The organism is Kitasatospora sp. NPDC023118, assembly GCF_055560875.1.
In genome coordinates this window covers 125,328-176,822 of sequence record NZ_JBVHHW010000004.1, presented here as the reverse complement: position 1 = coordinate 176,822, position 51,495 = coordinate 125,328, and the positions used below count along the sequence as shown (strand labels likewise).

At 71.2% G+C, this 51,495-nt stretch carries 48 protein-coding genes, 2 pseudogenes and 1 riboswitch (1 of these 51 cut by a window edge); of the genes and pseudogenes, 37 read left to right on the top strand and 13 right to left on the bottom strand.

Features of this window, described 5'->3' with window-relative positions:
- Positions 1-233 precede the first annotated feature (233 nt).
- The 4 genes from ACZ3UD_RS07110 (at position 234) to ACZ3UD_RS07095 (ending at position 5,024) form a co-directional block, all read left to right on the top strand.
- On the top strand, positions 234-1,466 hold the full coding sequence (locus tag ACZ3UD_RS07110; RefSeq protein ID WP_465583199.1) for a L,D-transpeptidase: 1,233 nt from the start codon (positions 234-236) through the stop codon (positions 1,464-1,466).
- A 175-nt stretch (positions 1,467-1,641) separates the two neighbouring features.
- Complete coding sequence (locus ACZ3UD_RS07105) at positions 1,642-2,895, top strand: L,D-transpeptidase (RefSeq protein ID WP_465583197.1); 1,254 nt, start codon at positions 1,642-1,644, stop codon at positions 2,893-2,895.
- A gap of 201 nt (positions 2,896-3,096) precedes the next feature.
- Positions 3,097-4,329 (top strand): L,D-transpeptidase, encoded by a 1,233-nt coding sequence (locus ACZ3UD_RS07100; protein WP_465583194.1) that lies wholly within the window; start codon positions 3,097-3,099, stop codon positions 4,327-4,329.
- 197 nt (positions 4,330-4,526) lie between these two features.
- Positions 4,527-5,024, top strand: coding sequence for an ATP-binding protein (locus tag ACZ3UD_RS07095; protein ID WP_465583191.1), 498 nt, complete (start codon positions 4,527-4,529; stop codon positions 5,022-5,024).
- A 279-nt stretch (positions 5,025-5,303) separates the two neighbouring features.
- On the opposite strand, the gene ACZ3UD_RS07090 is transcribed toward ACZ3UD_RS07095, so the two are convergent.
- From ACZ3UD_RS07090 to ACZ3UD_RS07080, 3 genes are all read right to left on the bottom strand, one after another.
- Complete coding sequence (locus ACZ3UD_RS07090; protein ID WP_465583188.1) at positions 5,304-6,266, bottom strand: hypothetical protein; 963 nt, start codon at positions 6,264-6,266, stop codon at positions 5,304-5,306.
- A 192-nt stretch (positions 6,267-6,458) separates the two neighbouring features.
- Positions 6,459-6,659, bottom strand: a complete 201-nt coding sequence (locus ACZ3UD_RS07085) for a DUF397 domain-containing protein (RefSeq protein WP_465583185.1) — start codon at positions 6,657-6,659, stop codon at positions 6,459-6,461.
- Positions 6,656-7,489, bottom strand: a complete 834-nt coding sequence (locus ACZ3UD_RS07080) for a helix-turn-helix domain-containing protein (protein ID WP_465583182.1) — start codon at positions 7,487-7,489, stop codon at positions 6,656-6,658. The genes ACZ3UD_RS07085 and ACZ3UD_RS07080 overlap by 4 nt, the downstream gene beginning before the upstream one ends.
- 131 nt (positions 7,490-7,620) lie before the next feature.
- Between ACZ3UD_RS07080 and ACZ3UD_RS07075 the strand changes: the two genes are divergently transcribed.
- Positions 7,621-8,058 carry an ATP-binding protein gene (locus ACZ3UD_RS07075; RefSeq protein WP_465583180.1) on the top strand — a complete coding sequence of 146 codons (438 nt, stop codon included), beginning with the start codon at positions 7,621-7,623 and terminating at the stop codon, positions 8,056-8,058.
- Between the two features lie 4 nt (positions 8,059-8,062).
- Here the strand turns inward: ACZ3UD_RS07075 and ACZ3UD_RS07070 are convergent, their stop codons facing one another.
- Complete coding sequence (locus tag ACZ3UD_RS07070; protein ID WP_465583177.1) at positions 8,063-8,899, bottom strand: hypothetical protein; 837 nt, start codon at positions 8,897-8,899, stop codon at positions 8,063-8,065.
- 515 nt (positions 8,900-9,414) lie between these two features.
- Here ACZ3UD_RS07070 and ACZ3UD_RS07065 point away from each other — a divergent pair.
- The 4 genes from ACZ3UD_RS07065 to ACZ3UD_RS07050 all read left to right on the top strand — a co-directional run bounded on the left by ACZ3UD_RS07065 (position 9,415) and on the right by ACZ3UD_RS07050 (position 13,095).
- Complete coding sequence (locus ACZ3UD_RS07065) at positions 9,415-10,341, top strand: DMT family transporter (RefSeq protein ID WP_465583174.1); 927 nt, start codon at positions 9,415-9,417, stop codon at positions 10,339-10,341.
- A gap of 152 nt (positions 10,342-10,493) precedes the next feature.
- Entirely contained in the window at positions 10,494-10,943 is a 450-nt protein-coding gene (locus tag ACZ3UD_RS07060; RefSeq protein WP_465583171.1) for a nuclear transport factor 2 family protein, read from the top strand.
- Between the two features lie 63 nt (positions 10,944-11,006).
- A complete protein-coding gene (locus ACZ3UD_RS07055; RefSeq protein WP_465583169.1) occupies positions 11,007-12,206 on the top strand; it encodes an epoxide hydrolase family protein in 1,200 nt (399 codons plus the stop codon).
- A 148-nt stretch (positions 12,207-12,354) separates the two neighbouring features.
- Positions 12,355-13,095, top strand: coding sequence for a cytochrome P450 (locus tag ACZ3UD_RS07050; protein ID WP_465583165.1), 741 nt, complete (start codon positions 12,355-12,357; stop codon positions 13,093-13,095).
- Positions 13,096-13,244: 149 nt separating this feature from the next.
- Here the strand turns inward: ACZ3UD_RS07050 and ACZ3UD_RS07045 are convergent, their stop codons facing one another.
- Complete coding sequence (locus ACZ3UD_RS07045) at positions 13,245-13,838, bottom strand: TetR/AcrR family transcriptional regulator (RefSeq protein WP_465583162.1); 594 nt, start codon at positions 13,836-13,838, stop codon at positions 13,245-13,247.
- Between the two features lie 125 nt (positions 13,839-13,963).
- Here ACZ3UD_RS07045 and ACZ3UD_RS07040 point away from each other — a divergent pair, with 125 nt between their 5' ends.
- Positions 13,964-15,073, top strand: a complete 1,110-nt coding sequence (locus ACZ3UD_RS07040; RefSeq protein WP_465583159.1) for an FAD-dependent oxidoreductase — start codon at positions 13,964-13,966, stop codon at positions 15,071-15,073.
- Positions 15,074-15,252: 179 nt separating this feature from the next.
- Here the strand turns inward: ACZ3UD_RS07040 and ACZ3UD_RS07035 are convergent, their stop codons facing one another.
- From ACZ3UD_RS07035 to gcvT, 4 genes are all read right to left on the bottom strand, one after another.
- The gene (locus ACZ3UD_RS07035) at positions 15,253-16,620 is read right to left on the bottom strand and encodes an L-serine ammonia-lyase (protein ID WP_465583157.1); all 1,368 of its coding nucleotides are present in this window, start codon (positions 16,618-16,620) and stop codon (positions 15,253-15,255) included.
- Positions 16,621-16,795: 175 nt separating this feature from the next.
- On the bottom strand, positions 16,796-18,076 hold the full coding sequence (gene glyA / locus ACZ3UD_RS07030) for a serine hydroxymethyltransferase (RefSeq protein WP_465583154.1): 1,281 nt from the start codon (positions 18,074-18,076) through the stop codon (positions 16,796-16,798).
- Positions 18,077-18,161: 85 nt separating this feature from the next.
- Positions 18,162-18,542 (bottom strand): glycine cleavage system protein GcvH, encoded by a 381-nt coding sequence (gene gcvH / locus ACZ3UD_RS07025; RefSeq protein WP_465583151.1) that lies wholly within the window; start codon positions 18,540-18,542, stop codon positions 18,162-18,164.
- A gap of 104 nt (positions 18,543-18,646) precedes the next feature.
- Positions 18,647-19,768 carry a glycine cleavage system aminomethyltransferase GcvT gene (gene gcvT / locus ACZ3UD_RS07020; RefSeq protein WP_465583148.1) on the bottom strand — a complete coding sequence of 374 codons (1,122 nt, stop codon included), beginning with the start codon at positions 19,766-19,768 and terminating at the stop codon, positions 18,647-18,649.
- Between the two features lie 228 nt (positions 19,769-19,996).
- Positions 19,997-20,101, bottom strand: a riboswitch (glycine riboswitch).
- Positions 20,102-20,286: 185 nt separating this feature from the next.
- On the opposite strand from gcvT, the gene ACZ3UD_RS07015 reads away from it, so the two are divergent.
- From ACZ3UD_RS07015 to ACZ3UD_RS06980, 8 genes are all read left to right on the top strand, one after another.
- Positions 20,287-21,096, top strand: coding sequence for an enhanced serine sensitivity protein SseB (locus ACZ3UD_RS07015; RefSeq protein WP_465583145.1), 810 nt, complete (start codon positions 20,287-20,289; stop codon positions 21,094-21,096).
- Positions 21,097-21,213: 117 nt separating this feature from the next.
- Positions 21,214-22,182: an enhanced serine sensitivity protein SseB C-terminal domain-containing protein gene (locus ACZ3UD_RS07010; protein WP_465583142.1), complete on the top strand. Its 969-nt coding sequence runs from the start codon at positions 21,214-21,216 to the stop codon at positions 22,180-22,182.
- Positions 22,183-22,649: 467 nt separating this feature from the next.
- Positions 22,650-23,639 carry an ABC transporter permease gene (locus tag ACZ3UD_RS07005; protein ID WP_465583139.1) on the top strand — a complete coding sequence of 330 codons (990 nt, stop codon included), beginning with the start codon at positions 22,650-22,652 and terminating at the stop codon, positions 23,637-23,639.
- A 52-nt stretch (positions 23,640-23,691) separates the two neighbouring features.
- Complete coding sequence (locus tag ACZ3UD_RS07000; protein ID WP_465583137.1) at positions 23,692-25,473, top strand: ABC transporter substrate-binding protein; 1,782 nt, start codon at positions 23,692-23,694, stop codon at positions 25,471-25,473.
- A gap of 98 nt (positions 25,474-25,571) precedes the next feature.
- Complete coding sequence (locus tag ACZ3UD_RS06995; RefSeq protein ID WP_465583134.1) at positions 25,572-26,582, top strand: ABC transporter permease; 1,011 nt, start codon at positions 25,572-25,574, stop codon at positions 26,580-26,582.
- Positions 26,579-27,670 carry an ABC transporter ATP-binding protein gene (locus ACZ3UD_RS06990; RefSeq protein WP_465583131.1) on the top strand — a complete coding sequence of 364 codons (1,092 nt, stop codon included), beginning with the start codon at positions 26,579-26,581 and terminating at the stop codon, positions 27,668-27,670. The genes ACZ3UD_RS06995 and ACZ3UD_RS06990 overlap by 4 nt, the downstream gene beginning before the upstream one ends.
- A gap of 34 nt (positions 27,671-27,704) precedes the next feature.
- On the top strand, positions 27,705-28,760 hold the full coding sequence (locus tag ACZ3UD_RS06985; protein ID WP_465583128.1) for an ABC transporter ATP-binding protein: 1,056 nt from the start codon (positions 27,705-27,707) through the stop codon (positions 28,758-28,760).
- A 48-nt stretch (positions 28,761-28,808) separates the two neighbouring features.
- The gene (locus ACZ3UD_RS06980) at positions 28,809-29,468 is read left to right on the top strand and encodes a trimeric intracellular cation channel family protein (RefSeq protein ID WP_387623768.1); all 660 of its coding nucleotides are present in this window, start codon (positions 28,809-28,811) and stop codon (positions 29,466-29,468) included.
- On the opposite strand, the gene ACZ3UD_RS06975 is transcribed toward ACZ3UD_RS06980, so the two are convergent.
- Positions 29,374-30,141 carry an IclR family transcriptional regulator gene (locus tag ACZ3UD_RS06975; protein ID WP_465583124.1) on the bottom strand — a complete coding sequence of 256 codons (768 nt, stop codon included), beginning with the start codon at positions 30,139-30,141 and terminating at the stop codon, positions 29,374-29,376. The two genes, ACZ3UD_RS06980 and ACZ3UD_RS06975, sit on opposite strands and share 95 nt — an antisense overlap.
- A 196-nt stretch (positions 30,142-30,337) precedes the next feature.
- Here ACZ3UD_RS06975 and ACZ3UD_RS06970 point away from each other — a divergent pair, with 196 nt between their 5' ends.
- The 7 genes and pseudogenes from ACZ3UD_RS06970 to ACZ3UD_RS06940 all read left to right on the top strand — a co-directional run bounded on the left by ACZ3UD_RS06970 (position 30,338) and on the right by ACZ3UD_RS06940 (position 36,328).
- Positions 30,338-31,519, top strand: coding sequence for a cysteine desulfurase family protein (locus tag ACZ3UD_RS06970; protein WP_465583121.1), 1,182 nt, complete (start codon positions 30,338-30,340; stop codon positions 31,517-31,519).
- A 51-nt stretch (positions 31,520-31,570) separates the two neighbouring features.
- Positions 31,571-32,707, top strand: coding sequence for a tRNA 2-thiouridine(34) synthase MnmA (gene mnmA, locus ACZ3UD_RS06965; protein WP_465583119.1), 1,137 nt, complete (start codon positions 31,571-31,573; stop codon positions 32,705-32,707).
- 121 nt (positions 32,708-32,828) lie between these two features.
- Positions 32,829-34,004, top strand: a complete 1,176-nt coding sequence (locus ACZ3UD_RS06960) for an alpha/beta hydrolase family protein (RefSeq protein WP_465583116.1) — start codon at positions 32,829-32,831, stop codon at positions 34,002-34,004.
- Between the two features lie 24 nt (positions 34,005-34,028).
- Positions 34,029-34,691: pseudogene (locus tag ACZ3UD_RS06955) on the top strand (hypothetical protein); the annotation flags it as partial.
- Positions 34,688-35,224, top strand: a complete 537-nt coding sequence (locus ACZ3UD_RS06950; protein ID WP_465583113.1) for a flavoprotein — start codon at positions 34,688-34,690, stop codon at positions 35,222-35,224. The pseudogene ACZ3UD_RS06955 and the gene ACZ3UD_RS06950, both read left to right, overlap by 4 nt.
- Positions 35,225-35,250: 26 nt before the next feature.
- Positions 35,251-35,697, top strand: coding sequence for an NUDIX hydrolase (locus ACZ3UD_RS06945; protein WP_465583642.1), 447 nt, complete (start codon positions 35,251-35,253; stop codon positions 35,695-35,697).
- Positions 35,698-35,770: 73 nt separating this feature from the next.
- A complete protein-coding gene (locus ACZ3UD_RS06940) occupies positions 35,771-36,328 on the top strand; it encodes a Uma2 family endonuclease (RefSeq protein ID WP_465583110.1) in 558 nt (185 codons plus the stop codon).
- 96 nt (positions 36,329-36,424) lie between these two features.
- On the opposite strand, the gene ACZ3UD_RS06935 is transcribed toward ACZ3UD_RS06940, so the two are convergent.
- From ACZ3UD_RS06935 to ACZ3UD_RS06925, 3 genes are all read right to left on the bottom strand, one after another.
- Complete coding sequence (locus ACZ3UD_RS06935) at positions 36,425-36,925, bottom strand: hypothetical protein (protein ID WP_465583108.1); 501 nt, start codon at positions 36,923-36,925, stop codon at positions 36,425-36,427.
- 8 nt (positions 36,926-36,933) lie between these two features.
- Positions 36,934-37,869 carry a class I SAM-dependent methyltransferase gene (locus ACZ3UD_RS06930; protein WP_465583106.1) on the bottom strand — a complete coding sequence of 312 codons (936 nt, stop codon included), beginning with the start codon at positions 37,867-37,869 and terminating at the stop codon, positions 36,934-36,936.
- A gap of 94 nt (positions 37,870-37,963) precedes the next feature.
- Positions 37,964-38,512 (bottom strand): hypothetical protein, encoded by a 549-nt coding sequence (locus ACZ3UD_RS06925; protein ID WP_465583103.1) that lies wholly within the window; start codon positions 38,510-38,512, stop codon positions 37,964-37,966.
- Positions 38,513-38,905: 393 nt separating this feature from the next.
- On the opposite strand from ACZ3UD_RS06925, the gene ACZ3UD_RS06920 reads away from it, so the two are divergent.
- From ACZ3UD_RS06920 to ACZ3UD_RS06865, 12 genes and pseudogenes are all read left to right on the top strand, one after another.
- Complete coding sequence (locus ACZ3UD_RS06920; protein ID WP_465583100.1) at positions 38,906-39,430, top strand: LOG family protein; 525 nt, start codon at positions 38,906-38,908, stop codon at positions 39,428-39,430.
- 13 nt (positions 39,431-39,443) lie between these two features.
- Complete coding sequence (locus tag ACZ3UD_RS06915; RefSeq protein ID WP_465583098.1) at positions 39,444-40,133, top strand: SDR family oxidoreductase; 690 nt, start codon at positions 39,444-39,446, stop codon at positions 40,131-40,133.
- 93 nt (positions 40,134-40,226) lie between these two features.
- The gene (locus ACZ3UD_RS06910; RefSeq protein ID WP_465583095.1) at positions 40,227-40,406 is read left to right on the top strand and encodes an N-acetylmuramoyl-L-alanine amidase; all 180 of its coding nucleotides are present in this window, start codon (positions 40,227-40,229) and stop codon (positions 40,404-40,406) included.
- Between the two features lie 65 nt (positions 40,407-40,471).
- On the top strand, positions 40,472-41,500 hold the full coding sequence (locus ACZ3UD_RS06905) for a methionine synthase (protein WP_465583092.1): 1,029 nt from the start codon (positions 40,472-40,474) through the stop codon (positions 41,498-41,500).
- Positions 41,501-41,519: 19 nt separating this feature from the next.
- Complete coding sequence (gene ligA, locus ACZ3UD_RS06900) at positions 41,520-43,808, top strand: NAD-dependent DNA ligase LigA (protein ID WP_465583089.1); 2,289 nt, start codon at positions 41,520-41,522, stop codon at positions 43,806-43,808.
- Positions 43,809-44,191: 383 nt separating this feature from the next.
- A pseudogene (locus ACZ3UD_RS06895) lies at positions 44,192-45,679 on the top strand (putative bifunctional diguanylate cyclase/phosphodiesterase); the annotation flags it as partial.
- 469 nt (positions 45,680-46,148) lie between these two features.
- A complete protein-coding gene (gatC, locus tag ACZ3UD_RS06890) occupies positions 46,149-46,445 on the top strand; it encodes an Asp-tRNA(Asn)/Glu-tRNA(Gln) amidotransferase subunit GatC (RefSeq protein WP_030057414.1) in 297 nt (98 codons plus the stop codon).
- 5 nt (positions 46,446-46,450) lie between these two features.
- Complete coding sequence (gene gatA / locus ACZ3UD_RS06885; RefSeq protein ID WP_465583084.1) at positions 46,451-47,944, top strand: Asp-tRNA(Asn)/Glu-tRNA(Gln) amidotransferase subunit GatA; 1,494 nt, start codon at positions 46,451-46,453, stop codon at positions 47,942-47,944.
- Positions 47,941-48,180: a hypothetical protein gene (locus ACZ3UD_RS06880; protein ID WP_465583082.1), complete on the top strand. Its 240-nt coding sequence runs from the start codon at positions 47,941-47,943 to the stop codon at positions 48,178-48,180. The genes gatA and ACZ3UD_RS06880 overlap by 4 nt, the downstream gene beginning before the upstream one ends.
- Before the next feature lie 73 nt (positions 48,181-48,253).
- Positions 48,254-49,759, top strand: coding sequence for an Asp-tRNA(Asn)/Glu-tRNA(Gln) amidotransferase subunit GatB (gene gatB / locus ACZ3UD_RS06875; protein ID WP_465583079.1), 1,506 nt, complete (start codon positions 48,254-48,256; stop codon positions 49,757-49,759).
- A gap of 256 nt (positions 49,760-50,015) precedes the next feature.
- Positions 50,016-50,174 (top strand): hypothetical protein, encoded by a 159-nt coding sequence (locus ACZ3UD_RS06870; RefSeq protein ID WP_465583077.1) that lies wholly within the window; start codon positions 50,016-50,018, stop codon positions 50,172-50,174.
- Positions 50,175-50,356: 182 nt separating this feature from the next.
- Positions 50,357-51,495: the beginning of a helix-turn-helix transcriptional regulator gene (locus ACZ3UD_RS06865; protein ID WP_465583074.1), read on the top strand. It continues 1,909 nt past the right edge of the window; the window shows 1,139 of its 3,048 coding nt (coding positions 1-1,139); the start codon lies at positions 50,357-50,359; its stop codon lies off the right edge, out of view.

The following is a 51,495-nucleotide window of genomic DNA, read 5'->3' as shown; positions in this document are numbered from 1 at the left end:
CCGCCGGCGCCCCGTGGGCCGGGCCCGTGCCCGGGGGGGGCGCGCCGTCCCGGGGGGGGCGGGCGCCCCGCGCGCGGGCGAGGGCGCGGGCGTTCGGGGGCGGGCGCGCGGGGCGGAGCCCGCGCGCCCATGAGTGGATCCCGGGAGTTCGGCGTGTCCCTGCTGGGACGGTCCTCGTTGTTCCCGGCGTCGGACGCTCCAGACGTCGGAGCCGAGTAGTGGGAGGCCCCGGGATGCGGCGCCGAGTTGGGGTGTGGGCGCGGCGGGTGGGAGTGGCGGGCTGGTGCCTGATGCTGCTCACGGGGTGTGGTGGCGGTGGCTCGGCGGGCGCGCCTGCCGAGGATGCGGCCGGCGCCTCGTACACCCCGCCCCCGCCGCCGTCCCGGGCGGTGCTCACCGCGCTGCCCGCGGACGGCGCTCAGGACGTGCCGCCGGAGGGCCCGGTGCGGGTGAACGCCGCCCAGGGGCGGCTGGTGTCGGTCCGGCTGGCCGACGGCAAGGGCGCCGAGCTGCCCGGCACGATCAGCCCGGACGGTGCCGCCTGGGCGCCGGACGGCCCGCTGCCGCTCGGCACCGCCTTCACCCTGGACGCCGTCGCGGAGGACGACCAGGGACAGCGGGCGGCCCAGCACTCGGCGTTCTCGACCGTCGCCCGGGCGCACACCTTCGTCGCCTTCTTCACCCCGGAGGACGGCTCCACGGTCGGCGTCGGGATGCCGGTCTCGCTGCGCTTCAGTCGTCCGATCGCCGACCGGGCCGCGGTGGAGAAGGCCGTCCAGGTCACCGCCGACCCGCCGGTGCCGGTGGCCGCGCACTGGTTCGGCAACCAGCGGCTGGACGTCCGCCCGCGGCAGTACTGGGCGGCCGGCACCAAGGTCACCGTGGCGTTGCGGCTCAAGGACGTGCAGGGCGCGCCGGGCGTGTTCGGCTCCCAGACCCGGGACCTGCACTTCACCGTCGGCCGGGCGCAGGTCTCCACCGTCGACCTGGACGCGCATACCCTGACCGTCCGGGCCGGGCAGGGCGGCAAGGTGGTCCGGGTGCTCAAGGTGTCCGGCGGCAGCCCCGACCACTCCACCTACCGGGGCGTGATGGTGGTGTCGGAGAAGTACAAGGTGACCCGGATGAACTCGCAGACCGTCGGGATGGGCGACGAGTACGACATCAAGGACGTCCCGCACGCGATGCGGCTGACCGCCTCCGGCACCTTCCTGCACGGCAACTACTGGGCCGACCCGGGGGTGTTCGGCACCGCCAACACCAGCCACGGCTGCATCGGCCTGGCCGACGCCAAGGGCGGCACGAGCAAGGACACCCCGGCGGGCTGGCTGTTCGAGCACACCGTCCCGGGGGACGTGGTGGAGGTGAAGGCCTCGGCCGGGGACGTCGTGCCGCCGTCGAACGGGCTGGGCGACTGGAACGTGCCGTGGGACCAGTGGGTGGCCGGGAGCGCCCTGCGGCCCTGACCGGCTTTCACGTACGGTTCACCTCCCGCTCCACCCACCTCCCCTGGGCTTTCACTCAGACGGCCCAGCTATCCTGCTCCGGCGCGCCGGGCCCCGGCGCGAAAGATCGGCGCCCGGTGCAACTCATGGAGGCACTCAACGCGTCAAGAGAGTGGATACCGGGAGGGGAGATTCCGTGAAGACGGGTAAGACGGTCGGCGCCGCGATACGCACCAGCAACCGCTACGGGCGCAGGGGTGCGATGGCGTTGGTCATGGGTGGGGTGCTGCTGCTCACCGCGGCGTGCAACGACGACAAGGGCGGCAGTTCAGGGGACGCCGCCGCGACGGCGTCCGCGGACGCGAACGGGACGGCCGCCCCGGGGGGCAACGGGGCCACGCCGAAGGCCTCGGCGGCCGTGCTCGCGGTCGAACCGAAGGACGGCGCCCAGGACGTCGCGCCGAACGCGCTGCAGGTGTCGGTCTCGAACGGCAAGCTCACCACGGTCGATGTGACCGACAAGAACGGCAAGCCGGTCGAGGGCGCGATCACCGCGGACGGCACCGGCTGGAAGCCCTCGGCGGCGCTCGCCGTCGGGATGGCGTACAAGGTGAACGCGCAGGCCAAGGACGACGCCGGGCTGGTGTCCGCGTCGACCACCTCGTTCACCACGCTGACGCCGGACAAGAAGGCCTCCACCAACGACAACATCAGCGACGGCTCCACCTACGGTGTCGGCATGATCGTCTCGGTGAACTTCTCCAAGGACGTCAAGAACAAGGACGCCGTCCTCAAGGGCATCTCCTTCGAGACCAGCAACGGCACGACGGTCAAGGGCCACTGGTTCAGCGACCGCCGGGTGGACTTCCGTCCCGAGCAGTACTGGGCGCCGGGCACCAAGGTGACCATCAAGTACCGGCTGAAGAGCGTCGAGGTCGCGCCGGGCATCTACGGGGACGTGGACAAGGACGAGCCGTTCACCATCGGCCGCTCCATGATCTCCACCGCGGACGCCAAGTCGCACCAGATGACCGTCGAGCGGGACGGCAAGACCACCACGCTGCCGGTGACCCTGGGCGCGGACGCGACGCCGTCCTGGGGCGGGACCATGGTGATCATGGAGAAGGAGAAGGTCACCCGGATGAACTCGCAGACCGTCGGTCTCGGCGGCGAGTACGACATCCAGGACGTGCCGCACGCGATGCGGCTGACCACCTCCGGCACCTTCGTGCACGGCAACTACTGGTCCAACCCGTTCGGCAAGACCAACGGGAGTCACGGCTGCGTCTCGATGCAGGACGAGAAGGGCGGCAGTGACAGCTCCGTCGCGGGCAAGTTCTTCAACGACTCGATGGTCGGCGACGTCGTGAAGATCGTGAACACCAAGGAGAAGACCGTCTCGCCCTCCAACGGGCTGGGCGGCTGGAACGTGTCCTGGGCCAACTGGTAGGCCCGGCGGGTTTGTCACCGAGCGGCTCGATCCTCACCCGTTGGGGTTCGGGCCGCTCGGTTTTTGGGGCAAGAAGCCCCTCGAATGGCGCAACCTTTGCGGTGGCCAGGCGCGTATACGGGTCGGGTCCGCCGATGCGTCGGGTCCGCCGGTCCGTCGGGTGCGTCGGGTCCACGGGGAGTTCTGAGGGAGGGAGTCGACGTGAGGTCGATACGCAGGGTGGTGGCCGCCGGTCTGGTCGGCGGGGCGATGGCGTTGACCGCGGCCTGTGGCGGCGGCGGTGGCGGTGGCGGGAGCGCCGCGAAGGCCGATCTGGGGGCCGGCGCGGCCGCCTCCAAGAACGCTTCGGCTCCTGCCGGTTCGGCGCCTGCCAGTTCGGCGCCGAAGGTGTCGGCGGCCACGGTGAGCATCGAGCCGAAGAGCGGCGCGGTGGACGTGGCGCCGGGCGCGCTCAAGATCGGGGCGACCGGCGGCAAGCTCACCACCGTCAAGGTGAGCGACAAGACCGGCAAGGAGGTCGCCGGCACCATCGCCGCGGACGGCTCCAGCTGGACCCCGTCCACCGGCCTCTCGGTGGGCACCGCCTATCAGGTCAGCGCGATGGCCGCGGACGCCGACGGCGTGGTCGCCACGGCGGACAGCAGCTTCACCACGCTGACCCCGGAGACGCTGGCCAAGGCCTCCGACAACGTGGACGACAACGCCACGTACGGCGTCGGCATGATCGTCTCGGTGGACTTCAGCAAGGACGTCAAGAACAAGGACGCGGTCGCGAAGGGCATCTCCTTCGAGGCCAGCGACGGCACCGCGGTCAAGGGCCACTGGTTCGACGACCGCCGGCTGGACTTCCGTCCGGAGAACTACTGGAAGCCGGGCACCAAGGTGACGGTGCACTACCGGCTGAAGAGCGTGGAGATCGCCCCCGGGGTGTACGGCAGCGACCGGGACGAGCCCTTCACGATCGGGCGATCCCAGGTTTCGACGGTTGACGCCGCCGCGCACAAGATGACGGTGGTCCGGGACGGGCAGTCGAGCGACATCGACATCACCTCCGGCTCGTCCGAACACCCCACCTGGAACGGGACGATGGTGGTCATGTCCAAGGAGGGCACGGTGCGGATGCAGTCCAGCACCCTGCCCGGCATGACCGGCTCGCCGTACGACCTGCAGGTGCCGCACTCGATGCGGCTGACCACCAGCGGGACGTACGTGCACGGCAACTACTGGAGCGACGCCTTCGGGGAGGACAACGTCAGCCACGGCTGCGTGGGCCTGCGGGACGTCAAGGGCGGCGGGGACGGCACCTCGATGGGCAAGTTCTACGACGGCTCGATGGTCGGGGACGTGGTGATCGTGAAGAACTCCACCAAGAAGGAGACGCTCGACCCGTCGAACGGGCTGAGTGGCTGGAACGTGCCGTGGAGCCAGTGGTAATCGCCAGGCAGGGTGCGTCGGGGTCAACCCGGGCTTGACTCCGGTCGGTCCGGATTGGCCCCTCCTTGCTCCCGGCATATGCCGATCCGAGGGAGATCGTTTGCTCATTGTCCGTACGCGGCTGCTTGCGTTCCGCAATGATGGTCCGCATGGCGGGTTGGGGCGAAGCAGATCAGTCATCGGTTCCCGGGGCCGGCGTGGTGGCCGAAGCGCCCTGGATCGACGTCCAGGGAGCGCTCTCGGCGCTGGAGCGGCTCAGTTCCCGGGAGCTGCGGGAGATGTACGCGGGCAGGTTGTGCGATCAGTCCGCGCCGAACGAGGTGCGGTTGCCGTCCCGGCCGGAGTCGGGCCCGGTGGCCCGCAAGCTGGTGTTGGACGTCCTGGAGTCCTGGGGCCTCCACCAGCTCCTGGAGGCCGGGGAGTTGCTCACCAGTGAGCTGGTGTCCAACGCGGTGCGGCACGCCGCCGGGCGCACCATCGGCCTCCACGTCAGCCGCAAGCCCGGGTGGCTGCGGATCGAGGTCCGCGACTCCTCACGGGCGCTGCCCTGCATGATCCTCGCCGAGGCCAAACCGGTGAACGAGCGCGGCCGCGGGCTGAAGATCGTCGACGACCTCGCCGACCGCTGGGGCGCGGACCTGCTGCCGCGCGGCAAGGGCGTCTGGTTCGAGCTGAGGGTCCGCGAGCGGCACTGAGGCGCGCTCTCGGGTCCGGATTCGTCTCCGGATACGCGCAGGGCCCCCGGGTTCGCCGTGTTCCGGCGGATGGGGGCCCCTGCAAGTCATCGCGCCGGCCAAGGGGGTGCGTGCCGCGCGATGGGCGTCGGCAGTGCCAGGTCGGGCCCGCCGAAGTTCGATGCCTTGACTATCGCACGGATCTCAACATGTGGGCAAACCGGGCGGCTTGGATTACAAGGTTTGTAACCTACTTCACCTTTGGAATTTGCATAGGTTAACGCCGCCACCTGTGAATATTCATGATCCCGGCACGTTCGACGCCTGCTCGGCCGTCCTCCGGGGATTCCGCAGCGAGAGCATCGGCATATCGACGCCGAGCCTCGCCGCAGTGCTGTGCAGCGACGACGTGTTGCGGCTTTGCAGCTTCTCGCGGATGTAGGCGGCGTGGCGGTGAACGGCGGTGGGGGAGAGGTGCCGGTGGGTTGGCGGGGCCTTGAGGGCGCCACGGCAGGTGCGGCAGAGGCCGCCGAGGAGGGCGTGCGGGCGGCAGGGGGCGCGGCAGCCGGTGCACTCGATGATGCGGGTGGGCTGCTGCTGGGAGAGCGGGCGCTCCGGGGGCATCTTGTCGAGCAGGCGGCGGCGGGTGAAGGCCGCCGGGCTGTGGACGCCGTCCGGCGGGAGGCCTGCGGTGAGTGCGGCCGTGAAGAGGGCGAGCGTGGTGCCCCGGGCCAGCCACTCGGCGGCGAGCGGTTCCAGGGCGGTGCAGTCGGCCGCGGAGAGGGCGAGGCGGGCGTCGGCGAGGCCCAGGCCGGCGAGGGCCGCGTAGGCGGCCGAGGTGGGGGAGGTGCGGTTGAGCGTTCGCTCCCTGGGGGGATCGGGCGCTCCGGACGTTGACGCCTCGCCGGTGGTGAGGAAGCGGGTCCACCAGGCGTCGGAGCGGGGTGTCCGCGAGAAGTAGGTGCGGAACACCCAGCGGCACTGCTTGTCGCCGACGCGCTCGCGGACGCGACGCAGGTGGCCTGCGGTGGAGAGGTTGTTGAGCACCGTGCGGCAGGCCATCTGCCCGTAGTGGGGCTGGAGGGCGGCGAGCGTTTTGACGTCCATGGCGGCGCCGTCGGGGAGGTGGTCGATGAGCGAGGCGACGTACGCCTCGCGCGCCGGGAGGTGCGAGAAGTCTCGGGCGGAGCGAGGAAGTTGCTCCGGGGCGGACTGCTTTCCGTACCCGGGCGCGGCCATGGCGGTAAAGTCGTGAACAGCCACAGGATCGATTCCTAGAGTCAGTCGATCGTGCCGGTCAGGCCCCCGTTCGGTGTTGGTAGCACCAGCGGGGGCTGATTCATTAGTGCGCACGCTACACGGATGAACCGGCTGTGGCGTAGTCGTGACGATAAGTCATATCGGCTGCGTGCAGGGGTGGTTGGAAGGTAGTTACCCACCCGTTCAACTAAAGGGTCACTCGACCGGTGCCGCTTGAGCTTCGGGGGCGAAGGAGACGAACGCGGTCCACGCTTCGGGGGAGAAGGTGAGGGTCGGGCCGGCCTTGTCCTTGGAGTCGCGGACGTGGATGGCGGAGGGGGAAGCGGCTACCTCAACGCAGTTGCCGCCCTCGGTGCCGCTGTAGCTGGACTTCACCCAGACTGGGTTGGTGCTCATAGCTCCTCCGCCAACTTGTTGATGAAACGAGCCGACTCCTCGGGGGCGAGGGCCTGCCGGAGGATCATCGCATGGCGCTGCCACAGCAGATTAACCTTCTCGGGGTCGGCATACAGGAAGCCCATGGACTGGCCTTCCTCGTATGCGAGACGCTCGTGATCGGCGGTCTCCAGCAGAACGAACGGGCCGTTGACTCCCGGGTGAACGCACGTGGCAGGCGCCACTTGAACGTCGATGTGCCTGGGCTTGCCTACTTCAACGAGATGTTCCAACTGCTCTTTGTGTTCTGCGGCAGTGCCAACCTGGCGCATGAGGGCGAACTCGTCAATGACGAAACTGAACGACTTCGTCTGCTTGCTGAGGATCTCCTGGCGGGCCAGCCGTGCCGCTACTCGCTCCTCGACGGTGTCATCGTCCAGCGGCGGCCAGTGTGCATGGAGTAGGGCGCGGGCTGTGGCCTCTGTCTGAAGGAGGCCGGGAACGAGTTGGTTCTCGTACGAGCTCAAGACGGTTGCCTCGGGCTCGTATCTCATGAAGTCCTGTGAGAAGGATGGGAACTTCTCGGGTTTCAGGAAGTCGGCCGCTCCCAGCAACATCCCCCGCGCGTTGCACAACTCATCCGCCACCGTGAGCAACTTGAGCGACGGCTTCCGCCTCCCCGCCTCCATCGACCGCACGCTCTCGTAGTCGTAGCACGACGCCTTACACAACTCCTCCCGCGTGACCCCGGCCTGTTCGCGCCACCGCTTGATCTGATCGCCGCAGTACTTCCAGGCCATCGGGTTCTGCTTCGACGTCGTCATCCCGGCCCCCTCATCGTCCCTGGTCACGCAGCGGTCAACTCTCGCGCTGTACCGACGGTGTGACTACTGAGGGTATGCCTGGCTCCCGACTCTTGAAGGGTGAAATGGCCGAACTCGGCCCTTGTGAGTGAAGCATTCCGTACACCCCGAGGATTTTGATGATCACTCAGCCCGTCGACGCCGTCGAGTGGACGTTCCCCCGCCACCCCCGCAGCGCCGGCCGCGCCCGCCTCCGTCTGCTGCGGCAGGCCTTCGAGTGGGAGGTGCCCGTCGAGTCCACCGAGATCGCTCTGATCCTCCTCAGCGAACTCGTCACCAACGCCTGCCGTCACGCCCGGGGTCCCCGCGACCGCATGATCGGCGTCCGCGTCCTCCTCCCGAACTCCTCCCTCCTCCGGATCGAGGTCTCGGACGCCAACTCCACTCTCCCGACCATCCGGAACGCCTCCCCCAACGACGAGTCCGGCCGGGGCCTCGAACTCGTCGCAGCCCTCGCCGCCTCCTGGGGCGCGCACCCGCGCGGCGAGGGCCACATCGGCAAGACCACCTGGTGCGAACTCGCCCTCCCCACCCCCGCCAACCCCCACGGCGACTGACCGGCTACTTCACGGGCTTGGCCAACTCCCGTGCCAGCGACACCGCGTCGTCAGGGAACTCACCTGACTTGTCGGCGTTGACCAGGAGCTCCAGCACTCGGTCGCCGATGCGGACGAGGATCGTCTCGGTGCCCAGGTAGCCCCCCTCCGGGAGCATCTTGAAGTCCAGTGCCTCGTCGCCCAGTCCGGCCACCGGCTTGGCGACGAGGCGTATCTCGATATCGCTGTGGCCCTGGCCCGTGCCCTTCTCGGTGAACGACGGGCAGCGCGCCGCGAAGTCCCTGATCACACCCAGCTGCTTCGCCGCGTCGCCGGCGCGGAAGGAGGCCACGGTCACCCCGCCGGCGTGCTCGCCGTCGGTGGACCATATGTTCTGGCGGGCGTACGCCGCGTAGCCGTCCAGCACCGTCAGGTTGTTCATGACGCTGCACGGCGCCGTGGGCCCCAACCCCGTGGTGGCGGAGAGCACCTGCGATCCGCTGTCCGACGGGGTGCTGGGGCCGTACTTGCTGTTGAGGGTCCAACCCGACGGGACGGTCTCCTCGGTGGGCAGATACGCCCTGAGGACGCTCCCGAGGACGATCGACGGATCCACGACCGGGGCGGTCAGCGTGGGCGTCGGGGCCGGCAGGATGGGGTATCGGGTCGGGAAGTCCGTCACAGTCACCTTGACTGTCGGGGCGACGGATATCGCCTCCGTCGGGCCGACCGCCTTCGGTGAACCTTCACTGGAACACCCGGCCACGGCGGCCAGGGCGAGCAGGGCCCCCGCCGTCACCGGAACTCGCACCTTGGCCATGGTGAACATCGCTTCCTTCGCGCTGACATGACGGATGGTCACCAACGCTACCGTGCTGACGCCAACCGCTGCTCGGCCTTCCGTTCCCCTCATGCCCGCGCGAGAAGTCGGACCGGCCGACTTCTCGCGCTCCTGCTCGTTCTCCCCCCTCCTTCTCCGCCGCGTATCAGCCCAGTGAGAAGCCCATCTGAACGACGCCTTCGACGTGCTCACCTCGGCGCCCGCGAAGTACGGCACGCCGTCGGAGTGCCGGCTGCCGGACAGCGCCATCGGCGTCTCCTCGATGCCGGGCCACGGAAGCGGGTGGGGCGCCTGCGCAGGAAGTCGGCCCTGTCGACTTCCTGGGCGAGCGGATAGCATCAGGCCCGTGAAGCTCTACTGGCACGCCGTGCTGCCACCGCTCAGCGCCTGATCGGGCGCGCGCTTCGGTGGCTTGATCCCTGAGACCCCCGGTTCAGCCTGGTGTGGCTGCCGTGGGGCTGTGGCGTGCGCCCGTTCTCGGAACCAGTTCCCCTGACGGTCTTCGACGACGGAAGTTCACGACTGTGCCGAATCGTTTGTCTGCGCCTGCCCGTACTCGCCCGACCCCGGCTGCTCGCCCTGCCCGGCTGATCGACGGGCCGCTGCCGATCCTGGCCGCCGCGCTGCTGTGGGGCACCACCGGGACCGCCAGCTCGCTGGCGCCCGTGGGCGCTCCGGCGGCGGGGATCGGCTCCGCCGCGCTGGTGCTCGGCGGGCTGCTGCTGTTCCTCACCGACCGCACCGCCTGGTCGCTGCCCCGGCGGTGCGGCACGCGTGAGCGGTGGCTGCTGGCGGTGGGGGCCGTCGCGGTGACGGGGTACCCGCTCACCTTCTACCCGGCGGTGACCCGCACCGGGGTGGCGGTGGCCACCGTGATCGCCCTGGGAAGCGCGCCGGTGTTCACCGGGCTGCTCGGCTGGCTCGCCCGGCAGGGCCGGCCCGGCGGGCGCTGGGCCGGGGCCACGGCGCTGGCCGTGCTGGGCTGCGGGGTGCTGGTGCTCGGGCCCGAACTCGCCGGTGGCGGCGCGGCGGTGGACCCCGTCGGAGTGCTGCTGGCGGCGCTCTCGGGGCTCTCGTACGCGGTGTACTCGCTGATCGCCGGCCGGCTGATCGCGGCCGGGCACCCGTCCGGCGGGGTGATGGGCGCGATGTTCGGCGGGGCGGCGCTGCTGGTGCTGCCGGTGTTGCTGGGCGGCTCGGTGCAGTGGCTGGCCTCGGCGCGGGGCACGGGGGTGGTGCTGCACCTCGGGGTGATCACCACCTTCTTCGCGTACCGCCTGTTCGGCCACGGCCTGCGGCACACCTCCGCCCAGACCGCCACCACGCTGACGCTCGCCGAACCCGCCGTCGCCGCAGTCCTCGGCGTCGCGGCGCTGGGGGAGCGGCTGCCGGCCGTCTCCTGGTGCGGGCTCGCGGTGCTCGCGGGCGGGCTGGCGTTCCTGACGCTTCCGGGCCGCCGGTAGTTCAGTTGCTGCGCAGGAAGTCGGCCCGGCCGACTTCCTGCGCAGCAACAGCCCGGTGGCTAGGGTGAGGTGATCGTGTGATCGTCGGGGGCCATGTCGCGTGTGGTGCAGGGCTCTTGGCGTTCCGGCTTGTCTAGGACGGGGGACTGGTCATGGCGGAGTTCGCGGGTCCGTTGGAGGTGCTCGCCCGCTACCGTCGGGCGATGCTCGACCTCGACGCCGATGCGCTGGCCGAGCTGTACGCCGAGGACGGGGTGCACGAGTTCCCGTTCCTGTTCCCGGGGATGCCCGAGCGGTACCGGGGGCGGGAGGAGGTCCGGGCCGGGTACCGGGCGGCGTGGGGTGCGAGCACCGCGCGGCCGCAGGAGATCCGGGAGGTCGCCGTCCACCCGAGCACCGATCCTGAGGTGCTCACCGTCGAGCAGTGCGTGATCGGTACCGACGTCGCCACCGGCAGGCCGTTCAGCCTGCCGGGGCTGCTCGTGCTGCGGGTCCGGGACGGCCGGCTGGTGCACGTCCGGGACTACATGGACGGCCTGGCCGTGGCCCGTGCGATGGGGCGGCTGGCCGCCGTGGCGGCGCGGCTGGAGGAGCGGGGCTGAGGGGCGGTCGGATGGCGCCGTTCCGTGATCTTGACCGTGTTCGGGCGACTACGATCAGCGGATATGACGACGCCGCCCGATGAAGGCATCCACCCGTTCCGCATCGCCGTTCCGGAGAGCGACCTGGAGGACCTGCGCCAGCGCCTCGACCGAACGCGCTGGCCGGACGAGCTGCCGGGGGTCGGCTGGGCCTACGGGATCCCGCGCGACTACCTGATGGAGCTGGCCGACTACTGGCGGCACGAGTACGACTGGCGGGCCGCCGAGGCGCGGCTCAACCAGTGGCCGCAGTTCACCACGACGATCGACGGCGCCAACATCCACTTCCTGCACGTCCGTTCGCCGGAGCCGGACGCGGTGCCGCTGCTGCTGTCGCACGGCTGGCCCGGTTCGATCGTCGAGTTCGCCGAGCTCATCGGACCGCTCACCGACCCCCGGGCGCACGGGGCGGGCCCCTCGCCGGCCTTCCACCTGGTGATCCCGAGCCTGCCCGGCTTCGGCTTCTCCGGTCCGACCCGGGAGACCGGCTGGGAGTACCGGCGGGTGGCGGCGGCCTTCGCCGAACTGATGCGACGGCTGGGCTACGACTCGTACGGGGTGCAGGGCGGCGACTGGGGCTCCGCGATCTCGCGGGAGCTCGGCCGGGTGCACCCCGAGCGGGTGATCGGGGTGCACCTGAACCTGATCCCGGGGGGTGCGGCGGAGAGCGAGCCCACCGAGGAGGAGCTCGCCGGGCTCTCCGCGCCGGAGCGGGCGCGGACGCTGGCCTCCTGGGAGCGGATGCGCGAGTGGAACCGGGAGCGCAAGGGCTACGCGGACATCCAGACCACCCGGCCGCAGACCCTCGCGTACGGCCTCACCGACTCGCCGGTCGGTCAACTGGCCTGGATCGCCGAGAAGTTCAAGGAGTGGACGGACTCCGCGGAACGCCCCGAGGACGCCGTCGACCGGGACCAGCTGCTCACCAACGTGATGCTCTACTGGCTCACCGGGACGGCCGGGTCCTCGGCCCGGCTCTACTACGAGCGCACCCACGCCGACTACTGGGGCCAGCCGGCCGAGCCGTCGACCGCCCCGACCGCCGTGGCGCTGTTCCCGGAGGAGAACTTCCTGGTCCTGCGGCACATCGCGGAGCGGACCAACAACATCGTGCGCTGGACGGAGCTGGACCGGGGCGGTCACTTCGCCGCGATGGAGGAGCCGGACCTGCTGGCCGCCGACATCAGGGCCTTCTTCGGGCGGCTGCGCCCGGCGGACGCGTAGCCGCAGCGGTGCGCCGCCTCCATCCCCTGCGGGGAGGCGGCGCCGCTCAGGCCCGGATGGTGCCGGGCTCGGGCTCCGAGAAGGCCCCGTACAGCAGCAGGTCGAGGACGGCGAGCAGCTCCTTGGTGAGCGCGCCCTTGCGGCCGGGGTGCATGCACCCATCTTCGAGTACCTCCGCGTCCCGATCGAGGACCGGGCGATGCTCTACAGCTGGGCGCCGATCCTCGGCGGAGCCCCCTACCACACCGAGGAGGAGAACCGCCGGCTCAAGGAGGTCAGCGCCAGGTACGAGCAGTACCTCCTGGACCTGCTGGAGTCCCGCCGCGCCGACCTCGGCGAGGACCTGGTCAGCCAGCTGCTGCGCGCGGCCGACGAGGACGTGTTCACCACCGACGAGATCGCCTCGACCATGTCGCTGGTCATCATCGCCGGCCAGCGGACCACCACCAACCTGATCGGCAACGGCCTGTCGGCCCTGCTCAGCCACCCCGACCAGCTGGAACTTCTGCGTGAGAAGCCGGAGTTGGTCGTCTCCGCGGTGGAGGAGTTCCTGCGCTACGAGGCGCCCAGCTACCGCGGCACGCTCCGGGTCGCCGCCCAGGACATGGAGATCGGCGGGGTGGAGATCGGCAAGGAGGCCTTCGTCCACCTGCTGATCGCCGCCGCCAACCGCGACCCGAAGGTCTTCGAGGACCCGGACGCGCTGGACATCGCCCGCAAGAACAACCGCCACCTCACCTTCGGCCACGGCCCGCACTTCTGCCCGGGCGCGCCGCTCTCCCGGCTGGAGGGCCACCTGGTCTTCCCGACCCTGCTGCGCCGCCTGGAGGGGATCGAACTCGCCGTCCCGGAAGACGAGTTGGCCCGGGGCCCGCTCAGACCGCCGTGATCAGCACTCGATGACGTTCACCGCGAGGCCGCCGCGCGAGGTCTCCTTGTACTTGCGCGACGTAGCAGACCTCACGGTGGAACTGCGGGCCGCGAAGCGCGACTGCGCGGCGGCGGGCACAGGTCGGCTCGGCCCGTCCGGAGGACGGGTCAGCTGCCCGGGTGGGAGGCCGCCCAGCCGTGTTCGAGCAACGCGAAGGCCTCGTCCGCGGCGCGGCTCGGCTCGGTGTGCCGCAGGATGAGGCCGCGGGCCTCAAGGGCGAAACGGGCCAGGGCGGCGCAGCTGACGTCGTCCTCGGGAGCGCCGACAGCCTCGGCGATGGCCCGCGCCAGGGCCGCTTCGTGGCGCGTCCACATGCGGTGGGCGTAGTCGCGCAGCGCAGGGGTCTCCTGCACCATGCGCGTGAAGTCGGCGAACCGCGGGTCCGTGGCATGGACGGCGAACTGGGTCTGGTTCAGCAGGATGTGATCGCGCAGCGCCTGCGGGATCGACTGGCCGGGGGTGCGGTCGCGCACGGCGGCGACGAGCGCTGCCTCCAGGTCGTCGTCCTGGTCGAAGACCAGGGCTTCCTTGCCGGAGAAGTGCTTGAACAGGGTGGTCACCGAGACATCGGCGGCATCGGCGACATCCTTGACGCCGACCTGGTCGTAGCCGCGGTCGAGGAAGAGTTCGAGTGCGGCGTCGGCCAGGGACTGGCGGGTCTGGGCCTTCTTGCGCTCGCGGCGCCCGGTCGGTTCGGTCACCCGCTCACCATACCCCAGGGTGCAGCGACTATGAAAGTTGAGTCGTTGCACTTATTTCATGAGTGTGCTTTCTTGGTGCTGCCGGGCGCTCCCGGCAGCTCATCCACCTCCCGAGGGACACTCCCATGAACTCTGCTCGTGCTCCCCGCATCGCGATCGTCGGCGCCGGCCTCGGCGGCCTCACCTGCGCCCGAGTCCTGCAGCAACACGGCCGCTCCGTCACTGTTTTCGAACGCGAGGCCTCCGCCGACGCCCGCCCGCAGGGCGGCACCCTCGACCTGCATGCCGACACCGGTCAGGCCGCCCTGCGGGCGGCCGGGCTCCTCGGCCGATTCCAAGCCCTGGCCCGCCCCGAAGGAGAGGAGTGGCGCGTGCTCGACTTCGCCGACGCCGCCCTCCTGGCGCACCAGGGGCCTTCCGCCGCCGGCGGCCGGCCGGAGATCGATCGAGGCCAACTGCGTGGCCTGTTCCTGGACTCGCTCACCGAGGGCACGGTGCGGTGGGGGCGCGCCGTCAGCGAGGTCACCCCGCTGGCGGACGGCACCTGCCGACTGCTCTTCGGTGACGGCATCGCTGAGGACTTCGACCTGGTGGTCGGCGCCGACGGCGCCTGGTCGCGCGTCCGCCCGGCCCTGTCGCACGCCGCACCCGGCTACACCGGTGTCACCTTCGTCGAGACCGGATTCGACCACTGCGACACCCGCCATCCCGACCTCGCGCGGCTGGTCGGCAACGGATCGATGCTGGCGAAGGGCGCAGGCCGGTCCCTGGTCGCCCAGCGCAACAGCAACGGCCACATCCGCGCCTACATCGCGCTCCGCGCGCCGCAGGACTGGCACGAAGCCGCCGGTATCGACCTCGGCGACCAGCGAGCCGTGCGGACGCACCTGCTGAGGATGTTCGACGGCTGGGACGAGAGCCTGCGCTACATCCTGCGCAACAGTGACACCGGGTTCATCAACCGGCCCCTGTTCGTCCTGCCCGCCCCGCACACCTGGGAGCACGTTCCCGGTGTCACGCTGCTCGGCGATGCCGCGCACCTGATGCCTCCGGTTGGGCTGGGCGCCAATCTCGCCATGCTCGACGGCGCCGACCTCGCCCGCGCCCTCGTCACCGAATCCAGCGTCGACGGCGCCGTCCGCACCTACGAGAGCGTCATGGTGCCGCGCTCGATCGAGGCCGCGACGGGCAGCGCGCGGGGACTCGATCACCTCGTTCCCGCGACGACCTCCTGAGCTGACTCCACCGCCCTCGGCCGCATGGCCGTGCCCGCGTCGGGCATGTGCGCTCTCCACGGCGGTCGCATCCGCCCCAGGGAGGTGTCGTCAGAGGACCCGTCCGTCGGCCTCGCCCCCAGTAGATGTCGACAGAACAGCTCAGAAAGGGAGAAACATGCAGGTCAGAGCCGGTTTCCCTAGCACTCGATGACGTTCACGGCGAGGCCGCCGCGCGAGGTCTCCTTGTACTTGATCTTCATGTCGGCGCCGGTCTCCTTCATCGTCTTGATCGCCTTGTCCAGCGAGACGTGATGCCGCCCGTCGCCCCGCAGCGCCATCCGGGCCGCGGTGACGGCCTTGACCGAGGCCATGCCGTTGCGCTCGATGCAGGGGATCTGGACCAGGCCGCCGACCGGGTCGCAGGTGAGGCCGAGGTTGTGCTCGATGCCGATCTCGGCGGCGTTCTCGACCTGCTCGGGGGTGCCGCCGAGGACCTCGGCGAGGCCGCCCGCGGCCATCGAGCAGGCGGAGCCGACCTCGCCCTGGCAGCCGACCTCGGCGCCGGAGATGGAGGCGTTCTCCTTGAAGAGCATGCCGATGGCGCCGGCCGCGAGCAGGAAGCGGACGATGCCGTCCTCATCGGCGCCCGGGATGAAGTTCAGGTAGTAGTGCAGGACGGCCGGGATGATCCCCGCCGCGCCGTTGGTCGGCGCGGTGACCACCCGGCGGCCGGAGGCGTTCTCCTCGTTGACCGCCATCGCGTAGAGGGTCACCCACTCCATCGCGTTGGCCGGGCCGATCCCCTCGGCGCGCAGCGCCCGGGCCGCGGCGGCCGCCCGGCGGCGGACCTTGAGACCGCCCGGCAGGATGCCCTCGCGGCTCATGCCGGCCCGCACGCACTCCTGCATCACGGACCAGATCTCCAGCAGCCCGGTGCGGATCTCCTCCTCGCTGCGCCAGGCCTTCTCGTTCTCCAGCATCAGGCCGGAGATCGACAGCCCGGTCTCCCGGGTGAGCCGCAGCAGCTCCTCACCGGTGCGGAAGGGGTAGCGCAGCGCGGTGTCGTCGGGCTTGACCCGGTCCGCGCCGATCGCGTCCTCGTCGACGACGAAGCCGCCGCCGACCGAGTAGTAGGTCTTCTCCAGCAGCGTGGAGCCGTCCGCCGCGTACGCCCACAGGGTCATGCCGTTGGCGTGGTACGGCAGCGAGCGGCGCCGGTGCAGGACCAGCTGGCTGTCGGGGTCGAAGTCGACGGCGTGCTCGCCGAGCAGGTTGATCCGCTTCTCGGCGGTGATCCGCTCGACGTCCTTGTCGGCCTGGTCGACGTCGACGGTGCGGGGCGAGTTGTTCTCCAGGCCCAGCAGGACGGCCTTCGGGGTGCCGTGGCCGTGGCCGGTGGCGCCCAGCGAGCCGTACAGTTCGGCCCGGACGGACGTCACCTGCGTCAGCAGGCCTTCGGACCGCAGGCGGCGGGCGAACATCCGGGCGGCGCGCATCGGGCCGACGGTGTGGGAGCTCGACGGGCCGATGCCGATGGAGAAGAGGTCGAAGACACTGATGGCCACGGGGACGTCCTTGTCTGGTCTCGTGGAAGGACTTGCGGTCGGGGCGGGCACGGAACGGGGCACCCCGCACACTGTCCAGTGTGCGGGGTGCCCCGGAGTCCCCTGGACGTTCCAGGGGTGAGGCCGATCACCCTACCGGTCGGTAACTTACCGGCGGGTCACCTACTGCCGGCCCTTACTCCTGGTTGCCCAGGTTCGGGTAGAGCGGGTACTTCTCGGCCAGCGCGGTGACGCGGGCCTTGAGCGCGGCGGCGACGGTCTCGTCGAAGGCGGGCTTGAGCGCCTCGGCGATGATGTCGGCGACCTCGCGGAAGTCCTCGGCCCGGAAGCCGCGGGTGGCCAGGGCCGGGGTGCCGATGCGCAGGCCCGAGGTGACCATCGGCGGGCGCGGGTCGTTCGGGATGGCGTTGCGGTTGACCGTGATGCCGACCTCGTGCAGCCGGTCCTCGGCCTGCTGGCCGTCGAGCTGGCTGTTGCGCAGGTCGACCAGGACCAGGTGGACGTCGGTGCCGCCGGACAGCACGCTGGCGCCGGCCTCGGCGACGTCGTCCTGCAGCAGGCGCTCGGCGAGGATGCGGGCGCCCTCCAGGGTGCGCTGCTGGCGCTCCTTGAACTCCTCCGAGGCGGCGATCTTGAAGGCGACGGCCTTGCCCGCGATCACGTGCTCCAGCGGACCGCCCTGCTGGCCGGGGAAGACCGCGGAGTTGATCTTCTTGGCGAACTCGGCCTTGGACAGGATGACGCCGCCGCGCGGACCGCCCAGGGTCTTGTGGGTGGTGGTGGTGACCACGTCCGCGTAGGGCACCGGGTTCGGGTGCAGCCCGGCGGCCACCAGGCCGGCGAAGTGCGCCATGTCCACCATGAGCAGGGCGCCGACCTCGTCGGCGACCCGGCGGAACTCGGCGAAGTCCAGCTGGCGCGGGTAGGCGGACCAGCCGGCGATGATCAGCTTCGGCTGGTGCTCCTTGGCCAGGCGCTCGACCTCGGCCATGTCGACCTGGCCGGTCTTCTCGTCCACGTGGTACGCGACCACGTTGTAGAGCTTTCCGGAGAAGTTGATCTTCATGCCGTGGGTCAGGTGACCGCCGTGGGCCAGGTTCAGGCCCAGGATGGTGTCGCCCGGCTGGATCAGCGCGAACATCGCGGCGGCGTTGGCCTGCGCCCCGGAGTGCGGCTGGACGTTGGCGTGCTCGGCGCCGAACAGGGCCTTGATGCGGTCGATCGCGATCTGCTCGACCACGTCGACGTGCTCGCAGCCGCCGTAGTAGCGGCGGCCGGGGTAGCCCTCGGCGTACTTGTTGGTGAGCACCGAGCCCTGGGCCTCCATGACCGCCACCGGGGCGAAGTTCTCGGAGGCGATCATCTCCAGGGTGGTCTGCTGGCGGTGCAGCTCGGCGTCGACCGCGGCGGCGATCTCCGGGTCGAGGGCGTGCAGGGACTGGTTGAGAACCGTCATGGTGTGGTCTTCCCGGGAGGAGGAGAGCGGAGGGACGGTGGGGGCGGGACGGACCGCCGTGCTGCGGCCCGTCCCGGCGGGTGGCTCAGCCCTGGGCGTGGGTGAGCGCGTCGTACTCGGCGGCGCTGAGCAGCTCGTCGGTGGACTCCACCCGGACCTTGAACAGCCAGCCGCCCTCGAAGGGGGCGCTGTTGACGAGGGCGTTGTCGTCCAGGACGTCCTGGTTGACCTCGACGACCTCGCCGGTCACCGGGGAGTACAGGTCGCTGACCGACTTGGTGGACTCCAGCTCGCCGCAGGTCTCGCCGGCGGTCACCTCGTCGCCGACCTCGGGCAGCTGCACGTAGACGATGTCACCGAGCGCGTCCGCGGCGTGCTTGGTGATGCCGACCGTGGAGACACCGTCCTCGGCGGCCGTCAGCCACTCGTGCTCCTTGGTGTACTTCAGGTGCTGGGGGTTGCTCATGGCGTCATTCTCCAGGATGGGAAGCGGGTACGACGAAGCGGGCCGCCGCGCGGACGGCTTCGACGTGCGGGTATGGGAGGAACGGGGGCCCCGGCCGGACGGCCTCAGCGGGCGCGCTTGTAGAACGGCAGCGCCACGACCTGGACCGGCTCGTGCTTGCCGCGCACGTCCACCGCGACGGTGCTGCCGGGGGCGGCGTGGGCCGCGTCGACGTAGGCCATCGCGATCGGCTTGCCCAGGGTCGGGGACGGCGCGCCGGAGGTGATCCGGCCGATCGGGGCGCCCTCGGTGGAGACCACGGTGTACTCGGCGCGCGGCACCCGCTTGCCCTCGGAGACCAGGCCGACCAGCACCTTCGGGGGGTTGGTCTCGGCCGCGGCGGCGGCCTGCTCCAGGGCCTTGCGGCCGACGAAGGCGCCGTCGTTGGTGGTCTTGTCGAAGCGGACGACCCGGCCCAGGCCCGCGTCGAACGGGGTGAGGTCGGTGGACAGCTCGTGCCCGTACAGCGGCATGCCCGCCTCCAGGCGCAGGGTGTCGCGGCAGGACAGGCCGCACGGGACCAGGTCGTGGCCCTCGCCGGCGGCGGTCAGGGCCTGCCAGATCTGCTCGGCGTCGCCCGGGTGGCAGAAGATCTCGAAGCCGTCCTCACCGGTGTAGCCGGTGCGGGCCAGCAGCACGTCGCGGTCGGCCACCCGGGCCGGGAGGATCGCGTAGTACTTCAGGCCGGGCAGGTCGGCCTCGGTGGTCTTGGCCAGGATCGCGGTGGACTCCGGGCCCTGGACGGCGATCAGCGCGTAGGTGTCGCGGTCGTCGGTGACGACGGCGTCGAAGCCCTTGGCACGGGCGATCAGCTCGTCCAGGACCAGCTGGGCGTTGGAGGCGTTGGCGACGACCAGGAAGGCGTCCTCGCGCAGGCGGTAGACGATCAGGTCGTCCAGGATGCCGCCGTCCTCGGCGCAGATCATGGTGTAGCGGGCGCGCAGCACGCCGAGCGCGGAGACGAAGCCGACCAGCGCGTGGTCCAGCATCTCGCCGGCCTGCGGGCCGGTCACGGTGATCTCGCCCATGTGCGAGAGGTCGAACAGGCCGGCCTTGGTGCGGACGGCGAGGTGCTCCTCGCGCTCGCTGCCGTAGCGCAGCGGCATGTCCCAGCCGGCGAAGTCGGTCATGGTCGCGCCGAGGGCGCGGTGCAGCGCGTCGAGCGCGGTCAGGCGGAGGGACGACATGGCCAGGAACTCCTCGGTCGGGGCACTCAGGGGTGCACGCGCCGGGACCGGACCCGCTGGGGACCGACCCTGCGCGCGGGCATGCGGCGGCGTGGGTCTCCCCATCTGTCGTCGGACCTGAGAGCTTCACCGCGGCCGCCCGCAGCTGTTTCCAGCATCCAGGACAGCATGGCGGCTTGCACCGTGGGTGGGCGCGCGACAGGGCCGTGCGCCGCTTTCCAGATGTGCCTAACCCGTGCGGTAGGGGGGCCTGAGAGATTCCGGGGAGGACTTGCTCCTTCGGCGCCGGCTGTACCGCCTGAGCGGCACTCCGGGCTCTCCCGCGCGGGTTCGAGCGGCCGGTGTGGAGTTGTGGGGGCCCGCGGCGCATGCCGTCGGACGCGCACATCATGGCACGTCCCCGCGGACGAGGGGAGGGGGGACCCGGTCACACGACATGGAGGCGAACACGAGCCCTAAACTCTTCCGCGTCGGCACAGCAGTGGGCGGCCGACCGGCAGAGGGCGGTTCAGGCGCGCATGGGGTACCCGGTGGAGCAGCAGCAGGGGTGGGACGGGCCGCAGGCGGCGCCGCCCGGCGGTGCGTGGCCGGCCAACGAGCTGGAGCAGGTGCTGACCGCCGCGCTCGGCGACCCGGGCGCGACGCCGCGGGTGATCGAGGTGCTGGCCCGCAGTCAGGTGTGGATCCCGCTGCCGGCCGGGGGCGACCCGGGCGGGCAGTCGCTGGACCTGCCGACCATCGAGCTGGCCGGGGCCCCGTACGTGCCGGTGTTCTCCTCGCAGGAGGTGTTCCTGCAGCAGGCGCCGGGGATGGCCTTCGCGATCGCGCCGGCCTGGGAGTTCGCCCGCGGACTGCCGCTGGGCGTGGGCATCGCGGTCAACCCCGAGGCCGCGGTGGGCATCCCGGTGCCGCCACAGGGCGTGGCGGAGCTGCGCCGCGGGCCACGTGACGGCCACCGCTGGGAGCACACCGAGCACGCCGCGGAGGCGCCGACCGGCGGCCGGGTGGCGCTGCGCGAGCCGGTGCCGGGCGAGGACCCGGAGTACTTCCTGGCCGCCTGCCGGGCCGAACTGTCGGCCTTGCCCGGGGTGTTGACCGCGCGCCGGGCGCTGGCCAGCATCGAGGGCGAACCGACCGTGATGTTCGTGGGCGTCCAGTTGGATCCGGCCGCCCCGGCCGACCCGGGCGCGGTGAACGAGGCGCTCGGCCGGGCACTGGGAACCGCGCCGCTGCCGGGTGGCGTCCACCTCGTGCTGCTCGACCTCGCCGAGGACCCGGTGGTCGAGTGGCTGCTCACCCGGGTACTGCCTTTCTACACGCGGGTGTGAGCGGGGATCGCATCAAGGGCACGTCGCCGTGGCGGTGGCCGGTGCCGCGCCATAGGGTGCGTGCAGACGGCCGACGGGCCGGCTGGGTTGAGGAAAGAGGCGCGGCGAGGTGGGCGCATGAGTGCGGGAGCGGGAACGGGCGGTGTGCCGGGGCCCTGGGGCCAGGCTCCGGCCGGGCGCCCGGCGGCGGATCCGGGCGCGATGGAGCACGCCCTGCGCGAGGTCGCGCCGGAGCGCTACGACGCGTACGAGCGGCTGCTGCACGCGCTGGCCGACGGCCAGGTCTGGATGCTGCTCTGGCACGGTACGCCGGGCAGTCCGGACGCGCAGTACGGGAACATGGAGATCAGCGGCCACGGCTACGCGCCGGCCGTGACCTCGCCCGAGCAGCTGACGGCCTCCGGCTGGGCCCGGGCCCACGAGGTCATCTCCGGGCGGGAGATCGCCGCCTCCCTGTACCGCACCCGCTGGGGTCTGTGGCTCAACCCGCACGCTCCCGGCGGCGGGGTCGGTGTGCCCTGGGCGGACCTGCGGCGGATCGCCGCGGGCCTGGACCGGCTGCCGGCCGGTCCGTTGAAGCTGAGTGAGCCGCAGGTGAACGCCCAGCAGTTCTTCGCGCTGCTGGAGCGGCAGGCCGGTGAGGTGCGCGCGGTCCGGGCGCTGCGCCGGGCCTGGGTGCAGCCGGCGGTGGGGGAGCCGTACCTGGCGATCGGCCTGGACCTGTACGAGAGTTCGCCGCCGGCCGTGGAGGCGGTGCGGGCACTGATGCAGCGGGCGATCGCGGTGGCCCCGGAGGGGCTCGCGGTGTCCACGGTGGCGATGGCGGACGAGTACGACCCGGTGGCGCTGTGGATGCGCGCCAACGCGCGGCCGTTCTTCGATCGGGAGGCGGGCCGCCCGCCGGCCGGCCCGTACCCGACGGCGGCGCCGCCGCCGTACCCGGGGCAGTCGATGCCCGGTCAGCCGATGCCGGGTCAGCCGATGCCGGGGCAGCCGACACCGGGATGGGCCTACGGCACCCGGCCGCCCGCGCCGGGCTGGGGGCAGCAGCCCCCGCAGGCGTGGCACGGATACCCCGGCCGCTGATTGCCAAACCCCGTTTCCAGCTAAAACCTTTACCGCGAAGCCGACTTGATTCACCATCAGGTCGGCTTCGGTGTTTTCCGGACGAATTACCCCTCCGTCGGGGTCCGCACATCTTGGCATGGCTGTTACAGCCATGTGAAGAGGGATATGCCGATGACCGCGGAGGTGCATGCGTGCAGATCACAGTTGGGCATCTGTCGCCTGGCAGGGCTGGCGCAAGCCAGTTCGGATGGCAGAGAGTTCTGCGCAACGCACCGCGCGTACTGGATACCCCACAAAGGTGAGCGCGCACGCCGACCGCTCCACCACGCGACGCCCAATCCCGCGTGGCGGCAGTACCTGTGCACGAAGCACTGCCGCGAACACCTGCTCCTCCTAAGCACCTCCGCACGTCCGCAGCCGCACCGCCGAAGCCGGCGCCCGGCACCCGTGGGCCGGCCACCGTCGGCGAGGGGACCCAACTGACCATGACCGCATCCGTGACCACCACCGGGAACGAACCGGAGGCGCCAGCCACCGCGAGCCCGGCCAAGACGATCGAGGGCCGCTCCCTCGGTCGGATCGCCTGGACCCGCTTCAAGCGGGACAAGGCCGCCGTCGCCGGCGGCATCGTGGTGATCCTGCTGATCCTGCTCGCCGTGCTGTCCGGGCCGATCGAGGCCCTGTTCGGGCTCGACCCCGACAACCCGAACCCGGACCTGCTGGACGCCAACCTCGGCGGCCTGCCGCTCGGGGACTGGGGCGGCATGAGCGCGGACCACCCGCTCGGCATCGACCCCCTGCAGGGCCGTGACCTGCTCGCCCGCGTGGTCGACGGCTCCTGGGTCTCCCTGCTGGTCGCCTTCGGCGCGACCGTCCTGTCCAACACCATCGGCAGTGTGCTCGGCGTGATGGCCGGCTACTACGGCGGCTGGGTGGACACCCTGATCAGCCGGCTGATGGACGTCTTCCTGGCGTTCCCGCTGCTGCTCTTCGCCATCGCGATCTCCGCCTCGCTCCAGGGCGGCGCGTTCGGCCTGCACGGCCTCCCGCTGCACATCATGGTGCTGATCTTCGTGATCGGCTTCTTCAACTGGCCCTACATGGGCCGGATCGTGCGCGGACAGACGCTGTCGCTGCGCGAGCGGGAGTTCGTCCACGCGGCCCGCAGCCTCGGCGCCCGCGGCCCGTTCATCCTGTTCAAGGAACTGCTGCCCAACCTGGCCGGCCCGATCCTGGTCTACTCGACCCTGCTGATCCCGACCAACATCCTCTTCGAGGCCGGGCTGAGCTTCCTCGGCGTCGGCATCCAGCCCCCGCAGTCCTCCTGGGGCGGCATGCTCGCCGACGCGAAGAACTACTACCAGGTCGACCCCCAGTACATGGTGGTCCCCGGTCTGGCGATCTTCATCACCGTGCTCGCGTTCAACCTGCTCGGCGACGGGCTGCGTGACGCCCTCGATCCCAAGAGCAACTGACATCACGTCAGAACACTCCCTCCTCCACATCCTCAAGGGGTTGATCTCACCCATGCGTAGGTCCCGTACCGTCGCGCTGACCGCCGCGGCCGCCGCCGCGGTCCTGGTCGTCACCGGCTGTTCGTCCAGCTCCAAGAGCGGCGACAGCGGCTCCTCGTCCTCGGCCGGCTCCAACGACGCGAGCGGCGGCGGCGCCGACGCGGCAACCAAGCAGATCGTCAACGCCTCGGACAAGAAGGGCGGGACGGTCACCTACGAGATGAAGGGCACCCCGGACTCCCTCGACCCGGGCAACACCTACTACGCGTACATCTACAACTTCTCGCGCCTGTACGCCCGCCCGCTGACCACCTTCAACCCGGCCGCGGGCGCGGACGGCAACAAGCTGGTCCCGGACCTCGCCGAGTCGATGGGCCAGCCCAGCGCGGACGGCCTGACCTGGACGTACAAGCTGCGCGCCGGCCTGAAGTACGACGACGGCACCCCGATCACCTCCAAGGACGTCAAGTACGCCGTGGAGCGCTCGAACTACGCGCCCGAGGTGAACTCCAACGGCCCGACGTACTTCCACGACCTGCTGGTCGACAACCCGACGCCGTACCAGGGTCCGTACAAGGACAAGACCGGCGACCTGAAGTCGATCGAGACGCCGGACGACACCACGATCGTCTTCCACCTCCAGCACCCCTTCGCCGACTTCGACTACCTGGTCAGCGCCCCGCAGACCGCGCCGGTCCCGCAGGCCAAGGACACCGGTGCCGACTACGTGAAGCACATCGTGTCCTCGGGCACCTACAAGTTCGAGTCCTACGAGGACGGCAAGCAGGCCGTCCTGGTGCCGAACACCAACTGGGACAAGAGCACCGACCCGATCCGGAAGCAGCTGCCGGACAAGATCGTGCTCAAGATGAACATCGACCAGGCCACCATCGACAAGGACCTGCTGGCCGGCAACGCCCAGGTCGACCTGGTGGGCGGCGGCGTCGACCCGCAGACCCAGGCGCAGATCCTGCGCGACCCGAAGCTCAAGGCCAAGACCGACAACGCCTACGGCGGCCGCCTGGTCTACATGGCGATCAACACCAAGGTCGCGCCGTTCGACAACATCGACTGCCGCAAGGCCGTCCAGTACGCGATCGACAAGGTCTCGGTGCAGACCGCGCTCGGCGGCCCGATCCGCGGCCAGGTGGCCAACACCGTGCTCCCGCCGGACATCCCGGGCCACCAGGACTTCAACCTGTACGAGACCAAGGACAACAAGGGTGACGAGGCCAAGGCCAAGGACTCCCTGAAGGCCTGCGGCAAGGACGGCGGCTTCAGCACCGTCCTGTCCGCCCGCACCGAGCGCGCCACCGAGGTCGCCGCGGCCACCGCCATCCAGGCGCAGCTGAAGAAGATCGGCATCAACGTCGAGATCCAGCAGTACCCGCAGGGCAAGTACCTGACCGACTCGGCCGGTGCGCCGCAGTTCACCCAGGACCACAACATCGGTCTGATGATGATGCAGTGGGGCGCCGACTGGCCGACCGGCTACGGCTTCCTGCAGCAGATCGTCGACGGCCGCGCGATCAAGCCCTCCGGCAACAGCAACCTCGCCCAGCTGAACGACCCCGCCGTCAACAAGATGATCGACGACGCCGCGGTCAACCCCGACCGGGCGGCCCGCGAGAAGATCTACGGCGACATCGACAAGAAGGTCATGGAGTCCGCGGCCTACGTCCCGCTGACCGACTTCAAGGTCTTCCTGTACCGCTCGGACAGCGCCACCAACGTGGCCTCCACCTCGGCCTTCTCGGGTGAGTACGACGACCTGAACATCGGCACCACCAAGTAAGAGCCTGGCTCCGCATCCCTGAAGGCAGGTGAAGGCAGCGGCGCCCGCCGCCGTCCGGAAGACCCCGGACGGCGGCGGGCCGCCGGAGCCGCCCAACTGTGTTTGCCTACATCATCCGCAGGATCTTCGCGGCCGCGGTGCTGCTGCTGGTCGTCAGCGCCGTCACCTTCGCGATCTTCTTCCTGCTTCCGCGCCTGGCCGGCGAGACCACCGACCAGCTGGCCGCGCAGTACATCGGGAAGGACCCGGGGCCCACGGCGATCGCCGCGGTCAAGCAGAACCTCGGCCTCGACCAACCCCTGTACACCCAGTACTGGCACTTCCTGAAGGCGCTGGTCGCAGGCGCCGATTACAAGTTCGGGCCGGAACCGGCCACCTGCCACGTGCCCTGCTTCGGCTACTCCTTCAAGAGCCACCTCGAGGTCTGGCCGCTGATGACCAGCCGGATCCCGGTCACCATCTCGCTCGCCATCGGCGCGTCGGTGCTCTGGCTGCTCTCCGGCATCACCACCGGCGTGATCTCGGCCCTCAAGCCGCGGTCGATCTTCGACCGGCTCTCCATGGGCGTCGCCCTGGCCGGCGTCTCGCTGCCGGTCTTCTTCACCGGCGCCCTGCTGCTGACGGTGTTCAGCTACGAGTGGCCGATCCTGGACAACCTGCACTACGTCAACTTCACCGACGACCCGCTGATGTGGGCCCGCAACCTGATCCTGCCGTGGATCTCGCTGGCCTTCCTCTACTCCGCGCTCTACGCCCGGCTCACCCGTGCCGGGATGCTGGAGACGATGAGCGAGGACTACATCCGCACCGCCCGGGCCAAGGGCCTGGTCGAGCGCAAGGTGGTCGTCAAGCACGGGCTGCGCTCCGCGCTCACCCCGATCGTCACCATCTTCGGCATGGACCTCGGTCTGCTGCTCGGCGGTGCGCTGATCACCGAGCAGGTCTTCTCGCTCAACGGCATCGGCCAGTTCGCCGTCCAGGCGATCACCGACAACGACCTGCCCAAGATCCTCGGCGTCACCCTGCTGGCCGCCTTCTTCATCGTCGTCTGCAACCTCGTGGTCGACCTCCTGTACGCCCTCGTCGACCCCCGCGTGAGGCTCTCGTGACCGAGCTCAAGAAGACTCCGGCGGACGCCGATTCCGCCCCGGCGGACGCCGCGCCGACGCCCCTGGGCGACCCGTTCCTGTCCGTCCGCGACCTGCGGATCCACTTCGACACCGACGACGGCCTGGTCCGCTCGGTGGACGGGGTCAGCTTCGACCTGCACAAGGGCCGCACCCTGGGCATCGTCGGCGAGTCCGGCTCCGGGAAGTCCGTCACCTCGCTGGGCATCATGGGCCTGCACCGCTCCAAGCGGGCGAGGATCAGCGGTGAGATATGGCTGGGCGGCGAGGAGCTGATCGCGGCCGGACCGGACCGGGTGCGCCAACTGCGCGGCCGCGAACTGGCGATGATCTTCCAGGACCCGCTGACCGCGATGCACCCCTACTACACGGTCGGCGCGCAGATCACGGAGGCGTACCGGGTGCACCACCCCCAGGCCTCCAAGAAGCAGGCCAGGGCCCGTGCGATCGAGATGCTCGACCGGGTGGGCATCCCGCAGCCGGACCGCCGGGTGGACGACTACCCGCACCAGTTCTCCGGCGGCATGCGCCAGCGCGCGATGATCGCCATGGCCCTGGTCAACGACCCCTCGCTGCTGATCGCCGACGAGCCCACCACCGCCCTGGACGTCACCGTCCAGGCGCAGATCCTGGACCTCATCCGCGACCTCCAGGAGGAGTTCGGCTCCGCCGTCATCATCATCACCCACGACCTCGGGGTGGTCGCCGAGCTCGCCGACGACATCCTGGTCATGTACGGCGGCAAGTGCATCGAGCGCGGCCCCGCCGAGACCCTCTTCGACGCGCCCGAACACCCCTACACCTGGGGCCTGCTGGGATCGATGCCGCGCCTGGACCGGGAGCTGCAGGACCGCCTCGTGCCGGTCAAGGGCACCCCGCCCAGCCTGATCAACGTGCCGTCGGGCTGCGCCTTCCACCCGCGCTGCCCGTACGCCGCCCTGACCGGCGGGCGCTCCACGAGCGAGCTCCCGGTGCTGACCGAGGCCGCGGCCGGCCACTTCGCGGCCTGCCACCTGCCGGCCGACGAGCGGCACCGCATCTTCGCCGAAGAGATCGCGCCCCGGCTGTGAGCCCGGCCTCGTACCACCTTTCTGGAGAGAACCGATGACGGACACTCAGGGGGCCACGCCCCTCTCGCGTGGAAGTGGGGCTTCCCCGGCGCCCGCCTCCGACCGCGAGCCGCTGCTGAGGGTGACCGGCCTGACCCGGCACTTCCCGATCCGCGGCGGACTGCTGCGGCGCCAGACCGGCGCGGTGCGGGCCGTCGACGGCATCGACTTCACGGTCAACGCCGGTGAGACGCTGGGCGTCGTCGGCGAGTCCGGCTGCGGCAAGTCGACCATGGGCCGGCTGGTCACCAGGCTCGACGAACCCACCGCCGGGACGATCGAGTTCGAGGGCACCGACATCAGCCACCTGGGCATCGGCGCGATGCGGCCGATGCGCCGCGACATCCAGATGATCTTCCAGGACCCGTACTCCTCGCTGAATCCCCGGCACACCGTCGGCACCATCGTCAGCGCGCCGTTCAAGCTCCAGGGCGTGCAGCCCGAGGGCGGGGTCAAGAAGGCCGTCCAGGAGCTGCTGGAGCTGTGCGGGCTCAGCCCCGAGCACTACAACCGCTACCCGCACGAGTTCTCCGGCGGCCAGCGCCAGCGCATCGGCATCGCCCGGGCGCTCGCGCTCAAGCCGAAGATGATCGTCGCGGACGAGCCGGTCTCCGCGCTGGACGTGTCGATCCAGGCGCAGGTGGTCAACCTGCTGGACGACCTGCAGCGGGAGCTGGGCCTGACCTACCTGATCATCGCGCACGACCTCTCGGTGGTCCGGCACGTCTCGGACCGGGTGGCGGTGATGTACCTCGGCAAGATCGTCGAGATCGCCGACCGGGACTCGCTCTACCGCAGCCCGATGCACCCGTACACCAACGCCCTGATGTCGGCGGTCCCGGTGCCGGACCCGCGCCGGCGCCAGCGGGCCGGGCGCGAGCGGATCCTGCTCAAGGGCGACGTGCCCTCGCCGATCAACCCGCCCAGCGGCTGCCGGTTCCGGACGCGCTGCTGGAAGGCGCAGGAGGTGTGCGCCACCCAGGAGCCGCCGCTGACGGCGCTGAAGACCGGGCACCAGGTGGCCTGCCACTTCCCCGAGAACGAGGGCTGAGCTCGGGCGCATCGGAGGGGAGGATTCCGGACAGGTCATAGTTGTGTGGTGACCTCGCAGATCTTCCCCTCCGACGTGCAGCAGTCGCTGGACCTCGTCGGCATCTTCGTCTTCGCGCTCTCCGGAGCGCTGCTCGCCGTCCGCAAGAACATGGACATCTTCGGGATCTGTGTGCTGGCCGAGGTCACGGCCCTGGGCGGCGGGGTGATGCGCGACCTGGTGATCGGCGCGACCCCGGTGGCCGCCTTCACCAACCTCGGCTACTTCCTCACCCCGCTGGCCGCCGCACTGGTGGTGTTCTTCCTGCACCCCGAGGTCGAGCGGATCAACCGGGCGGTGCAGACCCTGGACGCCCTCGGCCTCGGGCTGTTCTGCGTCACCGGCACCGCCAAGGCGCACGACTACGGGCTGGGCGCGGTCGCCGCCGTCGCGCTCGGCATGGTGACCGCGGCCGGCGGCGGCGTGATCCGCGACGTGCTGGCCGGGGAGATCCCCTCGCTGCTGCGCTGGGACCGGGAGATCTACGCCGTCCCGGCCCTGGTCGGCGCCGCCCTGGTGGCCGTGCTGATCGGCGCGAACCGGCTCACCGGCGTCACCGGCACCGCCGCCGCGCTCACCGCCTTCGGGCTGCGGATGCTCGCCCTGAAGTACGGCTGGCGCGCCCCGCGGGCCTGGCACCGCAACGGTTCTCGCACCAGCGAGGAGTAGGCGAGCCGCCGTACGCGAGCGAGATCGCCTCGGCCGTGCAGAGCAGCTCCGGCACCATCCGGGCCAGTTCGGCCAGCCGCACCTGACTGGCCGGGGCGCTCAGCGCGCAGGCCGCGACCGTCCGTCCGCCGCTGCCCGCGACCGGCGCGGCCACGCAGGTCACCGGCTCCCGGTGCTCGGCCGACTCGGCCGCCCAGCCGCGCAGGCGCACCGCCGCCAGCTCGGCCTCCTCGCACGGCCCGTCCGCGGGCAGCCCGGCGAGCAGCACCCGGCCGACCGCCGTCCCGGTGACCGGCGCCCGGCGTCCGATCCGCGACGGCCGGGCAGCCCAGGGCCCGGCCACCTCGTCCAGGTAGAGCACCTCGCCGTCGTGCAGCACGGCCAGTTGGACGGTGTAGCCGCAGCGCGCGTTGAGCGCGGCCAGGTAGGGCGCGGCCACCTGCCGGACGTCGAAGTCCTCCAGCGCCCGGTGGGCCAGCGAGAGCACCCGGCCGCCGACCCGGTAGCGAAGGTCGGGCTGGCGCCGGACGAAGCCGTGCTCCTCCAGGGTGCGCAGCAGCCGCAGCGCGGTGGACTTGTGCACCCCGAGGCTGCTCGCGGCCTGCTCCAGCGAGAGCGGTCCGTCGCCGAGCGAGCCGAGCAGGGTCAGCGCGCGGTCGACCGACTGCGACATGACGCCCCCCTGGAACTCGCTTGAGAAGTGTTCGTCAGGCTAACCGCTGGGCGGCGCAGTGGTACAAACCAGTCCCGGACCGCCGTGGTGCGAACCAGTCCCGGACACCGCCCTCCGGCCGGCCCGCGCCGCGGTGGCCGGATCGGTGCGCAGGCCTGGATCGCGGTACCGGGGTGCCCTCTACAATCGGATGGTTATGCCATACCTGGACCATGCAGCGACCACGCCGATGCTGCCCGAGGCGATCGCCGCGATGTCGGCGCACCTGGGGGTGGTCGGCAACGCCTCGTCCCTGCACGCGGCCGGCCGCCGGGCCCGCCGGGTGGTCGAGGAGTCCCGCGAGTCGCTGGCCGAGTCGCTGGGTGCCCGCCCGAGCGAGATCGTGCTCACCGGCGGCGGCACCGAGTCCGACAACCTGGCCGTCAAGGGCCTGTACTGGGCCCGCCGGGACGCCGATCCGGCCCGCACCCGGGTGCTGTGCAGCCCGGTCGAGCACCACGCGGTGCTGGACGCGGTGCACTGGCTCTCCGAGCACGAGGGCGCGTCGGTCGACTACCTGCCGGTGGACGGGTACGGCCGGGTGCACCCCGAGGCGCTGCGCGAGGCGATCGAGCGCGACCCCTCCTCGGTCGCGCTGGTCACCGTGATGTGGGCCAACAACGAGGTCGGCACCGTCCAGCCGGTGCGCGAACTCGCCGCCGTGGCCGCCGAGTACGGCATCCCGGTGCACGCCGACGCGGTGCAGGCGCTCGGTCAGGTCCCGGTCTCCTTCGCCGAGTCGGGGCTCACCGCGCTCACCGTCACCGGGCACAAGATCGGCGGCCCGTTCGGCATCGGCGCGCTGCTGCTCTCCCGCGGCGCCGCGCCCGTCCCGCTGCTGCACGGCGGCGGGCAGGAGCGCGACGTGCGCTCCGGCACCCTGGACGCCCCCGCCGCCGCCGGCTTCGCGGCCGCCGCGGCCTGGGCCGTCGAGCACCGCGCCGAGCACGCGGTCACCCTGGGCGCGCTGCGCGACGAACTGGTGGCCGGGGTGCTGGCCGCCGTACCGGACGCGGTCCTCAACGGCGACCCGGCCGCCGAGGGCCGGCTGCCCGCCAACGCCCACTTCTCCTTCCCCGGCTGCGAGGGCGACGCGCTGCTGATGCTGCTGGACGCCCAGGGCATCGAGTGCTCCACCGGCTCGGCCTGCTCGGCCGGGGTGCCGCAGCCCAGCCACGTGCTGCTGGCGATGGGCGTGGACCCGCTGCTCGCCCGTGCCTCGCTGCGGTTCTCGCTCGGTCACACCTCGGTGCGCGGGGACGTCACGGCGCTGGTCGAGGCCATCGCCCCGGCCGTCCAGCGCGCCCGAAACGCCGGTCTGGCGTCCGTCCGGCGGTAGCTCCGGTACGGGGCCGGGCATGTTCGACGGCCCCGTACTCTTGTAGTCACCATGACTGACTTCCCGGGTGCCCCGACCACACCGTCCACCGGCCGTCTGCGCGTGCTCGCGGCGATGTCCGGCGGAGTCGACTCCGCCGTCGCCGCCGCCCGCGCCGTCGAAGCGGGGCACGAGGTGACCGGCGTCCACCTGGCGCTGTCCGCGAACCCGCAGTCCTTCCGTATGGGGGCGCGCGGCTGCTGCACCATCGAGGACTCCCGGGACGCCTGGCGGGCGGCCGACGTGATCGGCATCCCCTTCTACGTCTGGGACCTCGCCGAGCGCTTCCGCGAGGACGTGATCGACGACTTCGTCGCCGAGTACGCGGCCGGGCGGACCCCCAACCCCTGCCTGCGCTGCAACGAGAAGATCAAGTTCGCCGCGCTGCTGGACAAGGCGATCGCGCTGGGCTTTGACGCGGTCTGCACCGGCCACTACGCCCGGATCGTCGACCTGCCGTCCGGGGAGCGCGAGCTCCACCGCGCCGTCGATGCCGCCAAGGACCAGTCCTACGTCCTCGGCGTGCTCGACGCCGACCAGCTCGCCCACTCGCTCTTCCCGCTCGGCGACACCACCAAGGAAGCCATCCGCGAGGAGGCCGAGCGCCGGGGCCTGGCCGTCGCCAAGAAGCCCGACAGCCACGACATCTGCTTCATCGCCGACGGCGACACCCAGGGCTTCCTGGCCAAGCACCTCGGCACCGCCACCGGCGACATCCTCGACGTCGACGGCACCAAGCTCGGCGAGCACGACGGCGCGTACGGCTTCACCATCGGTCAGCGCAAGGGCCTGCGGATCGGCCGCCCGGCGGCCGACGGCAAGCCGCGCTACGTGCTGGACATCTCCCCGGTGAACAACACCGTCACCGTCGGCCCGGTCGAGGGCCTCGACGTCACCGCGCTGACCGCCATCCGCCCCCGCTGGTGCGGCAGCGAGCAGCTGGTCGAGGGCCGTTACACCGCCCAGCTGCGTGCCCACGGCGAAGAGGTGCCCGTCACGGCCGCCATGGTCGACGGCGAACTCCACGTCCGCCTGGACACCCCGGCGCGCGGCATCGCCCCCGGCCAGGCCGTCGTGCTGTACGACGGCACCCGCGTCATCGGCTCCGCCACCATCGCCACCACCGAGCGCCCGGCCGTCAACGCCTGAGCGGGCCAGGGCGGCGTCATCCGAAGGGATGACGCCGCTGAATCGCGCGGATGACCACGGCCGGAGATGGCATTCGTCGGGCTGATTCGGGAGGTCGGGCCGCGAACCTAACGTCGAGGCCATGAACCGATCCCGCCGTATCGCGGCCATCGCAGCCCTCGTCCTCGCCCTTCCGCTTCCGCTGGCCGGGGCCGCGATGGCCTCGCCGTCGCCGTCCCCCACGGTGGCCGCCGCCTCGGCCCCCGTCGCCTTCCACGGCGAGCTGCCCCGCCCGACCGGGCCGTACGCGGCCGGGGAGGAGGTGCTGCACCTGACCGACCAGAGTCGCACCGACCCCTGGGTGCCCTCGGCCGGGCCGCGGCAGCTGGCGGTGTCGATGTTCTACCCGGCCCACGCCGGCACCGGCGAGCCCGCCCCGTACATGGCGTTCGGCGAGGCGCAGGGCTTCGTGGCGACGAGGGTTCCAGCCGGTATCGGGCTCCAGCCGCAGGACCTCGTGAACACCGACACCCACGCCTTCGCCGGCGCGAAGGCCGTCGGCGGGAAGTTCCCGCTGGTGGTCCTCTCCCCGGGCTTCGAAAACCCCCGCGCCACGCTGACCGGCCTGGCGACCGACCTGGCCAGCCACGGCTACGTGGTGGCCCTGGTCGGCCACACCTACGAGGACTCCGGCGAGACGCTCGCCGACGGCACCACCCCGGGATGCGCACTGTGCGACAGCGGCGCGCCGGACTCCCTCCCAGACAGCCGGGCGAAGGACGTGTCCTTCGTCCTGGACCGGCTGACCGGGCACCACCCGGCCTGGCGCCTGGCGCACCTGATCGACCGCGACCGCATCGGCATGGCCGGGCACTCGAAAGGCGGCGCGTCGACGCTGAACGCGATGGCCGAGGACCAGCGATTCCTGGCCGGGGTGAACATGGACGGACAGTTCGATCCGCCGGTTCCGACCGACAAGCTGGAGGGGCGCTCGTTCCTCCTGCTCGGCAAGCAGAGCGACCACGCCGTCGGCGGCGGGGAGACGTCCTGGGGACAGACCTGGGCGGGCTGGGAGGGCTACAAGCCCTGGCTGGCCGTCGCGGGCACCAACCACGCCAGCTTCACGGACGTCGAGATCCTGGCCGCCGAGGCCGGTCTGCCGCTCCCCCCGGGGACGACCACCTCGCCGGAGCGCGGGATGCAGCTGACCCGGGAGTACGTCGGAGCCTTCTTCGACCAGACCCTGAAGGGCATCCACCAGCCCCTGCTCGACGGCCCGTCGGCGGCGAACCCGGAGGTGCTCTTCCAACAGCCGTGATCGGTCGCCGCCCGGCCGTCCGGTGCGGACGGCCGGGCCCGTTCAGCGCTGCGGAACGGGGTCGTCCGGGGAGTGATGGCTTCCAGTGTTCGTGTCCAGGCGCACGTTCTTGCCCGTGACAGGCACACCGCACCTGCCATCAGCCTCATCCGCCACACCGCCGACCAACTCGCCGGCGGTTATGATCGGCGATCGCCTGAACACCTCGCCGCATTGGGGCTCATGCTTCTTCGTGGCGTGACGGCGGCGAGTACGGGCGGAGACCGTGCGACGGCGGCGGAGTTCTTGGCCGAGGCTCAGGATGTCGCGCGTTACGTCGATCTCGATGGCTCCGATTCCTGGGCAAACTTCAGCCCGACCAACGTCGCACTCCATGAAGTCAGTTCCGCCGTGGTTCTCGGTGACGCTGGTGTGGCACTGGCCGCTGCCCAACCCCTGATGCGTCGCCGCATCCCGGTTCCGGAGCGGAGGGCCGCGCTGTGGGTGGATGCCGCACGAGCGTACAGCCAACAAGGCAGACTGGCCGAGGGATACCAAGCGCTCAGAGTCGCGGAGAGCTGTGCATCGGAGGACATCCGCCGACGTCCCAGCATCCTGGAATTGGTCGGCGACATGGCCGCCCGCGACCGGCGCGGTACCGTTCCGGAACTTCGCCGTTTCTGCCAGGAGTTGGGAGCCCAGATTTGACCGAGCATCGCGAGCCGTTCCTCTACGTCATCGTCTGCGCCTCGGGAATCGCTGACGGTGTGGGCGCGCTGATCACCGCCGCCCACGCCGAGGGCTGGAAGGTCGGCGTGATCGCCACACCGAGCGCTCTCGGCTTCATAGACCCGCAAGCCATCGAGGCTCAGACCGGCTATCCCATCCGTTCCGCCTGGCGCACCCCCAACGTCCCACAGCCGCTGCCTCCGGCCGACGCCATCGCGGTTGCTCCTGCGACGTTCAACACCATCAACAAGTGGGCGGCGGGCATCTCCGACACGCTCGCGCTCGGCGTCCTCTGTGAGGCATGCGGTCTCGGCACCCCGGTGGCAGTTCAGCCCTACGTCAACTCCGCCCAAGCAGCCCACCCGGCGTATGCGGAGAGCCTGGCTCGACTCCGTTCGATGGGCGTTTTGATCGGCGACTACGTTCCCCATAAGCCGAAGTCCGGCGGTGGCCGTGACAGTTACAGCTGGACCCATGTTCTCGACCTGCTCCGTCCGGTGGCGCGAGCGTGAAACCCCAGTCAACGCCGCTCCACTCGGTGTCCGTCGCCGGGGCGGTGGTGCGCGAGGACGGCAGGGTGCTGGCGATCCGGCGGGCCGACAACGGAACCTGGGAGCCACCGGGCGGGGTGCTGGAACTGACCGAGTCGTTTGAGGACGGCGTGCGCCGCGAGGTCTACGAGGAGACCGGGATCAAGGTCGGCGTGGAGCGGCTGACCGGCGTCTACAAGAACGTGAGCCGGGGGATCGTCGCCCTCGTCTTCCGCTGCCGACCGGAGAGCGGTGCCGAGCGGCTCTCGGACGAGTCGGTTGAAGTCGATTGGCTCACACCGGCCGAGGTCTCCGACCGTATGGCCGAGGTCTACGCCGTGCGCCTACTGGATGCGCTTCGGGACGACAAGGCACCGAGCATCCGGAACCACGACGGCCGAAATCTGCTCGACCAGATGGACACGGGCGGGGAACGCGGGTGCGGTCGGTCATAGTGGGTGGAACCGCGTGGGGCCGGCCTCGCCTCACGGCCGACGACAGCCCTGGACGCCAGCCGGAGGGGACGGCATGACCTTCTACGAGCAGCATCGCGACTTCATCGAGGAGCTGGAGCGGATCGCCCCGGACGGCATCCGGATCGAATGGTCCGGCGACACCCTGATCATGCAGGCATCGCCGTCCAACATCCATCAGCTCAACGTGGCCCAGGTGCGCCGACAGTTCGAGCAGCACGCTCCGGACGGCTATCTCCCCAGCGAGCGGAGCGAGATCGTCAGCCCGGACGTCTCCAAGGGGCGGGAGCCGGACCTGACCTACCTTCCCATCGACGTCCTGTCCGAGCCGGGCAACAAGGCCCCCGCCGCGGAAGCCCTGATCGCTGTGGAGATCGTCTCGCCGTCCAGTCCGGGCAACGACTGGATGGACAAGCTGCACGACTACGCCGTGATGCGCATCCCGCTCTATCTGATCGTGGACCCGCGCCAGCAGACGGTGACGCTGTTCTCCGAGCCGAACCATGACCGGTACCACACCCGCAGCGACCGGAAGTTCGGCGACGCGATCACCATTCCGGAGCCCTTCGGCTTCACGCTGAGCCTCTCGAAGCTCGTTCCGTACAAGGACTGATGCTCGGGAACTGCCGGCCGATGAGCTCAACCCGCTCGTAGCGCCCCCGATCCCGGCGGCCTGCTCGCCGAGCGGGCCGCCGGGCAAGGGAGTTGCCTACTGCGCCCGCTGGTACCAGCGCCGGTGCACCAGGGGTTCGACGCACAGCATGGCGGCGCCCGCGACCGCGCCGACCAGCAGACCGGACGCGCCGCCGCCGCCCAGGACCGCGCCGAGGCAGGCGACGGCGACGGCGAGCGGGCGCAGCAGGGTCAGCGGGCCGAGGCCGATGACCATCGCGAGCGTGCTGGCGCGGAACGGCAGGGTGAAGTAGGCGGCGAGGGAGAGCAGTACGGCTGCGGCGTAGGGGACGAGCGGGAGCAGGTACCCGTTGCCGCCTGCGGCCAGGGTGGCGTAGGTCCGGGCCTGGTCGGGAGCCGTCAGCAGCAGGAGGGCGGCGGTCAGTGCGGGGGCGAGCAGCAGGACGGCCCCGGTGGCCAGGCCGCGCAGGGCGGCTCGGACGGCGGCCCGGTGTTTGCGGATGCGGGCGTCGCGTCCGGCGTAGGCGCGGAAGCCGCTGCACGTCGCGTCGACCAGGCCGAGGAGGGCGAGGGGCACGGCGGGCGTCATCGGGTGGCCTCGGCGAGGTGCTCAGCGCCGACCATGCGGCGGGCGGCCCGGCCGAGGGCCCGGCGGAGCGACGCCTCCAGGGGCGGGCGCACCCCGATGACCGGGCGCAGCGTGGTGCAGAACGGGTTCGACAAGCCGCGTGGCTCGTACACCAGCGCGCGCATCCCGGGTGCCGCGGCGGCCCGCAGCAGCACCTCGTCGCTGTGCGCGCGCAGCGCGGAGACGACGCCGTCGTGGCGGCCGAGTGGGTGGCGCATCCGGGCGAGGTGGAAGATCCAGGCGCCGACGGGCGCGAGTCGGGTCGCGGCGATGTCGAAGTGGCAGAAGGCGAGCGCGGGTGAGGCGGCCTGGGCCTGGAAGAACTCGGTCAGGGCCGTACCGCGGAAGTGGTGCAGTACGCCGGTGGAGACGTAGGCGGTCGCGGCCTCGGGCAGTGCGAAGGCGTTTCCGTGCACGAAGCGGCAGTTGAGCCCCTCCGCCCGGGCGAGGCGGTCGGCCTCGCCGACCAGGGCGGCGTTGAGGTCGACTCCGACCAGTTCGACGTCGGGGCCGAGGGCGTCGGTGGCCGCCAGCCAGCGGACCAGGTAGCCGAGGCCGCAGCCGATGTCGACCAGGCGATACGGACCGGGCCGGCCGCTGTCAGCCCGGATCGCGGCGAAGAGCGGGCCGAGTACGTGGACCAGGCGTTCGCCGATGCGGAGTTCCTCGCTCAGCTGCTGGAGCTCGGTGTGCACGCTGATCAGCAACCGGTCCACGGCCTCCGGGTCGAGTGCGCCGTCCTGGTCGACGGGCAGCCCGGCGACGATCCTGGCCGCGCGTTCGTCCCCGTTCTCGCGCAGCTGCCGGACGACTTCGCCGCGCCGGACCGGGAGCCGTCGGCCGTCGCGCGGATCCACCGCCGTGATCAGGTCGGATATCTCTAGGTGACGCACGCGCAGCACCTTAGGGCCTGCGGGTTCCCCGTGGACGTCCCAGGGGCGCCGGGCGAGGAGGCCGGCGCCCCTGGGACGCTTCGCCGTGGGAGGGCTACGGGGCGAGCCGCTCGGCCACCAGCTGCGGGAAGATGGTCTGCCCGGCGTTGTTGGTGAAGAGCACCGAGTCGGCGCTGCTGCCCGTGTTCTGGAAGGCGTCGAGCTCGATCACGTCACCGGCCTTCAGGTCGACGATCGTGTCGGTGTCCTGCGTAGCATCGTTGGCGTTCGCGGCGTCCGTCTCGGCCTCGGAGACCAGAACGCCGTTGACCAGAATTTCCAGTTGACGGAGGGCGCTCGTGTTCGGGACGAAGCCCCAGAAGAGCTTCCCCTGGAGGTAGTAGCGTCCGGGCGTGTGGACCACGAGGGTCGAGTTCACCGGGTTGAACATCGAGTCCGTGTCGAACTCGGCCTGGGTGAAGGTGATCTTGGTTTGGGTGTTCGTCGGGATGATCTGCGGGTTGGTGGCGACGATCTTCGCGCCGACGTCGACCTTGCAGTGTTCCTTCCCGTCCGGTCCGGAGGGGTCGGCGGCCGGACCGGGAACCGTGGCGCCCTGGTCGACCCATTTGCAGGGCACTCCGCCGGATGCCGCATGGTTCACCGGAGTGTCCGCCTGAGCCGCTCCTGTAGTGGCCAGTACGGCCAACCCGGTTGCCGCGAGAAGAGCGGGAATCCGCCGACGCATCGTGATGCCAGCCATGTCGTGTATGTCCTTTCAGTGAAGCCGACACGTGAAGCCCCTGGACACCGTTTCCGCACGGTGGCCCGACAGGGCGTCAAGGACATGACTAGCCCCCCGTAAGGCACCCCGCCATCGAGCGTTCGCCGGTCGGCTCACCCGGCCGGAGGACTTCCCGACACCTGGTCCGGCATGGCTGACCTGGGGGATCGCGCGATGGTGCGGTCCGGATGCCGCACCTCGCAGGTACGCACGACGGGTGGCGGCCAAACCGGGTGAGCGGGGGCGGTGGGGCGTGATAGACCAGTCGGCATTATGAATATCTGCGTTTTCTGCTCCGCGTACTCGCTCGATGACCGCTACACCGCCCCCGCCGCCGAGTTCGCCCGGCTCCTGGGGGAGGGCGGCCACACCCTGGTCTGGGGCGGGTCCGACGCCGGGCTGATGGGCCTGCTGGCCGACGAGGTGAAGGCGACGGGCGGCCGACTGGTCGGCGTGCTGGTCGAGATGCTCAAGCACAAGGGTTACGTCGGCGCCGACGAGCTCGTCATGACCGCCGATCTGGCCGAGCGGAAGCGGGAGTTGGCTGCCCGCGCGGACGCCATCGTGGTGCTGGTCGGCGGGCTGGGGACCATGGACGAGGTCACCGAGGTGCTGGAGCTCAAGAAGCACGGGATCTTCGACAAGCCGGTGGTCGTCCTGGACACCGAGGGCTTCTACGCAGGCCTGCGTACCCAGCTGGAGCGGATGGACGCCGAAGGCTTCCTGCCGCGGCCGCTCTCCGAGCTGATCAGCTTCGCCGACACGCCCACCGAGGTGTTTGCGCAGCTCAAGGCCTGAGAGGATCGGAGTCATGGCTGCACATCTGATCACCGGCGCCGGTTCCGGCATCGGCGCCGTCCTGACCGAGAAGCTCGCCGAACGCGGGGACGAGCTCTGGCTGCTGGCCCGCGACGCCCGTCGGGCCGCCGAGCTGCGCGACCGCTTCCCGGGCGCCCGCACCCTGGTCGGGGACCTCGGTGACCCCGGCAAGCTGTCCTGGGCCTTCGGGCACCAGCAGCTGCCCGTCACCCTCGACTCGCTGCTGCACGTCGCGGGCACGGTCGAGCTCGGCACGGTCGGCGACCTGCCGGTGAAGGCCTGGCAGGAGACGCTCAACGTCAACCTGGTCGCCCCCGCCGAGCTGACCCGGCTGCTGCTGCCCTCGCTCCGCCTCGCCAAGGGCCACGTGGTCTTCGTCAACTCCGGCGCCGGTCTCACCGCCCACGCCGAGTGGTCGGCGTACGCGGCCAGCAAGCACGGCCTCAAGGCGCTGGCCGACGCGCTGCGCCAGGAGGAGCACGCGAACGGCGTCCGGGTCACCTCGGTCTACCCCGGCCGCACCGCCACCGCGATGCAGGTCAAGGTGCACCAGCAGGAGGGCAAGGAGTACGACGCCGGCCGCTGGATCGCCCCGGAGTCCGTGGCCAAGGCGATCATCGCCGCCCTGGACGCCTCCCGGGACGCCGAGATCACCGACCTCACCGTCCGCCCGGGGCAGTAGGCCACCGTGGTGCGGGCAGTCGGCCCGGCCGACCGCCCGCACCACGGAGTCCAGCCAAACTTCCTGGTCCCACCCGGCCGCCCACGGCACGATGTGTCGCGCCCTTCACCCGAGGACGGGGGCAAGGGCTCGTCGAACCTCGACTTCCTGCCTGGCGAGACCATCCCCGACCAGGTCGTGGTCCCGGGCAAGGACGGCAAGGTCTCGCTCTACAACGCGAGCGGCGCCCCGCTGCACCTCGTGGTCGACGAGTTCGGCTGCCAGGGGTACTGATCCCGCTTCCGAACCACCCGACGGCCCCGGTCCCGAGCCCCGCGCTCGGCACCGGGGCCGTCCGCATGAGTAGGCTCGGACGGGTGAGCACTCCACACCCCTTCCCCGACCTGCGCGGCGCCGCGACCGGCGTCGGCTCGCTGCCCGGCACCGACGCCCGCGAGGCCGCCAAGACCTCCACCGGGGCGCTGGAGCAGCTGCCGTTCCTGCCCGAGTTGCCCGCGCGCGGCCCGGGCGCCGACATGATCGGCCGCAGCGCCGGCCTGCTGGTCGAGCTGTTCGCGCAGACCGAGCCGAGCGGCTGGCGCTTCGCCGACCGCCCCGGCCGGGACACCCGGCGCGCCCACTCCTGGCTCGGCGAAGACCTGGACGCGCTGGAGGAGTTCACCCAGGGCCACCAGGGCGCCCTCAAGGTCCAGGCCGTCGGCCCGTGGACGCTGGCGGCGAGCATCGAGCTCAAGCACGGCGAGAAGGCGCTCGCCGACCACGGCGCCTGCCGGGACATCGCCGGCTCGCTCACCGAGGGCCTGCGCCGCCACCTCGCGGAGGTCCGCAAGCGCGTCCCGGGCGCACAACTCGTCCTCCAGCTGGACGAGCCCTCGCTGCCCGCCGTCCTCGCGGGCCGGGTGAAGACCGCGAGCGGCTTCCAGCGGCTGCGCGCCGTCGACCGGCAGATCGCCGAGGAGGTGCTGCGGGAGCTGATCCGCGGCCTGGACGCGCCCGTGGTCGTGCACAGCTGCGCTCCGGACGTCCCGGTCCCGCTGCTGCGCCGCGCCGGAGTCGCCGGGGTCTCGCTCGACTTCTCGCTCCTCACCGAGCGCCAGGACGACGACCTCGGCGAGGCGGTCGAGGCGGGCACGACGATCCTCGCGGGTGTCGTCCCCTCCACTGACCAGGCGGTGTCGGACCCGGCCGGTAGTGTCCAGGGTGTCAGGACCTTGTGGCGCAGGCTCGGGTTCGCCCCGGAGCTGCTGGGCCGCCGCGTGCTGGTGACACCGACCTGCGGGCTGGCCGGGGCCTCCCCGGCGTACGCGCGCAAGGCGCTGTCGCTCGCCGAACGGGCGGCACGGAGCCTGGTGGACAACCCGGAATGAGAACGTAGGAGGGCTTGCGGTGACGGCTGTCGAGGGCTGGGAGGACATCCCGGCGGAGGTGCGCAGGCGGCACGCCGAACTGGCGGCGGAGATCACCGACCACCGGGCCCGGTACTACGAGCAGGACGCTCCGATCGTCAGCGACGCCGAGTTCGACACGCTGATGCGCGAGCTGGAGGCGATCGAGGCCGAGCACCCGGCCCTGATCACCCCGGACTCGCCGACCCAGAAGGTGGGCGGCGACGTCGCGGAGGGCTTCACCAAGGTCGAGCACCGGGAGCGCCTGCTCAGTCTGGACAACGCCATGGACGACGAGGAGCTCGCTGCCTGGGCCGAGCGGGTCGCCCGGGAGCTGGCGGGCATCGACTACCACTACCTGTGCGAACTCAAGGTGGACGGCCTGGCGGTCAACCTCACGTACGAGCACGGGGAGTTGGTGCTCGCCGCGACCAGGGGCACCGGCCGGGTCGGTGAGGACATCACCGCCAACGTCCGCACCATCAAGGAGATCCCGCACCGGCTCAAGGGCGACGACATCCCCGAGCTGGTCGAGATCCGCGGCGAGGTCTACCTGCCCACCGAGGCCTTCGAGGAGTTGAACGGCTCGCTCGCCGCGGAGAACGAGCGCCGCAAGGCGGAGAACGAGGCACGCGCCAAGGAGAGCAAGCGCCCGCAGGCCCTTCTCAAGCTGTTCGCCAACCCCCGCAACGCCGCCGCCGGTTCGCTGCGCCAGAAGGACCCGCACGTCACCGCCTCCCGCCCGCTGCACATGGTGGTGCACGGCATCGGCGCCCGGGTCGGCTTCGACATCGACAACCAGTCGCACGCCTACGACCTGCTGCGCGAGTGGGGCCTGCCGACCGCCCGGCACAACAAGGTGGTCAAGACCCTCGACGAAGTGCGGGCGTTCATCAAGCACTTCGGGGAGCAGCGGCACTCGGTCGAGCACGAGATCGACGGCGTGGTCGTCAAGGTCGACGAGATCGCCCTGCAGGGCCGGCTCGGCTCCACCTCCAAGTCCCCGCGCTGGGCGATCGCCTGGAAGTACCCGCCGGAGGAGGTCACCGGCAAGCTGGCCGAGATCAAGGTCGGCATCGGCCGCACCGGCCGGGCCACCCCGTACGCGGTGCTGGCCGAACCGGTGAAGGTGGCCGGCTCGATGGTCCAGTACGCGACGCTGCACAACCAGGAGGTCGTCAAGGCGAAGGGCGTGCTGCTCGGTGACACCATCGTGCTGCGCAAGGCCGGAGACGTGATCCCGGAGATCCTCGGGCCGGTGGAGGACCTGCGGGACGGCACCGAGCAGGAGTTCGTGATGCCGTCGCACTGCCACGAGTGCGGGGCCGAGCTGCGTCCGATGTCCGAGGGCGACATCGACCTGCGCTGCCCCAACGCCCAGTTCTGCCCGGCGCAGATCCGCGAGCGGATCGCCTTCCTGGGCGGCCGTTCCTCGCTGGACATCGACGGCCTCGGCTACGTCGCGGCCACCGCGCTGACCCAGCCGCTGGAGCCGGCCGAGGCGCCGGTGAAGGACGAGGGCGACATCTTCGGGCTGACGATGGAGCAGCTGCTGCCGATCAAGGTGCTGGTGCGCGACCAGAAGACGGGCATGCCCAAGCTGGACGACCGCACCGGCAAGGAGAAGGAGGCCACCTTCTTCGCCAACCAGAAGGGCGATCCGAAGAAGACCGCCAGTGTGCTGCTGGAGAACCTGGAGAAGGTGAAGGACCGCCCGCTCTGGCGGTTCCTCAACGGCCTCTCGATCCGGCACGTGGGCCCGGTCGCGGCGCAGGAACTGGCCCGCGAGTTCCGAGACCTGGACCGGATCTTCTCGGCCACCGAGGAGGAGCTGGCCGCCGTCGAGGGGGTCGGGCCGATCATCGCCCGGTCCGTGGTCGAGTGGTACCAGGAGGAGTGGCACCGCGAGATCCTGGAGAAGTGGCGCGCCGCCGGCGTCAGCTTCACCGAGGAGTTCGCGGACGAGGAGGAGGCGGAGCGCCCGCTGGAAGGCCTGACCGTGGTCGTCACCGGCACCCTGGCCGGGCACACCCGGGACGGCGCCAAGGAGGCGCTGACCTCGCGCGGAGCGAAGGTGACCGGCTCGGTTTCGAAGAAGACCGATTTTGTGGTCGCCGGTGACAACCCGGGCTCCAAGTACGACAAGGCCGTTCAGCTCGGACTGCCGGTGCTGGATGACGCGGGCTTCGCCGTCCTGCTCGCCGACGGGCCGTCGGCCGCCCGCGCCCACCTGGGACTTCCGGAGCCGGAGGAGGCCGTCGAGCCGCAGGAGGCGCCCGCCGAGGGCTGATTCGAGGCGGCCCCGAGCGGCCGGTGCCCTGCGTGTTGTTATCGTCCTGATGCGGCGTCACCGGGTGTCGTTCAGTGAAAGCGGGCATTGTGTCACTGTGCGGCACCCGGGCGCGGTGGCGCGTTTCCGGTTGTCCGAAAGTCTGCCCACCGGGTGGACCCCGGCATACCCTGGAGCGCAACAGAGTGTCAGCAGGGGTGGGGGCACCGGCTGAGCCGGGGCTCCTCGGGGTCGCTCCATGCCCGGCAGCTGTCGGTACCAGCGCGGTGCCTCACCGTAAGGCGGCCTGACGGGGGCGGGCCCGACGGAGGACAGGGCTTATGGATCGTACGACCGGCGGCGCGCCCACACGCCCGCCGCAGGGGGTGGCGGGTGCGGTCCTGCTGCTCGGCGTGCTGCTGGCCGGAGCTGCGCCGCTCATCCCGCTGGCCGTCCTGGTCTACCGGTACGAACCCGAACTGCTGCCGCTGTTCGCGGTGCCGCTGGCGGTGCTGGTGGCCGCCTGGCGGATCGCCCGGGACCGCGCCCGCGACCAGCTGACCGACCCGCTGACGGACCTGCCCAACCGTCAGGCCCTGCTGCTGGCCGCCCAGGAGGCGATCGCCGAGCGCGAGGAGGGCTATAGCGTCGGTCTCATCCTGCTCGATCTCGATCGGTTCCGATCACTCAACGACACACTAGGGCATACGGCTGGTGACCGGCTGCTGGTTCACATCGCCCGCCGACTCCACCGCGCGCTGCGCTCCGGCGGCACGGCCGGCAGCGCCACCCGGGAGTCCATCGACGACGTCTTCGTCGGCCTGCCCCGGCACTACCGGCGCGGCCGTCCGATGGTGGCCCGGATGGGCGGCGACGAGTTCGCCGTGCTGCTGCCCGGCATCAACTGCCCGGACAGCCTGGAGCGGGTCGCCAAGGCGCTGATCGCCGAACTCGCCGCGCCGATCCGCCTGGACGGCCTGCTGCTGGTGCTGGAGGCCAGCGCCGGCGTCTGCGTCTACCCGCAGGACGCCCAGGACGCCGAGTCGCTGCTGCGCCGCGCCGACGTGGCGATGGGCCATGCCCAGCGCGAGTGCAGCGGCGTCGCCCAGTACGACGAGACCCAGGACGCCGACACCCCGTACCGGATCGGGCTGCTCGGGGACCTGCGCCGGGCCCTGGAGACCGGCGAGGTGCAGCTGCACTACCAGCCGAAGGTGGCCTTCGACGGCCGGGTGGTCGGCCTGGAGGCGCTGCTGCGCTGGGAGCGGCCCGGGCAGGGGAAGGTCTCGCCGGACGAGTTCGTCGGGCTCGCCGAGTCCAGCGGCCTGATGCCCCGGCTCACCGACTACGTGCTGGAGGCGGCCGTCGGCCAGCTCGCCTACTGGCGCGACATGGGCCTGCAGGTGCAGGTCGCGGTCAACGTCTCGCCGCGCGACGTGCTCAACCCCGGCTTCGCCCAGCGCGTCGCCGGACACCTCGTCCGCCACCAGGTGCCGGCCCACGCGCTCCAGCTGGAGATCACCGAGCGGCTGCTGCTGGACGACTCCCGGCGGGCCGCCGACACCCTGGCCGAGCTGCGCGGCTACGGCGTCGGGATGTCCCTGGACGACTTCGGCACCGGACACTCCTCGCTGGTGCGGCTGCGCAGCCTGCCGGTCGGCGAGCTGAAGATCGACCGCTCCTTCGTCTCCCGGATGGTCGCCGACGACCACGACGCGGCGGTGGTGCGCTGCTCGGTGGAGCTCGCCCACTCGCTCGGCCTGACCGTGGTGGCCGAGGGCGTCGAGGACGACGAGACCTGGGAGCGGCTGCACCGCATGGGCGTGGACGCCGTCCAGGGCTGGCTGGTGTCGGCCGCACTGCCCGCCGAGCAGGCCACCGCCTGGCTGCGGGTGCACCGCACCACCTCCGCCCCGCCGGTGGAGCGCCTCGGCGCCCCGCCGCAGCTCCCGTCGATCATCAAGCCGGTCGCCCCGCCGATCGCCCAGCCCGCCCCGCTGTCCACCCCGCTGCCCCCGGTGCTGCCGCCGGTGCTGCCGCCGACGCTCCCGCCCGTACTGCCTCCGGCCGTCCGGGCCGTGCCGTGCAGCCAGCCGTTGCAGGCCGCGCAGCTGGAGATCAAGGCGCCCGGCACCCAGGGTTGGGCCCGCACCAGGCCGCAGTAGCCGCGCCTCGGGGCGCCGCGCCGCCCGTGGGGACGGGGGCGCACCGTAACTCGTTGGAAGGTGGCCGGGCCGGGCCCCATAGGATGGGGTCCAAAGACCACGAGGACGGAGCGCCGAACCCGGCTGCTCCTGCCCGGGCCCGGCACCGCCGCAGGCGACGCCGGGTCTCACCAGAACTCACCCTGAGGATCGCTGCATGCCTGGCATCACGCGCGAGGAGGTCGCCCACCTCGCCCGGCTGTCGCGTCTTGAGCTGAAGCCCGAAGAGCTGGACCACTTCGCCGAGCAGCTCGACGTGATCATCGGCGCGGTCGCCCGCGTTTCCGAGGTCGCCGGACAGGACGTCCCGCCGACCTCCCACCCGCTGCCGCTGACCAACGTCATGCGCGCGGACGAGGTGCGGCCGTCGCTCACCCCGGAGCAGGCGCTGTCCGGCGCCCCCGCCGCCGAGGAGCAGCGTTTCCGTGTGCCGCAGATCCTCGGGGAGGACTGACCGAGATGACCGAGCTGATTCGCTACACCGCGGCTGAGACCGCCGCCGCCATCGCCAAGGGCGAGGTGTCCGCCGTCGAGGTGGCCCAGGCGCACCTGGACCGCATCGAGGCCGTCGACAAGAAGGTCAACGCCTTCCTGCACGTCGACACCGAGGGCGCGCTGCACGCAGCCAAGGCCGTCGACGAGAAGCGCGCCAAGGGCGAGGAGCTGGGCCCGCTGGCCGGCGTCCCGCTGGCGCTGAAGGACGTCTTCACCACCAAGGGCATCCCGACCACCTGCGGCTCCAAGATGCTCGAGGGCTGGATCCCGCCGTACGACGCCACGCTGACCAGCCGTCTCAAGGACGCCGGCGTCGTCATCCTCGGCAAGACCAACATGGACGAGTTCGCGATGGGCTCCTCCACCGAGAACTCCGCCTACGGCCCGACCGGCAACCCGTGGGACCTCACCCGCATCCCCGGCGGTTCCGGCGGCGGTTCGGCCGCCGCGCTGGCCGCCTTCGAGGCCCCGCTGGCGATCGGCACCGACACCGGCGGCTCGATCCGCCAGCCCGGCGCCGTCACCGGCACCGTCGGCGTCAAGCCGACCTACGGCTCGGTGTCCCGCTACGGCCTGGTCGCCTTCTCCAGCAGCCTGGACCAGGGCGGCCCGTGCGCCCGCACCGTGCTGGACGCGGCCCTGCTGCACGAGGCCATCGCCGGGCACGACCCGCTGGACTCCACCTCGATCGACGCGCCGGTCCCGGCCGTGGTCGAGGCCGCGAAGCTGCGCGACGTCCGCGGCATGCGGATCGGCGTCGTCAAGGAGTTCGCCGGCGAGGGCTACCAGGCCGGCGTGATGCAGCGCTTCAACGAGTCGGTGGAGCTGCTGCGCGAGCTGGGCGCCGAGGTCGTCGAGGTCTCCTGCCCGTCCTTCACCCTGGCGCTGCCGGCCTACTACCTGATCGCGCCGTCGGAGTGCTCCTCCAACCTGGCCCGCTTCGACGCGATGCGCTACGGCCTGCGGGTCGGCGACGACGGCAGCCGCTCGGCCGAGGAGGTCACCGGGCTGACCCGCGAGGCCGGCTTCGGCGACGAGGTCAAGCGCCGCATCATCCTGGGCACCTACGCCCTCTCCTCGGGCTACTACGACGCCTACTACGGCTCGGCCCAGAAGGTGCGCACGCTCATCTCGCGCGACTTCGACGCGGCCTTCGCCGGGGTGGACGTGCTGGTCTCGCCGACCACGCCGACCACCGCCTTCCCGATCGGCGAGCGCGCCGACGACCCGATGGCGATGTACCTGGCCGACCTGTGCACGATTCCGTCGAACCTGGCGGGCAACGCGGCCATGTCGCTGCCGGTCGGCCTGGCCCCGGAGGACAATCTCCCGGTCGGCCTGCAGATCATCGCGCCCGCGATGGCGGACGACCGCCTGTACCGCGTGGGCGGCGCCGTCGAGGCCGCACTCAACGACAAGTGGGGGCACACCCTGCTGGAGGAGGCACCGGCACTGTGAGCAAGATCGAGAAGGCCAAGGGCTTCAAGCACACCAAGCCCGGTCTGTGGCTGTCCATCGGCACCAGCGCCTTCGGCGCCATCTCCGTGGTCAAGGACGTCCGCAAGGCCCGCGAGGAGAGCGACACCCTCAAGCTGGTCAACGCCCTGATCGGCGCCGCCGCGCTGATCACCGGCACCGCCCTGCTGGTACGCGAGCTGCGTCAGCTTGGCTCCGACGACGTGCTGCTGGGCTGAGCGCCCCGGCCCGGCCCCGCGCCACGCGGGGGCCGGGCCCGTACCTCCCAAGCTTCAAGTGAGAAGGGACGCTGTGAGCGTCATGAACCTGGTCTCCTACGAGGACGCTCTCGCGTCGTACGACCCGGTGATGGGCCTTGAGGTCCACGTCGAGCTCGGTACCAAGACCAAGATGTTCTGCGGTTGCTCGACCGAGCTGGGCGCCGAGCCGAACAGCCAGACCTGCCCCACCTGCCTGGGTCTGCCGGGCTCGCTGCCGGTGGTCAACGCGGTGGGCGTGGAGTCGGCCGTCAAGATCGGCCTGGCGCTGAACTGTGAGATCGCCGAGTGGTGCCGGTTCGCGCGGAAGAACTACTTCTACCCGGACATGCCCAAGAACTTCCAGACCTCGCAGTACGACGAGCCGATCGCCTTCAACGGCTATCTCGACGTGCAGCTGGAGGACGGCTCGACCTTCCGCGTGGAGATCGAGCGCGCCCACATGGAGGAGGACACCGGCAAGTCCAGCCACGTCGGTGGCGCGACCGGCCGCATCCACGGCGCCACCCACTCGCTGCTCGACTACAACCGGGCCGGCATCCCGCTGATCGAGATCGTCACCAAGCCGATCACCGGCGCCGGCGAGCGCGCCCCCGAGGTCGCCAAGGCGTACGTCGCCGAGCTGCGCGAGGTCATCCGCTCGCTGGGCGTCTCCGAGGCCCGGATGGACAAGGGCCAGATGCGCTGCGACGTCAACCTGTCGCTGCGCCCGAACGGCACCGAGACGTTCGGCACCCGCTCGGAGACCAAGAACGTCAACTCGCTGCGCAGCGTGGAGCGGGCCGCCCGGTTCGAGATCCGGCGGCACGCCACCGTGCTGACCGACGGCGGCACCATCGTCCAGGAGACCCGCCACTTCCACGAGGACGACGGCACCACCACCTCGGGCCGGATCAAGGACAACGCCGAGGACTACCGCTACTTCCCGGAGCCGGACCTGGTGCCGGTGGCCCCCTCCCGCGAGTGGGTCGAGGAGCTGCGCGCCGCTCTGCCGGAGCTGCCGCGGGTGCGCCGCGCCCGGCTGCAGGCCGAGTGGGGCCTGTCCGACAAGGACATGCAGTCCGTGCTCAACGCCGGTGCGGTGGAGCCGATCCAGGAGACCATCGCGGCCGGTGCCCCGGCCGACCAGGCCCGCAAGTGGTGGATGGGCGAGCTGGCCCGCCGCGCCAACGAGACCGGCACCGAGCTGACCGAGCAGCCGATCACCCCGGCGCAGGTCGCCCGGGTCGCCGCGCTGGTCGCCGAGGGCAAGCTGAACGACAAGCTGGCCCGCCAGGTCATCGAGGCCGTGCTGGCCGGCGAGGGCGAGCCGGACGAGGTCGTCGAGAAGCGCGGCCTGGCCGTGGTCTCGGACGACTCCGCGCTGGGTGCCGCCGTCGACCAGGCCATCGCCGAGAACGAGGCGATCGCCGCCAAGATCCGCGACGGCAAGGTCCAGGCCGTGGGCGCGCTGGTCGGCGCGGTCATGAAGGCCACCCGCGGCCAGGCGGACGCCGCCCGCGTGAAGGACTTGATCCTGGAGAAGCTGGGCGCTGCCTGAGTCCTGAGGGGCGCCTAGGCCCGTCAGCCCTGCCTTCCTAAGGTATCTAAGGCATCTAAGGCCCTCTAAGTAAGGCCTAAGGCCTGGTCTCACCTCAGTATTGGGGTGAGACCGGGCCTTAAACCTTTTTCCAGGCCCGATCTAAGGCATCCGGGCCCCGGAAGATCGGGCACGCTCCCGATGTGGCACCCCCGCCTGGGGGAGGAAGCTCTTACTCGACAGCGAAACGCAGTGAAGCCCAAAAGGGGAACCCGAAGTGATCGAGTACGAGATCCTCCAGCAGCAGGCCCACGAGCTTGAGGCCCGCGCCGAACACGAGCGCCTGGTACGCGAGGCCAGGGAGGCGCGCCGCCCGCGCCGCCGTCCGGTCGCGGCCCGCTTCCAGCGGCGCCCCGTGCGTCAGACCGAATGCTGACGGTCCGGCACCGTGACGGTGCCGAGGGAGTTCCGGAGGGGGAGGCGCCGCAGGGGAGCGCCTCCCCCTCCGGGCTTTCCTCCACGCCCTCGTCCACGCCCTCGTTCACGCCCGCGTCCGGGCGTTCGCCCGGGGAGATAACCCCTCCTCCCGCCGCCACCGGCTATGGCATGCTCGCCTCCATGCAGCAGATATCGGTCAGTCCCGTTTTCGTCGGCCGCGGCAGCGAGATCACCGAACTGACCGAAGCGCTGCGTCGGGCGGGCACCGGCAGCCCCCAGGCCGTCCTGATCGGCGGCGAGGCCGGCGTCGGCAAGACCCGGCTGCTGGAGGAGTTCCTGCAGCGGGCCTGCGACCGCGGAGCGGTCATCACGCTCGGCAGCTGTCTGGAGGTCGGCGCCGAGGGCCTGCCGTACGCGCCGCTGGCCGCCGCGCTGCGCCGGCTGCACCGCTCGCTTGGTGCCGAACTGGAGGCCGCCGCGGCCGGCAGCGAGGGGCATCTCGCCCTACTGCTCTCCGAGTTCGGCGAGGTGGACGGCGAACCCAACGACGAGTACAGCCGGGCCCGGCTGTTCGAGCACACCGCGAGGCTGTTCGAACGGCTCGGCGCGGAGCGTACCCTCGTCCTCGCCGTCGAGGACCTGCACTGGTCCGACCGCTCCACCCGCGAACTGCTGGCCTTCCTGGTGCGCACCCTGCACCGCTCCCGGGTGCTGCTGGTCGCCACCTACCGCACCGACGACCTGCACCGCCGCCACCCGCTGCGCCCCTTCCTGGCCGAGCTCGAACGGCTGCGCACCGTCCAGCGGCTGGAGCTGGAGCGGTTCCGCCGCCGCGAGGTCGCCGCCCAGCTGGCGGGCATCCTCGGCACCGCCGCCCCCGACCGCCAGCTGGTGGACCGCATCCACCGCCGCTCGGAGGGGAACCCGTTCTTCGTCGAGGAGTTGGCCACCGCCTTCCAGGACGGCTGCGGCGCCGGGCTGACCGACTCGCTGCGGGACATCCTGCTGGTCCGGGTCGAGGGCCTGGACGAGGAGGCCCAGCGGGTGGTGCGGATCGCCGCCGAGGGCGGCTCGCACGTCGAACACGCCCTGCTGGCTGCCGTCCTGGAGGACGACGAGGAGGCGCTGATCGAGGCGCTGCGGGCGGCCGTCGGCGCCAACATCCTGCGCCCGGACAGTGAGGGCGAGGGCTACCGCTTCCGCCACGCGCTGGTCCGCGAGGCGGTCTCGGACGACCTGTTGCCCGGCGAACGGCACCGGATCAACCGCAAGTTCGCGCTCGCCGTGGAGGCCCAGCCGCACCTCGTCCCCGGCGACGC

Coding starts and splice junctions, on each gene's coding strand:
- ACZ3UD_RS06915 (WP_465583098.1), top strand. CDS start 39,444: ATGGCTGCACATCTGATCACCGGCGCCGGTTCCGGCATCGGCGCCGTC.
- ACZ3UD_RS07040 (WP_465583159.1), top strand. CDS start 13,964: ATGAACTCTGCTCGTGCTCCCCGCATCGCGATCGTCGGCGCCGGCCTC.
- ACZ3UD_RS07110 (WP_465583199.1), top strand. CDS start 234: ATGCGGCGCCGAGTTGGGGTGTGGGCGCGGCGGGTGGGAGTGGCGGGC.
- ACZ3UD_RS07055 (WP_465583169.1), top strand. CDS start 11,007: ATGACGACGCCGCCCGATGAAGGCATCCACCCGTTCCGCATCGCCGTT.
- gcvT (WP_465583148.1), bottom strand. CDS start 19,768: ATGTCGTCCCTCCGCCTGACCGCGCTCGACGCGCTGCACCGCGCCCTC.
- ACZ3UD_RS07085 (WP_465583185.1), bottom strand. CDS start 6,659: ATGAGCACCAACCCAGTCTGGGTGAAGTCCAGCTACAGCGGCACCGAG.
- mnmA (WP_465583119.1), top strand. CDS start 31,571: ATGACTGACTTCCCGGGTGCCCCGACCACACCGTCCACCGGCCGTCTG.
- ACZ3UD_RS06905 (WP_465583092.1), top strand. CDS start 40,472: ATGAGTAGGCTCGGACGGGTGAGCACTCCACACCCCTTCCCCGACCTG.
- ACZ3UD_RS06970 (WP_465583121.1), top strand. CDS start 30,338: ATGCCATACCTGGACCATGCAGCGACCACGCCGATGCTGCCCGAGGCG.
- ACZ3UD_RS06985 (WP_465583128.1), top strand. CDS start 27,705: ATGACGGACACTCAGGGGGCCACGCCCCTCTCGCGTGGAAGTGGGGCT.
- glyA (WP_465583154.1), bottom strand. CDS start 18,076: ATGACGGTTCTCAACCAGTCCCTGCACGCCCTCGACCCGGAGATCGCC.
- ACZ3UD_RS06960 (WP_465583116.1), top strand. CDS start 32,829: ATGAACCGATCCCGCCGTATCGCGGCCATCGCAGCCCTCGTCCTCGCC.
- ACZ3UD_RS06940 (WP_465583110.1), top strand. CDS start 35,771: ATGACCTTCTACGAGCAGCATCGCGACTTCATCGAGGAGCTGGAGCGG.
- ACZ3UD_RS06920 (WP_465583100.1), top strand. CDS start 38,906: ATGAATATCTGCGTTTTCTGCTCCGCGTACTCGCTCGATGACCGCTAC.
- ACZ3UD_RS06975 (WP_465583124.1), bottom strand. CDS start 30,141: ATGTCGCAGTCGGTCGACCGCGCGCTGACCCTGCTCGGCTCGCTCGGC.
- ACZ3UD_RS07075 (WP_465583180.1), top strand. CDS start 7,621: ATGATCACTCAGCCCGTCGACGCCGTCGAGTGGACGTTCCCCCGCCAC.
- gatC (WP_030057414.1), top strand. CDS start 46,149: ATGCCTGGCATCACGCGCGAGGAGGTCGCCCACCTCGCCCGGCTGTCG.
- gatA (WP_465583084.1), top strand. CDS start 46,451: ATGACCGAGCTGATTCGCTACACCGCGGCTGAGACCGCCGCCGCCATC.
- ACZ3UD_RS07015 (WP_465583145.1), top strand. CDS start 20,287: ATGGGGTACCCGGTGGAGCAGCAGCAGGGGTGGGACGGGCCGCAGGCG.
- ACZ3UD_RS07060 (WP_465583171.1), top strand. CDS start 10,494: ATGGCGGAGTTCGCGGGTCCGTTGGAGGTGCTCGCCCGCTACCGTCGG.
- ACZ3UD_RS07000 (WP_465583137.1), top strand. CDS start 23,692: ATGCGTAGGTCCCGTACCGTCGCGCTGACCGCCGCGGCCGCCGCCGCG.
- ACZ3UD_RS07005 (WP_465583139.1), top strand. CDS start 22,650: ATGACCGCATCCGTGACCACCACCGGGAACGAACCGGAGGCGCCAGCC.
- gcvH (WP_465583151.1), bottom strand. CDS start 18,542: ATGAGCAACCCCCAGCACCTGAAGTACACCAAGGAGCACGAGTGGCTG.
- ACZ3UD_RS07010 (WP_465583142.1), top strand. CDS start 21,214: ATGAGTGCGGGAGCGGGAACGGGCGGTGTGCCGGGGCCCTGGGGCCAG.